General features: G+C 47.7%; 44 protein-coding genes, 5 tRNA genes and 2 other RNA genes (1 of these 51 running past the window's edge). 24 read left to right on the top strand and 27 right to left on the bottom strand.

Translation table 11 applies throughout. The features are described 5' to 3' along the window. Window positions 1-160 precede the first annotated feature (160 nt). The 3 genes from IEW74_RS06785 to IEW74_RS06775 form a co-directional block, all read right to left on the bottom strand. Window positions 161-439, bottom strand: a complete 279-nt coding sequence (locus tag IEW74_RS06785; RefSeq protein WP_188663038.1) for a hypothetical protein — start codon at window positions 437-439, stop codon at window positions 161-163. A 63-nt stretch (window positions 440-502) separates the two neighbouring features. Beyond that, window positions 503-715 carry a hypothetical protein gene (locus IEW74_RS06780; RefSeq protein WP_188663036.1) on the bottom strand — a complete coding sequence of 71 codons (213 nt, stop codon included), beginning with the start codon at window positions 713-715 and terminating at the stop codon, window positions 503-505. 217 nt (window positions 716-932) lie between these two features. Continuing rightward, window positions 933-1019: transfer RNA gene (locus IEW74_RS06775), tRNA-Leu, on the bottom strand. A 276-nt stretch (window positions 1020-1295) separates the two neighbouring features. Here IEW74_RS06775 and IEW74_RS06770 point away from each other — a divergent pair. Genes IEW74_RS06770 through IEW74_RS06750 form a run of 5 tightly spaced genes read left to right on the top strand, consistent with a single transcriptional unit; the run spans window position 1296 to window position 4865 of the window. Further along, the gene (locus IEW74_RS06770; RefSeq protein WP_188663034.1) at window positions 1296-1877 is read left to right on the top strand and encodes a YqaA family protein; all 582 of its coding nucleotides are present in this window, start codon (window positions 1296-1298) and stop codon (window positions 1875-1877) included. Window positions 1878-1887: 10 nt separating this feature from the next. Further along, window positions 1888-2406 (top strand): disulfide bond formation protein B, encoded by a 519-nt coding sequence (locus IEW74_RS06765; protein ID WP_188663032.1) that lies wholly within the window; start codon window positions 1888-1890, stop codon window positions 2404-2406. A 26-nt stretch (window positions 2407-2432) separates the two neighbouring features. Continuing rightward, window positions 2433-2984: a demethoxyubiquinone hydroxylase family protein gene (locus tag IEW74_RS06760; RefSeq protein WP_188663029.1), complete on the top strand. Its 552-nt coding sequence runs from the start codon at window positions 2433-2435 to the stop codon at window positions 2982-2984. Between the two features lie 52 nt (window positions 2985-3036). Then, window positions 3037-4671, top strand: a complete 1635-nt coding sequence (locus IEW74_RS06755; protein ID WP_188663027.1) for a cation:proton antiporter domain-containing protein — start codon at window positions 3037-3039, stop codon at window positions 4669-4671. A gap of 14 nt (window positions 4672-4685) precedes the next feature. Then, the gene (locus IEW74_RS06750; protein WP_188663025.1) at window positions 4686-4865 is read left to right on the top strand and encodes a DUF3012 domain-containing protein; all 180 of its coding nucleotides are present in this window, start codon (window positions 4686-4688) and stop codon (window positions 4863-4865) included. A gap of 162 nt (window positions 4866-5027) precedes the next feature. Here IEW74_RS06750 and IEW74_RS06745 read toward each other — a convergent pair whose 3' ends face one another. After that, a complete protein-coding gene (locus IEW74_RS06745) occupies window positions 5028-5216 on the bottom strand; it encodes an RSP_7527 family protein (RefSeq protein WP_188663023.1) in 189 nt (62 codons plus the stop codon). A gap of 130 nt (window positions 5217-5346) precedes the next feature. Here IEW74_RS06745 and IEW74_RS06740 point away from each other — a divergent pair, with 130 nt between their 5' ends. The 4 genes from IEW74_RS06740 to IEW74_RS06725 all read left to right on the top strand — a co-directional run bounded on the left by IEW74_RS06740 (window position 5347) and on the right by IEW74_RS06725 (window position 8158). After that, the gene (locus tag IEW74_RS06740; protein WP_188663021.1) at window positions 5347-6264 is read left to right on the top strand and encodes a LysR family transcriptional regulator; all 918 of its coding nucleotides are present in this window, start codon (window positions 5347-5349) and stop codon (window positions 6262-6264) included. Next, window positions 6261-6905, top strand: coding sequence for an N-acetylmuramoyl-L-alanine amidase (locus IEW74_RS06735; RefSeq protein ID WP_188663019.1), 645 nt, complete (start codon window positions 6261-6263; stop codon window positions 6903-6905). The genes IEW74_RS06740 and IEW74_RS06735 overlap by 4 nt, the downstream gene beginning before the upstream one ends. 28 nt (window positions 6906-6933) lie before the next feature. After that, an RNA gene (gene rnpB / locus IEW74_RS06730) (RNase P RNA component class A) lies at window positions 6934-7321 on the top strand. A gap of 27 nt (window positions 7322-7348) precedes the next feature. After that, on the top strand, window positions 7349-8158 hold the full coding sequence (locus IEW74_RS06725; protein WP_188663017.1) for an alpha/beta fold hydrolase: 810 nt from the start codon (window positions 7349-7351) through the stop codon (window positions 8156-8158). Here the strand turns inward: IEW74_RS06725 and IEW74_RS06720 are convergent. The 7 genes from IEW74_RS06720 to IEW74_RS06690 form a co-directional block, all read right to left on the bottom strand. Next, window positions 8155-8937 (bottom strand): 3-hydroxybutyrate dehydrogenase, encoded by a 783-nt coding sequence (locus IEW74_RS06720; RefSeq protein WP_188663015.1) that lies wholly within the window; start codon window positions 8935-8937, stop codon window positions 8155-8157. The genes IEW74_RS06725 and IEW74_RS06720 overlap by 4 nt on opposite strands. A 219-nt stretch (window positions 8938-9156) precedes the next feature. Further along, a complete protein-coding gene (locus IEW74_RS06715) occupies window positions 9157-10608 on the bottom strand; it encodes an NAD-dependent succinate-semialdehyde dehydrogenase (protein WP_188663013.1) in 1452 nt (483 codons plus the stop codon). Between the two features lie 14 nt (window positions 10609-10622). Beyond that, window positions 10623-11891: a 4-aminobutyrate--2-oxoglutarate transaminase gene (gene gabT, locus IEW74_RS06710; protein WP_188663012.1), complete on the bottom strand. Its 1269-nt coding sequence runs from the start codon at window positions 11889-11891 to the stop codon at window positions 10623-10625. 133 nt (window positions 11892-12024) lie between these two features. Further along, complete coding sequence (locus IEW74_RS06705; protein WP_188663010.1) at window positions 12025-12459, bottom strand: universal stress protein; 435 nt, start codon at window positions 12457-12459, stop codon at window positions 12025-12027. A gap of 4 nt (window positions 12460-12463) precedes the next feature. Further along, window positions 12464-13786, bottom strand: a complete 1323-nt coding sequence (locus IEW74_RS06700; protein ID WP_188663008.1) for a TRAP transporter large permease — start codon at window positions 13784-13786, stop codon at window positions 12464-12466. Then, the gene (locus IEW74_RS06695; RefSeq protein ID WP_229734259.1) at window positions 13776-14318 is read right to left on the bottom strand and encodes a TRAP transporter small permease subunit; all 543 of its coding nucleotides are present in this window, start codon (window positions 14316-14318) and stop codon (window positions 13776-13778) included. The genes IEW74_RS06700 and IEW74_RS06695 overlap by 11 nt, the downstream gene beginning before the upstream one ends. Window positions 14319-14383: 65 nt before the next feature. Then, window positions 14384-15397, bottom strand: coding sequence for a TRAP transporter substrate-binding protein (locus IEW74_RS06690; RefSeq protein WP_188663006.1), 1014 nt, complete (start codon window positions 15395-15397; stop codon window positions 14384-14386). A 178-nt stretch (window positions 15398-15575) separates the two neighbouring features. Between IEW74_RS06690 and IEW74_RS06685 the strand changes: the two genes are divergently transcribed. The 3 genes from IEW74_RS06685 to IEW74_RS06675 all read left to right on the top strand — a co-directional run bounded on the left by IEW74_RS06685 (window position 15576) and on the right by IEW74_RS06675 (window position 18597). Continuing rightward, window positions 15576-16514, top strand: coding sequence for a LysR family transcriptional regulator (locus tag IEW74_RS06685; RefSeq protein ID WP_188663004.1), 939 nt, complete (start codon window positions 15576-15578; stop codon window positions 16512-16514). Window positions 16515-16607: 93 nt separating this feature from the next. Continuing rightward, window positions 16608-17734 (top strand): IS3 family transposase gene (locus IEW74_RS06680; protein WP_229734258.1). Its coding sequence is split into 2 segments (ribosomal slippage): window positions 16608-16839 and window positions 16839-17734, totalling 1128 coding nucleotides; the frame shifts between segments, so codons are not numbered across the junction. Between the two features lie 239 nt (window positions 17735-17973). Continuing rightward, a complete protein-coding gene (locus IEW74_RS06675; protein ID WP_188663002.1) occupies window positions 17974-18597 on the top strand; it encodes a LysE family translocator in 624 nt (207 codons plus the stop codon). 4 nt (window positions 18598-18601) lie between these two features. Here the strand turns inward: IEW74_RS06675 and IEW74_RS06670 are convergent, their stop codons facing one another. Then, the gene (locus IEW74_RS06670) at window positions 18602-18781 is read right to left on the bottom strand and encodes a hypothetical protein (RefSeq protein WP_188663000.1); all 180 of its coding nucleotides are present in this window, start codon (window positions 18779-18781) and stop codon (window positions 18602-18604) included. Window positions 18782-18866: 85 nt separating this feature from the next. After that, window positions 18867-20216: a methyl-accepting chemotaxis protein gene (locus IEW74_RS06665; RefSeq protein WP_188662998.1), complete on the bottom strand. Its 1350-nt coding sequence runs from the start codon at window positions 20214-20216 to the stop codon at window positions 18867-18869. 311 nt (window positions 20217-20527) lie between these two features. Between IEW74_RS06665 and IEW74_RS06660 the strand changes: the two genes are divergently transcribed. Together IEW74_RS06660 and argC are read left to right on the top strand one after the other, a co-directional pair. Continuing rightward, the gene (locus tag IEW74_RS06660) at window positions 20528-21274 is read left to right on the top strand and encodes a substrate-binding periplasmic protein (RefSeq protein WP_188662996.1); all 747 of its coding nucleotides are present in this window, start codon (window positions 20528-20530) and stop codon (window positions 21272-21274) included. Window positions 21275-21459: 185 nt separating this feature from the next. Next, on the top strand, window positions 21460-22500 hold the full coding sequence (gene argC, locus IEW74_RS06655) for an N-acetyl-gamma-glutamyl-phosphate reductase (RefSeq protein ID WP_188662994.1): 1041 nt from the start codon (window positions 21460-21462) through the stop codon (window positions 22498-22500). Between the two features lie 77 nt (window positions 22501-22577). Here the strand turns inward: argC and parE are convergent, their stop codons facing one another. Continuing rightward, on the bottom strand, window positions 22578-24563 hold the full coding sequence (gene parE / locus IEW74_RS06650) for a DNA topoisomerase IV subunit B (protein WP_188663061.1): 1986 nt from the start codon (window positions 24561-24563) through the stop codon (window positions 22578-22580). Window positions 24564-24692: 129 nt separating this feature from the next. Between parE and IEW74_RS06645 the strand changes: the two genes are divergently transcribed. After that, window positions 24693-25106: an acyl-CoA thioesterase gene (locus tag IEW74_RS06645; protein WP_188662992.1), complete on the top strand. Its 414-nt coding sequence runs from the start codon at window positions 24693-24695 to the stop codon at window positions 25104-25106. A 63-nt stretch (window positions 25107-25169) separates the two neighbouring features. Here the strand turns inward: IEW74_RS06645 and IEW74_RS06640 are convergent, their stop codons facing one another. Further along, on the bottom strand, window positions 25170-25352 hold the full coding sequence (locus IEW74_RS06640) for a hypothetical protein (protein ID WP_188662990.1): 183 nt from the start codon (window positions 25350-25352) through the stop codon (window positions 25170-25172). A 273-nt stretch (window positions 25353-25625) separates the two neighbouring features. Here IEW74_RS06640 and IEW74_RS06635 point away from each other — a divergent pair, with 273 nt between their 5' ends. Beyond that, window positions 25626-26303 carry a DUF2270 domain-containing protein gene (locus tag IEW74_RS06635; protein WP_229734256.1) on the top strand — a complete coding sequence of 226 codons (678 nt, stop codon included), beginning with the start codon at window positions 25626-25628 and terminating at the stop codon, window positions 26301-26303. A 25-nt stretch (window positions 26304-26328) separates the two neighbouring features. On the opposite strand, the gene ssrA is transcribed toward IEW74_RS06635, so the two are convergent. Then, window positions 26329-26697: a transfer-messenger RNA gene (ssrA, locus tag IEW74_RS06630) on the bottom strand. A 31-nt stretch (window positions 26698-26728) separates the two neighbouring features. On the opposite strand from ssrA, the gene IEW74_RS06625 reads away from it, so the two are divergent. Then, window positions 26729-27868, top strand: a complete 1140-nt coding sequence (locus tag IEW74_RS06625) for a hypothetical protein (protein ID WP_188662988.1) — start codon at window positions 26729-26731, stop codon at window positions 27866-27868. A gap of 50 nt (window positions 27869-27918) precedes the next feature. Here the strand turns inward: IEW74_RS06625 and IEW74_RS06620 are convergent. The 10 genes from IEW74_RS06620 to IEW74_RS06575 all read right to left on the bottom strand — a co-directional run bounded on the left by IEW74_RS06620 (window position 27919) and on the right by IEW74_RS06575 (window position 33571). After that, a tRNA-Asp gene (locus IEW74_RS06620) sits at window positions 27919-27995 on the bottom strand. Between the two features lie 45 nt (window positions 27996-28040). After that, a tRNA-Asp gene (locus tag IEW74_RS06615) sits at window positions 28041-28117 on the bottom strand. Between the two features lie 32 nt (window positions 28118-28149). Further along, window positions 28150-28234 (bottom strand) — tRNA-Tyr (locus IEW74_RS06610). Between the two features lie 389 nt (window positions 28235-28623). Then, window positions 28624-28700: transfer RNA gene (locus IEW74_RS06605), tRNA-His, on the bottom strand. A gap of 77 nt (window positions 28701-28777) precedes the next feature. Continuing rightward, a complete protein-coding gene (locus IEW74_RS06600; RefSeq protein WP_188663056.1) occupies window positions 28778-29938 on the bottom strand; it encodes an aminotransferase in 1161 nt (386 codons plus the stop codon). A gap of 87 nt (window positions 29939-30025) precedes the next feature. Further along, entirely contained in the window at window positions 30026-31249 is a 1224-nt protein-coding gene (locus IEW74_RS06595; protein ID WP_188662985.1) for a hypothetical protein, read from the bottom strand. A 223-nt stretch (window positions 31250-31472) separates the two neighbouring features. Then, the gene (locus tag IEW74_RS06590; RefSeq protein WP_188662983.1) at window positions 31473-31922 is read right to left on the bottom strand and encodes a hypothetical protein; all 450 of its coding nucleotides are present in this window, start codon (window positions 31920-31922) and stop codon (window positions 31473-31475) included. Window positions 31923-32086: 164 nt separating this feature from the next. Beyond that, window positions 32087-32602, bottom strand: coding sequence for a KdsC family phosphatase (locus tag IEW74_RS06585; protein WP_188662981.1), 516 nt, complete (start codon window positions 32600-32602; stop codon window positions 32087-32089). Window positions 32603-32644: 42 nt separating this feature from the next. Then, a complete protein-coding gene (locus tag IEW74_RS06580) occupies window positions 32645-33082 on the bottom strand; it encodes an Rrf2 family transcriptional regulator (protein WP_188662979.1) in 438 nt (145 codons plus the stop codon). Window positions 33083-33094: 12 nt separating this feature from the next. After that, entirely contained in the window at window positions 33095-33571 is a 477-nt protein-coding gene (locus IEW74_RS06575; RefSeq protein ID WP_188662976.1) for a GNAT family N-acetyltransferase, read from the bottom strand. A 129-nt stretch (window positions 33572-33700) separates the two neighbouring features. Here IEW74_RS06575 and IEW74_RS06570 point away from each other — a divergent pair, with 129 nt between their 5' ends. From IEW74_RS06570 to IEW74_RS06545, 6 genes are all read left to right on the top strand, one after another. Next, complete coding sequence (locus IEW74_RS06570; RefSeq protein WP_188662974.1) at window positions 33701-34894, top strand: adenylate/guanylate cyclase domain-containing protein; 1194 nt, start codon at window positions 33701-33703, stop codon at window positions 34892-34894. A 130-nt stretch (window positions 34895-35024) separates the two neighbouring features. Further along, complete coding sequence (locus tag IEW74_RS06565) at window positions 35025-36167, top strand: efflux RND transporter periplasmic adaptor subunit (protein ID WP_188662972.1); 1143 nt, start codon at window positions 35025-35027, stop codon at window positions 36165-36167. 3 nt (window positions 36168-36170) lie between these two features. Next, window positions 36171-39323: an efflux RND transporter permease subunit gene (locus tag IEW74_RS06560; RefSeq protein ID WP_188662970.1), complete on the top strand. Its 3153-nt coding sequence runs from the start codon at window positions 36171-36173 to the stop codon at window positions 39321-39323. A gap of 124 nt (window positions 39324-39447) precedes the next feature. Then, complete coding sequence (locus IEW74_RS06555) at window positions 39448-40068, top strand: hypothetical protein (protein WP_188662968.1); 621 nt, start codon at window positions 39448-39450, stop codon at window positions 40066-40068. 176 nt (window positions 40069-40244) lie between these two features. After that, window positions 40245-40610, top strand: a complete 366-nt coding sequence (locus IEW74_RS06550) for a hypothetical protein (RefSeq protein WP_188662966.1) — start codon at window positions 40245-40247, stop codon at window positions 40608-40610. A 49-nt stretch (window positions 40611-40659) separates the two neighbouring features. Beyond that, window positions 40660-41061 carry a DUF1465 family protein gene (locus IEW74_RS06545; protein WP_188662964.1) on the top strand — a complete coding sequence of 134 codons (402 nt, stop codon included), beginning with the start codon at window positions 40660-40662 and terminating at the stop codon, window positions 41059-41061. A 3-nt stretch (window positions 41062-41064) separates the two neighbouring features. Here the strand turns inward: IEW74_RS06545 and IEW74_RS06540 are convergent, their stop codons facing one another. After that, window positions 41065-42225 (bottom strand): M20 aminoacylase family protein, encoded by a 1161-nt coding sequence (locus IEW74_RS06540; protein ID WP_188662962.1) that lies wholly within the window; start codon window positions 42223-42225, stop codon window positions 41065-41067. 100 nt (window positions 42226-42325) lie between these two features. Between IEW74_RS06540 and IEW74_RS06535 the strand changes: the two genes are divergently transcribed. Then, on the top strand, window positions 42326-42667 hold the start of the coding sequence (locus IEW74_RS06535) for a PHA/PHB synthase family protein (protein ID WP_188662960.1). Its footprint extends 1395 nt past the window's final position; only the first 342 of its 1737 coding nucleotides appear in the window; its start codon is at window positions 42326-42328; its stop codon lies beyond the right edge, outside the window.

Below are 42667 nucleotides of genomic sequence, written 5' to 3'. Positions count from 1 at the left end.
CATGCCCCGATGGGCTCAACCGCTTCAGGCACCGTCAGGGAGGTGTTGCAACACCTCCCTGACAAACAAAAGAGGCAGAAAGATCATAACAAATCTTTCTGCCTCTTAATGTATAAGGCTCCGAAAAATCGGAGCCTTGGTTGCTAAAATGATGCGATGATTATTTAAGTAGTTCAGCCTTCATCGCGTTATGAACATCACAATACTTCTGTTTAGATGTGATGGATTTGTACCGCTGCCAATATCGGTGCGGATCACCCGGAATGCCTTCATCGTTCCGGGTTAATTTATAGAATTCAAATGTGACAGTATGCTCACCACCATACCCATCAGTCGTTGGACGTGATGCTTTGAGCAGTTCCAGTGCTTGATCCTCATTTGTTTTGGTCAAAATATAGTCTGTGACCGTGCAATCAGCACCTTCACCGGATCGAACCATGTCTTGGTGAACATCTTTATCAGGTGCCGACACCGTGATGGTTGATGTGATGTGACCTTTGTATCATTCACGATCTTCCAAAAACAGGTATCCGTGATATCCATGTGCATTGTAGTTCTCACGCCATGATTTAATCACTTGTTCTGTTTTACCATCACCATCCAGATCATGGGCATTGGTACCATAATTTAATGGCACGATTTGCATTTGTGCAAAAGCCGGTGTGGTACTGGTCAAAATCGCAGTCGCAATTATTATCTGAAAAATACGGGACATCCACTTAACCTTTTAAATTGCTTTGTATGCATTATGAAAAGGCTAAAGCGTTTTTATGTGGAATGGCAACCGGAAATAAAAAACAGGAGACAGGACCTTCCGATCACACTTCTCCTGTTGACTGAGCTTATATGTATCTTATCACAAATATGAAACCAAGAACAAAACAAGAACAATTTAAATAATAAAAAACCGAGCTGTATAAAGGACTTGAGAGTGGTAGCGGTGGCCGGAGTCGAACCGGCACGTCCTTGCGGACAAGGGATTTTGAATCCCTCACGTCTACCAATTCCATCACACCGCCTCGGTGTCCTTTATGGGCTCGGTTGCCCTCCTTTTAATTCGTCACTCCCGAGCTTGCAAGTGCTTTTTCTCACTTTCTGAAAATATTGCTGTTTGATGACCGTTCAAGCGCCATAAAACCTTAAAAGAATAGTCACAAAAGAACTCTGATCCGGTCTTTTTTTACATTCAGGGAAATTTGACATAATTTTTCCATCTTCTCTGCCCATAAGTCATTGCGAGAGAGAGAATCCACTGCTAAACAGCTTTTTTTGCAACCGCTTAGGATAAACAGAACGTGCTGCAACGAACCTATGACTGGATGATGGGCCTCGCCGCCCATAAACATGCCTTGTTTTTTCTGGCTATCTTATCTTTTGCTGAAAGCTCATTTTTTCCACTGCCCCCGGATATCCTGCTGTTGCCGATGGTTCTGGCAGCCCGGGATAAGGCGTGGAAAATCGCATTTATCTGCACCATTTCTTCTGTTCTCGGCGGGATTGCAGGATATGGGATCGGCTATGGTTTTTTTGAAACCATCGGTAAGGCGGTTCTGGAATTTTACAATGCGGTTGAAAAATTCGAGTCTGTCAAAGAGCTCTATAACGAACATGGTGTCCTGATCGTTTTCTCTGCGGGTTTCTCGCCCATTCCCTACAAGTTATTTACGATTGCCAGCGGTGTCACTCAAATGGATATCCTTCCGTTTACCTTGGCATCCTTGGTTGGTCGGGGCCTGCGGTTCTTTATCATCGCAGCCCTGTTGTGGAAATTTGGCAGTCCCATTCGTCTGTTTATCGAAAAACACTTAGGGAAACTGACGCTTCTTTTTGTGATTCTTCTGGTTGGCGGTTTCGCCCTGATTAAACTCTGGCATTAAGGCACTTGATATGAACAGCTTGATCCAACAGATTTCCAAAAATCCGAAACTGCCCGGCTTATTTATTCTGCTGGTTTGTATCGCGGCCCTCAGCACCGCCTATTTTGTTGAATATGTTGTGGGCATTGATCCCTGTATCCTTTGCCTTTATCAACGCATCCCTTATGCAGCGGCTGGTCTTTTTGCCCTGTTCGCCATTATCGGCAAGCCCGGTGGCTTTACACAACAAGCCGCCCTATTTGGTTGCCTTATCGCTTTTCTTGTTGGTGGATCATTGGCCTTTTACCATTTCGGGGTCGAGGAAAAATGGTGGCAAGCGGCCTGTAGCGGTGCCCAAAGCCTGAATATGAGTTTCGAAGACCTGAAGGCTTCCATCATGTCAGAGCCGCTCAAACCTTGCGATTCACGCGACTGGGTCATGTTTGGGATCTCAATTACTGTTTACAATACCATTGCCAGCCTGTTTTTAGCCCTATCCTGCTTTACGAGCCTGACAATCTTGCGTAAACTTAAAGCGCATACCCAGTAAATCAGTGACAACAGACGAGATAAAGAATGACTCCTCACCCAAAAGGTCGCATGCCCGGCGATTTAAACCATAAAGAAATGATTGAACGCATGGTCCGCGTGGATCAGGCGGGGGAGTATGGTGCGGTACGTATCTATAAAGGGCAAATGGCTGTGTTGGGGAAAGGGGACAAAAAAGACCTGATTCAACATATGCTGGAACAGGAAGAAGTCCATCTGGACACCTTTAATAAAATGGCTGCGCAACGCCGTGTCCGACCAACATTTATGACCCCCATCTGGCATATGGCCGGGTTCGCCTTGGGTGCAGGAACGGCCTTGTTAGGTGAAAAAGCCGCGATGGCCTGCACTGTTGCTGTTGAAGAAACCATTGACGCACATTACGCCGATCAAATCAAGGAACTGGGCGATAGCGAACCCGAACTGCGCGACACATTTGTAAAGTTTCGGGAAGAAGAACTCGAACACCGCGATATCGGTTATGAACATGGTGCAAAACAGGCACCGGCTTACGGATTGCTCACCAAAGCCATAAAATCAGGTTCAAAAGTCGCCATTTGGGTCTCTGAACGCTTTTAACCCGCACCTAACAGCTTTACCCGTAAAAATGCACGCCTTTGAGGGATAGTGGATGGAAGACCTTCTTATCGCAATTGATCACCGCGACCCGGCATGGATCGCCATTGCTTTTGCCTTCGGGCTGTTATTCAAACAACTGAGGCTCCCCCCAATGGTGGGGTTCCTTGTTGCCGGTTTCATCCTTCATCTGATCGGTATTGAAGGTGATAGTTTTCTGCGGGCCGTTGCCGATTTAGGGGTCACCCTGCTTTTATTTACAATCGGCTTGAAATTACGGATCGGCAGTCTGCTTAAGCCGGAGATATGGGCATCCACCAGCCTGCATATGCTTGGGTCCATTATACTCACTGTTATTTTCCTGCTGAGCCTTGGCTCTCTCGGGTTGTTTGCATTTGATGGTATTGAATTCAGTACAGCGGTTTTAATCGCTTTTGCCTTGTCTTTTTCCAGCACTGTCTTCGCTGTCAAAATGCTGGAAGACCGGGCGTCATTGACCTCTCATTTCGGGCAAATTGCCATTGGCGTTCTGGTTCTGCAAGATATTGTCGCCGTTGTTTTTCTGGCAGCCTCCGCCGGTAAAGTTCCCTCCATTTGGGCGTTGGCCCTTTTCGGTCTGATTCCGGGGCGCTTCCTTCTGCATAAATTTCTTGAATGGAGTGGACACAAAGAATTACTCACCCTCTTTGGCTTTGTTCTCGCCCTTGGCGGCGCCTTCCTGTTTGAATTGGTTGGCATGAAAGGGGATTTAGGCGCTTTGGTTGTGGGGGTTTTAATCTCCAACCACAGCAAGGCCAAAGAACTGGCAAATACCTTGCTCAGCTTCAAAGAAGTCTTTCTGGTCGGTTTCTTTCTTACCATCGGTCTGACCGGGTTACCCACTTGGGAAACGGCGATCAGTGCCCTTTTGCTGTTGCTGCTCATCCCTTTCAAAACCGTTATGTTCTTTCGGCTGTTCACCTTATTTCGGGTGCGGTCCCGCGCCAGTACACTGGCATCCTTATCGCTTGGGAATTATAGCGAATTCGGCTTAATTGTTGCCGCCATTGCCATATCTTCCGGTTGGCTTTCCTCACAGTGGCTGACGATTATTGCCATCACAGTTTCGGCTTCTTTTGTACTGGCTTCCCCCTTCAGCCTGATGGCGGACAATATCTACCAATCCTATCAGAAATTTTTAAAACGATTTGAAAGCGCAAAACGACTGTCAGGAGACGGCGATATCGGATTACACGGTCATTCTATTCTGGTTTTCGGGATGGGGCGGATTGGCAGCGCGGTTTATGACGAGATGCATGATCAGGTTGATGGTCAAATTCTGGGGATTGATTTAGATGACCGGGTTGTTGAACGTCACATAAAGAAAGGCCGAAACGTGATAACCGGCGATGCCTCCAACCCGGAATTCTGGTCACGCGTACAACATCACGAAAGTGACATTCATCTGATCCTGCTGGCCATGCCCAACCGCGAATCCAACATCCGTGCAGCCGAACAATTGCGTGAACACGGCTATAAAGGCCCCCTCGTCGCAACAGCCAAGTATGGCGATGACGTTGAAAAACTGCTTGATGCGGAAATTGACGAAGTTTACAACATTTATGAAGAAGCTGGCACGGGTACAGCCAAACAAATGCAAAAATTTCTGATGTTCCCCCGTGAGGATACGCCAGATCAAATTAAGGTATAAGGGAAATATATATTATGACTCGATTGATTAAGACACTTTGTTTGATTGCTGTTCTTGCGCTCAGCGTTGCGGGATTATCCGCCTGTTCACCGGAAGTCGGTTCCAAAGAATGGTGCGCGGACTTGAAAGAAAAGCCCAAAGGGGACTGGAGCGCGAACGAAGCCGCAGAATTTGCCAAAAGCTGCGTATTCTAATAAAAAACGCTTCCCTTCGAGGTTTATTCGAAGGGAAGCGGTTAAAAAAATGCCCTTCTGCAAGTGGGAGGTTTGCAAAAGGGCATAGATTGGGGACGTCTTGTGTTCCAGTTTTTTGACTTAATATAGGCCAGTCAGGTTGGGGAGGTTTCACCAGCCTATTTAAGAAGAATGCGCCAGACCGGAACCGCCTGCTGCATTGTTTGAATGGAATTGCTTTGAAATCCAGGTGGAGATCGTGGCAAACACATTCCACGCTGCTTCAGAGCGCATGACGCGTGCACGCTTGATCGCCAAATCGATGTCTTTTTGGGTCAACGGTTCTGCTTCGAGCAACATATATTTATCCATATCTCTTCTCCTAAATTTCAAATCGCATTTTGATCCTTGCGATGAATAAGAATGTATTTCTTTTCCTGAGAAAAGATAATATGTTATTTTGGCAAACGACTTGTGAGTTTTATTCACAAATAGGTGAAGCATGACCAAAGAAACCCAAATGAATATCTTTACACAAGCTGTAAAGGAAGGAAGTTTTTCTTCTGCTGCGCGTTCACTTCACCTCACGCCTTCTGCCGTCAGTAAACAAATCAATGCCCTTGAAGACCGGCTTGGTGTTCGCTTGTTAAATCGCACGACACGTAAAATCCATTTGACAGAAGCCGGTGCGCGCTACCTCGAACATTGCCAACGCATTTTAATTGATATTGAAAATGCCGAAAGCGAAGTTGGCGGTATGCGTGACAGTCCACGCGGGTTGTTGCGTGTCAACGCCCCGGTTGTCATGGGCGCGCGACGCATCGCCCCCTTGCTGGTCGAATTCAAAGAGCGTTATCCCGACATCAAAATTGAAATGAACTTATCCGATCACCGTGTCGATTTAATGGAGTCCGGTGATGATGTTGCCTTGCGTATTGGTGATGAACTTTATGATTCTTCCATGATCGCCCGGCGCATTTGTCGATTGCGGCGCATTGTCTATGCCGCGCCCAGTTATCTGGATAAATACGGGGAACCACAAACCCCGGAAGAATTACTGGACCATAACTGCATCACCTATAACGAACCCGCCTACCTGAATGACTGGCCATTCATCAATTGTCCGGGGCCAAAATTAATTCATGTCAGTGGCAGTTTCCTCAGCAATAATGGCGAGGCTCACCATTATGCGGCCTTACAGGGGCTTGGCATTGCCCGTCTGGCGACCCTTTTGTGCGGGGAACGTATTCAAAGCGGTGATCTGGTGGAAATTTTACGCGACTATGAACCGCCTTCGCGGGTTTATTTCTGGGCAATTTATCCGCAAAATCGTTATGTTGCGCCGAAACTTCGGGTCTTTCTGGATTTTCTTTTGGAAAAACTCAGTCCGATACCACCGTGGGATCAATACGAAACATGAAAATTTCATCATCACCCTCCCCTAACTTTGATGAACGTCCGATGGATACACCCATTGACATACTGGTCCTGCATTACACCGGTATGAAAACGGCCCGGGCTGCATTGGAACGCATGTGTGACCCACAAGCCGAAGTCAGCGCCCACTACATGATTGACGAAGACGGCAGCATTACCCAACTGGTCACAGAAGATAAACGTGCCTGGCATGCCGGTGTTGCCTATTGGCGGGGACACACAAATATCAATGCCCGTTCAATCGGTATTGAGATCGTCAATCCCGGCCATGAATGGGGATATCGTGCATTTCCCACATTACAAATCGATGCTGTCATACAATTATCCAAAGACATACTGGCCCGTCATCCCATCCCGGCGCGTAATGTCGTCGGACACAGTGATGTCGCCCCCGGTCGTAAACAAGACCCCGGTGAACTTTTTCCGTGGCAAAAGCTGGCGCAAAACGGTGTTGGTTTATGGTTAGATTCAAACAACCACCAAACCAATCTCCTTGACCTAGGATACGAAGACGAAAGCACAGATAGTATTCTGGCTTTCCAACGCCATTTCACCCCAAATCATCTCAGCGGTGTTCTTGATGACAGAACAAAACAAGCGTTAAGCAGGATTTGCTTGACCTAGCCCCCCTTTACACTTAAGCAAAGCCGTGTCAGGTGGTTGGATGATCGCTCCATAGCTGGTAACGGCTATGGGGAGGAAAGTCCGGGCTTCATGGATATACGGTGCCGGATAACGTCCGGCGAGGGTGACCTTAGGGAAAGTGCCACAGAAAGCAAACCGCCTTTGTTTACAAAGGTAAGGGTGAAAGGGTGCGGTAAGAGCGCACCGCTGGCCTAGCGATAGGACAGGCATGGTAAACCCCACCGGAAGCAAGACCAAATAGGAACGGACGGCAGATTCAACGGGCTGCAAATGCATATCCACATTACCGTTCGGGTGTGTCGCGCGAGGCGTTTGGCAACAAACGTCCCAGACGAATGATCATCCATCCTGTGCAAACAGGGGGACAGAACCCGGCTTACAGACCACCTGACTTCATTTCTTCAACGCATATGGCCCGCATAATGACAAATCGTGACATTTATGTAGATATTCAGGGGAACGGCCCTGCGCTTATCCTGCTACACAGTTGGTGTGGATCCCATCACGACTGGACGCGCATCATTGACCTGCTGAAAGACCGCTTCACCCTTTACACATGGGATGCACGCGGGCATGGGCAATCTGTACATCACGGCGAAACACCATGCACCTTGTCCAAAATGGCGGCAGACCTGAACAATCTGATTTGTGATTATAAGCTGGATAAGCCGATGGTCGTCGGGCATTCTATGGGGGCGTTTGTCCTCTGGCAATATCTGGAAACTTACGGACAGGACAGCCTGTCCCAGATCGCAATCATTGATCAAACACCCAAACTGGTTACAGACCCGACATGGCCTCACGGCATTTACGGGCAGTTTGATCAAGATAAAAGCACTGCATTTATCAACGCCATACAAAATGAGTTTGCCGAAAATGTTCTTAAACTCGCAGCCTTTGGTCACAATGCAAAAACACGTAAAAAATACGAAGAAAATTCAAAAGGCATGCAAGCCTTGCGGGCCTATCTTCAGAACCTTGATCCCCTTCCCCTCATTGATATCTGGCGGGATTTAACACAAGCCGATTTTCGTAATCTTCTGCCCAACATCACCCTACCTACCCTGTTGGTCTATGGAACAGATAGCAATTATTACGGTGAAGCGGTTGCACGCTACATGCAAAAGACATTACCCTATAACCAACTTCACCTGATTGAACAGGCCGACCATTCCCCACATCTATTTGATCCGGGGAGGTTCGTTGACACTTTAATCAAATTTTACGTTTAAACAGCCGTCCAGCCGCCGTCCATCGTCAGGGAGGAGCCGGTCATCTGGCTGGCGGCATCACTGCAGAGAAACACAGCAGCTGCCCCTAATTGATCAGGCGTTGCAAATTGTTTTGAGGGCTGTTTTTCCGACAATAGGTCACGAGCTTCTTCTTCAACTGAACGTCCTGATTTTTCAGCACGTGCCACGATTTGATCTTCCACCAACGGTGTGCGCACCCAACCGGGACAAATGGAATTGGCCGTGATGCCGCTTTCGGCGGTTTCCAGCGCACAGACCTTGGTTAAACCGATCAATCCATGTTTAGAGGCCACATAGGCCGATTTATTGACAGAAGCCACCTGACCATGGGCAGACGCCACATTGATAATGCGGCCCCAGTTTTTGTTTTTCATGTCAGGCAATGCCAAACGCATGGTATGAAATGCAGCAGTCAAGTTCAAAGAAAGCACCATATCCCATTTATCCGGTGCAAAATCTTCAATCGGCGCCACATGCTGCATGCCCGCGTTATTAACCAGAATATCAACAGGACCAAGATCGGATTTGACTTTTGCCATCATAGCTTCGATCTCTGTCTGTTGTAACAAATCCGCCGCTGCAAAGATAACACGCCCTGTGCCCAAGCCATTCAGTTGTTCAACCAACGCATCGGTTTCCGGTGTTTGTGTCCGTGCATTCACAACCACATCGGCATTTTGTTCGGCAAATGCTTGCGCAATCCCCAAACCAATCCCGCTTGTCGACCCTGTTACAACTGCAATCTTGCCCGTTAACATGAAAATATCTCCCATATATAATTTTGCAGGATAGTTAAACATTTGCTTTCCAAGGTCAAGGTTCTTGGACGCTCAACAGGCCTGCAATCCGGCTTTTAGGAAGGTCATTAAAAAAAATCCCCTTCTCCAAATTGAAGAAGGGGATAAGTAAAGAGTCTCTAGGGGAGAACTCTCGGGAGAGACCATCCTTCCCCCTGATATTAGGAGGAAGGAAATCTATTAAATTTCAGATAAACAGACGTATTTCAGTTCCAGATAGTCATCCAATCCAAACTTGGAACCTTCACGCCCCAGACCGGATTGTTTCACTCCGCCAAATGGGGCCGCTTCATTTGAAATAAGCCCTGTATTGACACCAACCATGCCGTATTCCAATTCCTCAGCCACACGAAAAACGTTGCTCATATCCTTGGAATAGAAATAAGAGGCCAAACCAAATTCCGTATCATTGGCTTGTTCAATGACATCTTCGGCATCTTTGAATTTAAACAAAGGGGCCACGGGGCCGAACGTTTCTTCACGGGCGACTTTCATCTCTTTGGTGACATTCTTGATGATTGTCGGTTCAAAGAAACTTTTGCCCAAGGCATGACGTTTCCCGCCACACACAATTTCACCGCCTTTGGCAAGCGCATCGGCCACGTGGTCTTCGACTTTTTCAATGGCTTTCATGTCAATCAACGGACCTTGAACAACACCATCGTCCAGTCCATTTCCGACTTTCAGTTCCCGCACCTTGGCCGCCAGTTTTTCAGCGAAGGCATCATAAACCCCTTCCTGAACATAAAGACGGTTGGCGCAAACGCATGTTTGGCCCGAATTGCGATATTTGGAAATCATCGCGCCTTCGACAGCGGCATCCAAATCCGCATCGTCAAAAACGATAAACGGTGCATTACCGCCCAATTCCAATCCCAGTTTTTTGATGGTATCGGAAGATTGTTTCATCAACAAACGGCCCACACCGGTCGAACCGGTAAAGGTCACTTTGCGAACTGTGTCATTTGCCGTCATTTCGCCACCAATGGCAACCGGATCACCAATGATGCAGTTGATCAAACCTTTCGGAAGGCCCGCTTGTTCCGCCAATTCGCACAAGGCCAACGCAGACAGCGGGGTTTGTTCCGCCGGCTTCATCAACGTGGCACACCCAACCGCCAAGGCCGGGGCAATTTTGCGGGTAATCATGGCGTTGGGGAAATTCCACGGGGTGATTGAGGCGATCACCCCGATCGGCTGTTTCATCACAACGATACGCTTATCATCAGATGGGGCCGGAATCGTTTCACCGTAAACGCGCTTGGCTTCTTCGGCATACCATTCGATATAACTTGCACCATAGGCAATTTCACCACGAGCTTCCGTTAAGGGTTTACCCATTTCGTCCGTGATAATTTGCGCGAGATCTTCCTGATTTTCCATGATCAGGGTGAACCATTTACGAAGAATATTTGAACGTTCTTTCGCCGGGCGGCGTTTCCATAGTTTTTGTGCAACACGGGCCGCTTCAATCGCACGTCGTGTTTCTGCGGCACCCATCTTGGGAACAACCGCAATCACTTCGTCCGTCGCAGGGTTGGTCACTTCCAGCGTTTCACCACTGTCTGCATCCACCCATGCCCCGTCGATATAACCTTTGTCACGCAGGAGTGCTTTGTTGGTCAAGTTCATAAAAATATCTCCCTTTACGCGGCTTGTTTAATGGCAGCGGCAATAATGTTCAGGGCTTCGTCGAAAACTTCGTCCTGAATGGTCAAAGGCGGCAAGAAACGGATGCAGTTGCCATAGACACCGCAAGACAACAAAATCAGGCCGTTTTCTTTGGCAAATTTAATGGCAGAAGCCACCATATCTGCGCGCGGGTTCCCATCTTCGATAAATTCAACAGCAACCATCAAACCTTGACCGCGCACGTCTGCAATTTGGGGAACATCGTCTTTCAATGCGCTCAACATGGCACGTAATTTTTCACCCAAGGCGGTTGTACGTTCATGGAAGGCCGGATCGGACATGATGTCACACACCGCATTCGCGGCCGCAACGGCAACCGCATTACCGGCATATGTTCCGCCCAGACCACCCGGGTTCGGCGCATCCATGATTTCCGCCTTACCAATAACGGCAGAAATTGGCATCCCGCCGCCCAATCCTTTGGCAGAGGTCGTCAAGTCGGCTTCAACACCGTAATGTTCCATCGCAAAGAACTTGCCAGTACGCCCAAAACCGCTTTGAACTTCATCAGCAATCATAACAATGCCGTGTTCGTCACAAATGGCACGGATACGTTCAACAAAATCTTGCGGCGCCGGATAAAAACCGCCTTCGCCTTGTGTCGGTTCAAAAATAATGGCCGCGACATTTTTCGGGGCAATATCGGATTTGAACAAGTTCTCCAATGCCTTGATAGAGGCCTCAACAGAAATGCCATGCACATCATTAGGGAACGGGAAATGATACACATCGTTCATCATGGAACCAAAATCCGCCTTATAAGGCATCACTTTACCTGTCAGGCTCATCCCCATAAATGTCCGGCCGTGGAAACCGCCATTTGTCGCAATCACACCTGTACGCCCTGTGTGGGCGCGTGCAATTTTGATGGCATTTTCAACGGCTTCGGCACCAGTGGAGACAAAAGCGGTTTTTTTCTTGCTGGGACCGGGAACAAACTTGTTCAGTTTTTCCGCCAATTCCACATAGTTTTCATAAGGCGTGACCTGGTGGCAGGTATGGGTGAAGGCTGCGACTTGTTTTTCAATTGCCGCTGTGACTTGGGGGTTGCGGTGTCCTGTATTGCAGACCCCGATCCCGGCGCCAAAATCAATAAAGCGACGACCTTCTACATCCCATATTTCCGCATTTTCCGCACGTTCCGCAAAGAAATCCGTGATAAAGCCGACGCCGCGCGAAATCGCATCAATACGACGTTCCAGAAGATTTGCATTGTTAGCCATTTTAGTACCTCTATTCTTTCCAAAGTAGTCCTTGGGCAGGCAAGGGGATGCCATATGCATCCTTTGCATACCGTTATTCATTTAATTGTGTGAAAACCGTAGCTGACGGTTAAATCTGTAAAAGCATTTGACGTTAATCCTCGCGAATGACGAAAACCGAACAATGAGCATGACGGACAACCCGTTCCGCATTTGATCCGATGAAGTAGCTGGAAATACCCGGTTTCTGTGCCATCAGGATAATAGCATCCACACCAAGTTCTTCTGCCGTTTCAACAATTTGATCATGGGCTGTGCCTTCCCTGCATAAACTGTCCCCTTTAAGGTTCTTGGGAAGTTTATTCAGGAAAACATCAATTTTTTTAACCGCATCCCCTTGATGGTCCGTCACATTTTTTTTGCTTAAATGCGGATAGCCTGCGCGATGGATTAGGCTTTGATCCACATAAAGCATGTGAATTTCCGCCTCTTCATTGTTGGCAATGGCAACCGCAACCTTGATCTGTTCATCAATTTGTTCCTCATGGGCCAAATCAATCGGTAACAGAATTTTCTTAAAAACAGTCATTTCCCTATCCCATCACCAAGTTAGGTAACCATAAAACGATTTGCGGAAAGACCATACACAGGATCAAAACAATCAGGTTGAGCGTAATAAACGGCGTGACCGACTTGTAAATTTCCGACATACCGATTTCCGGCGGTGCAATCCCTTTTAGATAGAACAAAGCAAATCCATAAGGCGGCGTTTGAACCGCAATCAAAATATTCAGGATCATCAAAACCCCAAACCAGATCGGGTCATATCCCAAGGAAACGGCAATCGGTGTAAACAACGGTGCACACATCAAAACAATGATGAATTCATCAATAATAAAGCCCAACAGCAACATGATGATCTGGAACATGATAATGATCATAATCGGCGGCAGATCCAGCGTGCCGGTGAAATCGGCAACCATGCTTTGTACCCCCATCAATAGATGGAAGTTGCTGAAAACGGATGCACCGAAAATAATCCACATGGCAACACTGACCAATGTCCCGGTCTGAAAACCGGCGGATAAAAACATATCAACTTTGAAACGCTTGAACAGGATTGCCAGAATAATCGCGCCGATTACACCAACAGCACCAGATTCAGTCGGCGTGGCAATCCCGGTGATGATACTGCCCAACACAACAAAGATCAGCAACATGGAACAAAAACCATCTCGGATGATTTTAAAACGTTCCTTCCCCGTTGGTTTGACAAAATCAAGATCGTCTGTGTCTTTTGGTGCGCGTTCCGGGTTGATCCAACAGCTGATAATCACATAAAGCATCATCAGAACAACGGTCAGCAAGGCAGGCATCATCGCCCCCAAGAACATACGACCAACGGAATTCTGGGTCGAAGCAGCAAACATGATCATGGGAATGCTCGGCGGGATCAGGATGCCCAATCCACCACCTGCCATAATCACACCAAGGGCAAGACGTTTGTTATAGCCACGTTCCAGCATAGGGCGCAGGGCGATACTGCCCGATGTCATAATCCCGGCACCAATGATACCGACCATCGCGCCGATCATGGAACACACCCCGATAACACTGAGGGCAAGAGAACCACGCAAGCGCCCGATCAACATTTGAGAAAAATTGAACATGGCATCGCCAATGCCCGATTTCGTCAACAACTGCCCCATGTAGATATAAAGCGGGATCGCTAATAAAATAAAACTAAAATAAGTGGCTTCAATTGTCGTCGGCAGAACGTTAAAAATACCTTCGCCCCAAACAAAATAGCCGACAACCATTGCAATACCGCCCAAGGCCAAACCAACGGGGGCGCCAATGGCAAAGAAAACCAGAATACAGCCCAATAAGACCAATGTTAAAAGCTCAATTCCCATCATCGACCTCCTCAAGCAATGCCTGCCCGGTTGACAGGAAATAAACATCAACAATCAAATCTTTGATCAGTTGTGCGATAAAGAGGGACGCGGCAACGCAGCCCATAACCCAAAAATGAAACATCGGCGGGGCCCATTCACTTTGGCGGCGATAATCAAATTCAATCGCTTCTTCAAATTTGCCGAAGCAGGTATAGACAATCAGCACTAAGAAGAAGATTCCCAACACATAGGCAACGATGTTAAAGGCGCTACGTGTTTGATGTGAGACCTGAAGATAAAGAATATCTACGTTGATATGAGCTTTTTTCTGTTGTGCATAAGCGCCACCCAGCGCGGCAATATAGCCAAACAGGAACAGTGATGTATCGAAGGCCCAAACGGTCGGTTTATTCAAGACGTAGCGAGAAAAGACTTCGAACGCTACGATGATAGCCAGCACCGGCATAAGCAAGGCGGCCATTTTACCTGTAAGTGCAACAAGCCTATCGATAAATGTGCAAAAGCTCCTTAGAAGATTGGAAAATTTCATAAATTTTATTGTAAACCGGGCTGCCGACAAATGTGGACAGCCCGGTTTACCTCCATAGGGACCTATTATTTTTGTGCGCGCAGAACGTCAATCAGCTCTTTGCTGAATTTGTCTTTTGCAGCATATTCGTCCCACAGGCCCGCACCGGCTTTCGCCCATGCTGCGCGGTCTGCTTCAGACGGCTCGGGGCTCCATTTCAGGCCTTTGGCTTCCATTTCCTTAACAGCTTCGGCTTCCCATTGGCGTGACAGGCGCAGTTGGTCTTCTGCGTGTTTCTCAGTTGCCTTGCGTACAACGTCTTTGAGATCATCCGGCAATTTGTTCCATGCATTGCGATTGACCACAATCGGCAAAACCTGTGCACCGGCCAGCGGCAGTTTGTACATGTATTTTGCAACTTCAACATGGTTACCGTCACGGTGGTCGATCATGTTGGAACCGATGGAACCATCGATTACACCTGTTGCCAGACTTGTGTAAATCTCACTCCATGCCAAAGATACCGGAGAGGCGCCCAGATTACGCAGAAACTTGCCATAAGCCCCCGGCGCACGGATTTTCAAACCTTTGAAATCTTCGATGGAATTGATCGGTGTTTTTGTCAAAACGTAAACTGCTGGCTGAATATAGGGCTCCAACCATGTCATGCCTTGTGAACCATAGGCTTTGGTCAGGATTTTATCCCAACCTTGATTGTGGAACAGGTCTTGCAGTTTTGCGGGATCATCCGTACCACCGGGCAGGCCGATTTCAACAACACCGGCAGGCAATTCACCGGCATGCATGGATTGGAACGGTGCGCCCATTGTCACGAGGCCGGATTTCACAGCACCCAACAGGCCACTGGTCCCCACACCTTCGCCTGAAAAGAGAACTTGAACTTTAATACGCCCGTTTGAACCTTCTTCGATGTTCTTAGCGAGGCTTTCATACACTTCACCAAACGCCGTACCGCGACCATAAAGGTTGCTGAAGCGCCAGTTAAATTCTGCTGCGTCTGCGTTTATTGCGAAAGTCGAGACGCCCATTGCCAGCGCCATTGCCGATGCGAATAATTTCTTTTTAATCCCTGTTAGCATTACTGCCCTCATAAAGTGAAAAGTTCATAGATTACGAAGAAATGATTCCACGTCAGAAATTTGGCTTAAATCTTTATTCTCCAATCTTTACGTTTAACTTTTTTTACGTATAATTGACATTTGATACTAATATAACAAACATTAAGCACAAAACTTGCTCAAACACGATTGATTTTGAATGAAAAATAAACCGATCGGTCCCATCGGCGACCATGAAATTAAGCAGCTCAAAATTTTCAAAACGGTGGCCGAATGCGAAGGTTTTGCCGCTGCCGAAGCCAAATTAAATATCAGCCGCCCTTCTATCAGCAACCATATTGCCGCGCTCGAAGCCCGGTTGAATATGAAATTATGTAAAAGAGGACGCGGTGGCTTTTCCTTAACTGAAGAAGGTGCCATCGTATATGAACAGACTTGCCAGCTGTTAAATCAGATTTCAAAATTCAGAAGTGCCGTCAACAATCTGGTGGGTTCCCCTGCCGGAACCCTGAAAATCGCCCTGACAGATAGCCTCGCAACGGATCAACGCTGCCAGCTTGCTGATATTATAAGGCAGTTTTCCGCCGTAGCCCCCAGTGTCAAACTTCATTTCGATGTCGAAGAAATGACCGAAATGGAAAATAAAATCCTCAACAACCAAATCGATATCGCCATCATTCCCTATCACCGCAAAATCTACGGTATTGAGTATTTCCACCTTTTCACCGACAGACACTATCTTTATTGCGGCGAAGGTCATGCTTTATTTGATTTACCCGAAAAGGAAATCACCCGGGAAAAATTAAACCAATATGATCTGGTTCATGCCGGGTTAACCCCGCATATGGAAGTTTACAAACAGTTTTTCGATATGAAAGCCTCTGCCGTATCGTACTTTTTTGAAGCGCGTATTCCTTTGCTTCTGTCCGGGCAATATATCGGATTTTTACCGGAAGCCTACGCCCAGCCCTATGTCGAAAGCGGTCAATTAAAAGTCATCGGGAAATCGATCAAAAGCTTCCCCTTAGGTGTGGCTGTCATTTCCAAAGTCACCGCCCAACCCAGTCTGGCCCGCGATATGTTTATTGATATCATCAAGAAAACCCACGCGCTCAACGAACAAATCCCGCCTTACTAACAATACAGAAAGGGGTTGGATCTGATGGTGGACCTGTACGGAAAAAGTGGAGTGCGTCTCCTGAGTTAAATATACTGACTACAGGAGAATATAATGAAGCGTACAATTACCCCGACATTTCGAGAAGAGGCTGCTCAGGTTGCTTTAAGTAGCAATCAGCCACGTAAAATTATAGCTGCTGATTTTGGCATTGGCGTTAGCACATTAAATCGTTGGATTTCTGAATATCGCAATAAACAGATCCCTGAACCATCTGATGATGTTCAAAAAGAATTGGCCCGACTACGCCGTGAGGTTCGTGACCTGCGGGAGGAGAGGGACATTCTAAAAAAGGCAGCACGCTACTTTGCGAGCCAAAAGCCGTGAGGTTTCAGTTTATCCACCAACAGCGAAAGAACCACAGTATAGCAGGGCTATGTCGTGCGATGAGTGTTTCCCAGAGCGATTATTTTGCTTGGCGCCATCGCCCTGCCAGCAACCGCCAACGTGAAGACATGGTTCTGCTTGCCCATATTAAATCTATCCATTACGCCAATTATCAGTCTTATGGTCGAGGACGCATGAGCGATGAATTAAAGGAAGAAGGCATTTGCGTGGGCGAACACCGTGTTGCCCGGATCATGAAGCAAAACGGTTTGCGGATCGTGCGAAGCCAAAAATTCAAACGTACGACTGACAGCGATCATAATCACAATATCTCCCCAAACTTATTGGATGGAGATTTTACAGCAACTGCTCCAGATCAGAAATGGGCTGGCGATATTACCTATTTGTGGACGGGCGAGGGCTGGTTTTACCTCGCTGTTGTCATTGACCTTTATTCCCGCCGTGTCATTGGTTGGTCTGCAAGCCGATGGATGAAAAAGGATTTGGTGATTGACGCTTTGAACAAAGCAATAGCCCTGCGTAAACCACCGAAAGGCGTCATCTTCCATTCTGATCGTGGCAGTCAATATTGTTCAACCAAGTTCCGTAAACTGCTGGCAAAGTACAAATTCAAACAGTCGATGTCTGGCAAGGGGAACTGTTATGACAATGCCGCTGTCGAGACCTTCTTCAAAACCTTGAAAGCGGAAATGACCTGGAAAATTACCTTCCAGACACGTGACCATGCCAAAAAGGAGTTGTTCAAATACATAAATGGATTTTATAACGCAAAGAGACGTCATTCATATCTGAATGGTCTCAGCCCCATCAAGTTTGAAAGACGGGCTGGCTAAGTGAGTGGGACGCACTCCACTTTTTCCGTACAGGTCCAAACCCGGGGCGGTTCAGTTCCTTTTGCATGTCTCATGCGGACCTGACATCAAGTCATCGTGCTTATGCTTGGCGACCATGAACAGACCTTCACGGTCCGGCTGGAAAACCTACTTGACCGATAGGTCAAAAACACATTTGACCTTTTCTAAAAAACACGACACAAATATAACTCCTTTCCCTTTTCAAAGGTTCTATTAACGTGCTTGATTTCACACTCATCCTTTTATTTTTGCCAACAGCCTTTTTTATCTCCATCACGCCAGGGATGTGTATGACCCTGTCTTTAACGATGGGATTGACCATTGGCCTGCGCCGCACGTTCTGGATGATGTGGGGGGAATTGGTCGGCGTTGCCATTGTCGCCATTTCCGCCGCTGTCGGCATTGCCGCGCTTATGCTGGAATTTCCACAGGTTTTCACCGCTTTTAAATGGGTTGGCGGGCTTTATCTTGGCTGGCTCGGCATTCAAATGTGGCGTTCACGTGGGAAAATGGCCATCCGTCTGGATGATGCAGGCACACAGAAAGTCTCCCGCCGCGCCCTTGCCCTGCAAGGTTTTATCACGGCGATTTCCAACCCGAAAGGCTGGGCATTTTTTGCAACGCTTCTTCCCCCTTTTCTGGATGCAGAAAAGGCAATGGAGCCGCAAATTGCCAGCCTGGTTGTTATTTTGTTATCTGTTGAGTTTCTGTGCTTGATTTTATATGCAAGCGGCGGGCGTTCCATGCGTCATTTTCTCGAAAAAAGTGGAAATGTCCGCATGATGAACCGCATTGCCGGCACCTTGATGATCGGTGTCGGCTTCTGGCTGGCTTTGGGATAATCTTTTAAACGATACGGATTTCAGCCGTTTCACCATACCCGCCCTGAATAAGCATCATGGCATGGCGGATCATAGCTTCACGTTCGTTCTTTCGAATGAAAAATGTAAATTTTCCGCCGTTTTCCACATAAGATACAAAATTGTGGATACCGTATTTCATTAAAAACGTCTGTTCTACGCTCATCTTTCCTATCTCTTTCTCATTTGTTCACGAAAAAGAGTAGCGCGCAATTGTTAGCGAAGTTCTAACAAAAAATGAAAGTTTGATGTCATTTTCGCTGTTTCGTCAGCTCATTCAAATGAAACAGCACTTTTTCGGATGCCTGTTGGACCGCCCCGATTTCCTCTAACGCTCCCTCCAAATCACCTTGAGCATATTTACGGGCCGCTTCGATACCGTGGGCATGAACCTCCATATGAGGAGCTTCCATTTCTGCAAAGGAGGGATGATGCTTTATACGTTCATCCTCACAGGCGTAATACCACCGCCCCAACCGACAACAGGTATGATCGGACAATTCATTGGGGTCCAGACGATCACGCCCGACCATCATGGCGGCCAACCGTTTTTTCCAGATGATATGATCCGATTTTGCAAGATGCAGTGCTTTTTTCGGTAACTTTAATTTGGCAATATCTGAAATCTGGGAGGCAATATCTTTTTCCGCACCATCCATTGCATCCAAAACCGTGTATGTCGCATTTTGGACATGTTCCGTCATGCGCGCCACTTCGGAAATACCGTAGGCGATTTCGTGCGCTGCCAGCTTTTGCTGTCCAACGGTTTCCGATATTTCCCGGCTGCGTTGGGTCAGCTCAGAAATCGCACGGGCAATGTCCCGCATGGCCTCCTGAGAGGCGTTCATAATCTCATGACCGAGTTTAACGGTTTGATCGCTCTCGCTCAGTGCCTCGACAATCGCATCAATCTCATCCTGAAAACGATTGATATTGAGCCGGATATCTTTCGTCGCCAGACGTGTACGTTCTGCCAAGTTACGAATTTCAGACGCAACAACCCCAAATCCGGTCCCTGCCTCACCTGCACGCGCGGCTTCTGTGGCCGCATTCAAGGCCAATAGATTGGTTTGAAACGCAATTTCCGAAATCAAATCGACCACCTGACCAATATCATGGGACGACTCACTTAAAGAACTGCTGCGTTCTGCCACATCGCGCATGGCACTTTCCACCTTGGTCATGGCGTCATCGGCTTGTCCGGCTTGTTTTTCTCCACTCAGAGCCAGCTCTTTTACCTCTTGCGCCAACGTAAAGGTTTCGGACGCCTGACGGGCAATGGTATCGACGGAAACCGACATTTCCTCGGTCGCCGACGCCATACCTTGTGCATTTCGATCTGTTACCGATGTCGCACGGCTCAGGTTAGCGGCCGCAATAACGGCTTCATTTAATTCCATTGAAACCGAAACTGTCTTTCGCATTTGCGTTGCCGAAAACCGCCCGACATCAACGGCTAATTTTCGGATCGCCTGACCGATACGATCTTCCCCCTTTGGGATATCCAGAAAAGCCCCCTGACCGATCAGTTCCAAAAGAACCAGAATTTCCTCGACACGCTCGGGCGGTAACCAACCTTTTTTCCTTAAGTCATCCGTCACGGCGCCCTCCCCTGAAAAACAAAATCTTATTGCCTGCATAAAAGAATAATAACACCCAAAGCGCAAGAGCAATCACAAACACTTTCTGCCATAAGCAGATATTCAACCCTTATATCCGGCGTTCTTACAAAGAATATACCTATTGGATTATTTTCAACATAATCGGATAAAGACATCCAAAAGAAATAAACCTGCAATAGCATGCGCCAATTAATTGATATTCTTCGTTGATATTTGGCTGCATATCCGTATTATACGCTCGCAAAAATAAGCTCCCTTTATTTTTCATACTTTATTCGAAGGTGCGCCAAATGTTTCTCTTTTCAATCCGGGTTTTGATTGCTGCTTTCTGCATAATCGGATTGGCACATGCATCTGAATCGATGGCAGACCAACAGAAAATTTATATCGTTGCCGAAGATTTCCCGCCGTTTGATACTACTCGTCCGGTTGAAGGGGCTTATGCTCAGGATTATGATCTGGTCCGTCGTGTTTTTAAAGAAATCGGCTTTGATGCAAACATTACCTTTCTACCGTGGAAGCGGGCGCTGCGTGATATCAAAGAAGGAAGGGCAGCGGGCATCCTGTCTTGTTCCCAAACGCAGGAACGCGCGAAATATATGTATTTCCGCACACCAACCAGTCATTTCACCAATGGCTTTTTCTACCTTGCAGATCGCAACCTGCCACGCCCGCAGACATTTGAAGACGTGAACAGCTATGATGTTGCCTCAATCGAAGGTCATGCAAACATGACACAACTTCGCAATGCCGGACTGGAACCATTGACAGCAAACGACACCAAAAGTGCCCTTTTGATGTTGGAAGCCGGACGCTTTGACTATCTTTACCTTAACCGTGAAATAACGATGGCTCACTTACGAAAAAGCGGCTTGGCAAAACGTATCCTGTTTTCCCCTGTATCTTCAGAAGATGTCTTTTTTTGCTTTAGCAAACAATATCCACACATTGAAAAGATCATGGATTTATTTGAGCAAAAACTTCACGAATTTCGCACAAAGGGAACCTTGCACGCCCTTCAGGCAAAATACAAATAACAAAAGACTGGATTTCCTGTACAAAACTGATACAAGAAAACCAGAGTAAAACGAACACAAGAAGATAAAGAGCCATGCGACGATACCACCTGACAGTCTTTTGATTTTCTGAACGGGTGTATATAGACTCTTTATAAGAGGGCCCGTTCGGGTCCTTTTTTTATATCTAAATTTCGAGAAATAACATGAACACTATCAATGCAGCTATTGTCGGAGCCAGCGGTTACACAGGTGCAGAACTGGTCCGGCTGTTGATCAACCATCCCAACGTCACTATCACAGCGATGACCGCCGACCGTAAAGCCGGGATGCGAATGGCTGATGTGTTCCCGCATTTGGGTGGATTGAATTTACCCGATCTGGTCACAATGGATAATGTCGATTGGTCAAATATCGACGTTTGCTTCTGCTGTCTGCCCCACGGCACCACACAGGAATTTATAGCAAGCCTGCCGCAAAATGTACGGATCGTCGACTTGTCTGCCGATTTCCGTCTTAAAGATATTGAAGAATACCGCAAATGGTACGGCGACAAACACCGTGCGCCAGAACTGCAAAAAGAAGCTGTTTATGGCCTGACCGAAATAAAACGCGATGAAATTGCAAAAGCACGTTTGGTCGCCAACCCGGGCTGTTATCCAACATCTGCCCAACTTCCCTTGATCCCCTTGTTAAAAGAAAAGAAAATTGGCACGCAAGGGATCATCATTGATTCAAAATCCGGTGTTACCGGTGCGGGACGCGCGCCCAAAGAAGGCACGTTATTCTGCGAAGTTTCCGATGCCATCCATGCCTATGGTGTGGGGACACACCGTCATGGGCCGGAAATTGAACAAGGTTTAAGCGAAGCAGCAGGCGAGAATATTTTCGTCAGCTTTACCCCACACCTGATGCCAATGAACCGGGGTATTCTGTCGACTATTTATGTCACACTGGCTGATAACGTCAGTGTAAACGATATCAGAACCAGCCTGCAAAACACCTATGCCAATGAACCGTTCGTCCGTGTGGTTGAAGAAGGCAACAGCCCGGCAACACGCCATGTCCGTGGGTCCAACTATTGCCTGATCGGCGTTTTTGCCGACCGGACACCGGGGCGGGCCATCATCGTTTGTGTGGAAGATAACGTTGTCAAAGGCGCCTCTGGTCAAGCGGTCCAGAACATGAATGTCATGTTCGGTTTTGAGGAAACAGCCGGTTTAACCCAGCAACCCATGTTCCCTTAACATCCGTAAACCTTTCAAGAAAAAGCCCCCGCACAGATGATTTGTACGGGGGCTTTTTCTTGCGGTTTTGAAACGGATTATACGTCCAAACCTTCGACAAATTTGGCACGTTCCTGAATAAACTGGAAACGGTATTCCGGCTTTTTGCCCATCAGGCGCGTCACCAGATCCCTTGTATCTTCCGCATCTTCACGGTCTTCTTCCGTTGGGCCATGCGGAACCGTGACGCGCAGGAGTGTGCGCCGTTTCGGGTCCATTGTCGTTTCTTTCAATTGCGAGGGTGGCATTTCACCCAGACCTTTAAATCGGCTGATATCCACTTTCTTGCCTTTGAATTCTTTCTCCATCAACTGGTCTTTTTCCAGATCATCCATTGCATAAATGCTTTTCGCCCCTGTCGCCAAACGATAGAGCGGCGGCTGAGCCAGATACAGACGACCGGCTTCGACAAGGCCGGGCATCTCCTGATAGAAGAACGTCATCAGCAATGAGGCAATATGCGCACCATCCACGTCCGCATCGGTCATAATAATGACTTTTTCATAACGCAAATCGTCCAATTCAAAAGCCTCGCGCGTGCCACAGCCCAAAGCTTCGCCCATGTCGCTGAGTTCTTTGTTGGCATGGATTTGATCCACACTGGCAGAGGCAACGTTCAACACCTTACCTCGTAAGGGTAAAATCGCCTGTGTTTCACGATTTCGTGCCTGTTTGGCTGATCCGCCCGCAGAATCCCCTTCCACGAGGAAAATTTCAGTTCCGTCAGAAACCGATCGTGTGCAATCGGCCAATTTCCCCGGCAGGCGCAAACGCTTGGTCGCCGACTGGCGTTTCATTTGTTTTGCGCTTTTTTTACGCAAACGGATTTCGGCGCGTTCAATCAGATATTCAAGCAGTTGTGATCCGATTTCCGGATTCCCCGCCAACCAGTGATCAAAATTATCCCGAATAGCGGTTTCCACCAGCTTGGCGGCTTCCTGTGTGCCCAGTTTTTCTTTGGTTTGCCCCTGAAATTGTGGATCACGGATAAAGGCGGATAACATAATACACGCCCCATTGATCACATCATCCGCCGTAATTTTAGAGGCTGCCTTGTTACTCACCAATTCACCATAGGCGCGAATACCTTTGGTGATAGCATTGCGAAACCCTTGTTCGTGCGTCCCGCCCAACGGAGTCGGCACCGTATTACAGTAAGAATTGAAAAAGGCTTCTTCATCTTCCGGCCAGGCAATCGCCCATTCAACCTTGCCCTGTTCGTCCGGAAATTTCACATCCCCGGCAAACGGTTCATCAGTTTTGACCTCGCGGCCTTCCAGAATATTGCTTAAAAAATCAGACAGACCACCGGGGAAATGCAAGACCCCTTGCACCGGGGTTTTATCCCCGTCTTTAATCAGGTTTTCATCGCATTTCCAGCGGATTTCCACCCCTTTAAACAAGTACGCTTTAGACCGCGCCATTTTATAAAGCTGGCTTGGCTTGAACTGAAGACGATTCCCAAAAATTTCAGGATCAGGATGGAAGGTAATGGTTGTTCCACGGCGGTTATTCACCTGCCCTTCATTTTTCAACGGGCCTTGCGGGATACCGCGCGAAAATTCCTGACGCCATAAGGTCCGATCACGGGCCACTTCCACAGACAAAATATCCGAAAGCGCATTCACAACCGACATACCGACACCATGCAAACCGCCCGATGTCTGATAGGCTTTACCGGAAAACTTACCGCCGGAGTGCAAGGTTGTCATAATAACTTCAAGGGCAGATTTATCTTTGAACTTGGGGTGCGGATCAACCGGGATCCCCCGGCCGTTATCGCGCACTGTGACATTGCCCCCGGCATCCAGTTCCAGTTCAATCCGGCTGGCATGCCCGGCAACCGCTTCGTCCATAGAGTTATCGAGGATCTCGGCCACCAAATGGTGATAGGCACGTTCATCCGTCCCGCCGATATACATACCGGGACGTTTACGAACCGGTTCCAAACCTTCCAGAACCTCGATATCCTGCGCCGTATAGTCACCGCCGGTTTTCGGCGCGTCATCTTCAAATAAATCCATAGCCAATTTAGTTGCCCACCTTATTCATAATTTGTTGGCCCGATGATAGGAAGGATGGACCTTTCGAGCAAGCATGATATTGTCTTGATCAACACTTTATATTTTCAAACAACAATTTTGGATCAAACCATGACGACACCAGACTACGGACCCAAAGGAAAACCCGCCATTCGCACCCTCGCCATGCCGGGGGATGCCAACCCCAACGGCGATATCTTCGGCGGTTGGGTCATGTCGCAAATGGATATTGCCGGTGGTGTAACAGCCGCATGGCGTGCACAAGGTCGCGTGGCCACAGTCGGCGTCGAAGCCATGTCTTTCCTAAAACCCGTCAGCGTTGGTGATGTTGTCTGCGTCTACACCGATATTGTGCGCGAGGGTAATACATCAATGGCCATTCAGATCGAATTATGGGTCTTGCGCCGCGATGGCATGGCACGTGAAAAAGTAACAGAAGGCATTTTCACATTCGTCGCCATTGACAACAACGGTAAGAAACGTGCCCTTCCCCCCATGCCCGACAATACATTGGCCTTAAACTAATCCGACATATGATCCCTCATAACCTGCATTTAGTCAGATATGGGGGATCAACCCATCAGACGTTTACCCGGCATTCAAACGGTGGGATTTTACATGTTGTAAAAAGCGTACCGTAGCGTCTTCTAAGGACATCCATGCCCCTTCTGGACGATCCGGTTGCACGACCGCCTTGTGAGTAGGTTCCAAAAAATCCGGCTTTGCATAACGTTTGAGGATTCTGGCCTCGCCCAATTCCTGATATGTCATTTTATTTATTCCTGTTTTGTTCTCTGTAAAACTTCACAGAATAAAAGACCACATGTAGCCTGCGACAAAAATACTGCCCAAGGCCAAAAATTCTTTAGCAAAAGTTGGAACATACATTTTCTTCACTCCCTTCATGGCGACTCGTTACAGGAACATTATAAGAACATTGAAGGGTTGTCAACGGCGTTCTCATAATGTTCCCTTAACAACGGGGTTGAATATTGCGTTTCAATAGCGCACTCTGGAAAGAAAACAACAGGGATTGCTTTCAAAATGGAACAAGAAAGCCAAGAAAAGCCAAAATTCACCAGCGCCGAAATGGGCGCTTTATCACACCTTTACCGTGGTGAAATTTATCGTTCGACCACGTGGCGCACGCGATTGGACAACACAACGAACTGGGCCGTTGTCACAACGGGTATCGCTTTTTCCATCACTTTTAGCGGTGTGAACGCTTCCCCTTTACCGTTGGTCCTTGTTGGTTTGCTGGTCATTGTTTTTTTAATTTTCGAGGCGCGGCGCTATCGCTATTTCAACGTCTGGCGTGCCCGTGCCCGCCATATCGAAACAGAGCTTTTCGCCCCAATGCTAAGAGGTGAGGATTATCAGCGAAACGGCGATTGGAATCTCATCCTGGCCAATGATTATATGCATCCCAAACACCACATCAGCATGCTACGCGCCATCGGACGACGTTTACGACGTAGTTATGCATGGTTGCTGGCCATTCAGGCCATTGCCTACTATGGGAAGCTTACGATCCACCCTGCCCCGCTAGACCATATCGGACAACTGTTTGAACGCGCCGCCATTGGACCGATCCACGGCGAGATCGTCGTCTTCATGCATGCCGTCTTCCATATCAGCTGGATTGCCGTTGCAATAGGAACACTTTACCACGACAAAATCTCACGCCTCAACCGCCGTTACAAAGGCGTTGGCATGGGATAAGTCATTAAATTGTCTGGGAGATAAAAGTGGGGGTCTCTGTTGCTAGGTACCCCCGAACCCCACCTACATAGACTCACCCATGCAGGAATTGAATTTGGTCAAGCGACTGCGTTACGCAGCAGCTGCAACCGGAGCCATACGATTGTCGTTGGCATTTATCAAGTTTTGCACCGATATCGGTGGTAGCTCACCGAGCGCAGCACTGTATCTTTACTACCGCTGTCGATCCTATTTCGCCCCCCTCACAAACCGACCTGTTCGATCGGCTTATGGTGGAGGCGCCGGGTACCGCCCCCGGGTCCAGTCAGCTTATTCCATACACGCCTCTAGCGCCGTAGTCCGCCGCTAAACGGACGCCCTAGATGTAAGCGGGAAAAAGCCAAACGTCAAGGGGCGTCTGGTCAACAATCAAAAAAGGAACATGGTTGCCCCCACTTATTATCCCCTATATCCTCTATCTTGAAAATAATCCGTCTTCACAATTAAAAGAAAATATTATGGATCAAATCTCGCAGGATGACCTGAAAACGGCCCTGACCGGAAACGTCATCAACGAGCAACAATTCGCCTCTATCCTCCATATCGCGCAAAAACGCCAACAGGCCCAGCACACCCTTCATGGGGAAGATGAACCTTTTGCAATTTTTCTGGGGTTTTCGGAAATTTTTATTTCCATTGGTCTGTGCATTCTGTTTGCGGGGCTGATTGGCATTCTTTCACTTGTCGATAGCCTTTCCATTGCCGCAGCTATTGTTGGCCTTCTCAGTCTGGGATTATCCCACTATTTCATCAAAATACGGCGCATGGTCCTGCCCAGTATCGTCTGCACCACAGCCTTGACCCTTTCGAGCATTCTATGCCTTATCCCGCTCGCTATTGACCTCTTTTCACAAGCCGATGGGGAGGAACCCTATCTGGCGACCCTGATACTCCCCCTCGCCCCGACTTTATGCTTGCTGATCTGGATGTATCGTAAATATAAGCTCCCCTACCTGACTTTCCTAATTGGTGTCACGGGTTTGGGCTTAATGCTATCGATTGCCGGAACATTAAGTTCATCCCAACAGACGGTCCTTGATTTTGACAGCCTGATGGACCTGTCCGTCAATCCCATCGTTGCCGGAAGCTGGTTGCTCTTTGGTTTAATTGCTCTGGGCTTTGGGCTTTATTTCGATTGCCGCGACCCTTACCGGGTCGCCAACCCATCCAAATCCGCCTTCTGGCTGCATCTTCTTTCCGGTCCGTCCTTGCTCAATGTCATTGCGCTTAATATCTATTACGAAGGGGACACCACATCTTACATTTTAACGTCTCTCTTGCTCTGCCTGTTCGTTGTCATCGCCCTGATCATTGACAGACGTTCCTTTATCTCGGCAGGTATTATCTATCTGAGTTTCGTTGTCAGTTGGGCCACTGAAAATCTCGGTATGGATGCGGACTATATCAGTCTCTTTATCCTTGGCCTGATTATTACCGCGCTTGCCACATGGTGGCACAAATGGCGCAGTGCCTTGATGACTGCCTTGCCAAACTTCCCTTACAAGGAAAAACTTCCGCCTTATTAAGCTTAAGAAGAAACAACAAAAAAGCCCGTCCAAAAGGACGGGCTTTTTAATGGCGAGAGTGACGGGACTCGAACCCGCGGCCTTCGGCGTGACAGGCCGACGCTCTAACCAACTGAGCTACACCCCCACAAAAGGGATACTCTCTCAATAAACACCAAGTGAAACGCGAAAGTGGCGAGAGTGACGGGACTCGAACCCGCGGCCTTCGGCGTGACAGGCCGACGCTCTAACCAACTGAGCTACACCCCCTCACGTTCACTTACTAACAAAGCGTAGAAGAGTGGTGGAGGGAGTTGGATTCGAACCAACGTAGGCGTAGCCAGCGGATTTACAGTCCGCCCCTTTTAGCCGCTCAGGCATCCCTCCAGGGACCCTTTGTCACACACGCTTTGCTGTGGTGTGGGCGGGGTTATAACAGTGCCCCCACAGGCATGCAACAGGATTTTTCATTTTTTTTACACATTCTTGATTTTTCAGCTCTTTTCCTCATTTTTCCCCTTTGTCTTGCCACCTTGTTCTGAAAGAGAACCGACTAAAACGTCCCCGCATATATCAATGCGAACTGTAACGATTCATATAATATGCTTATAGAAAATAGAAGATTTCTTAAAAACAGAAGAATCGTAAAACAGGCCAATCTGCATTTTTTGCATCACACAAAATTTTGGGAGCATTGCCCCTTTGTCAAAACACAAAAATCAGACAAATAAAAACCCCCACCGGACGGAACCGTCACAGTGGGGGTTTTTCGTGTATGGGGCGACTGATGGGACTTGAACCCACGACCCCCGGTACCACAAACCGGTGCTCTAACCAACTGAGCTACAATCGCCATTGAGGTGGGCGCTTATGTACGCCAGCATGCTCTGATCGTCAATAACTTTTCGACCCAAAAAGTAAAAAAAACTGTCACACGAAAAATTTACGCAAACGATCGATTGCTTCGTTCAGAAGTGAGGGTTGTTTACAAAAACAGAAACGAACAAAATTGCGTGGCCCTCCTTCCTGATAAAAGGCCCCTGTCGGCACCGCTGTCACCCCGGCCTTCAGGGTAATATATCGGCAAAATTCCGCATCATCCCCATCAAAGCCGAAGGGAGAAAAATCAACGGTCAGAAAATAAGTCCCCTGACTGTCCAGCACGTTAAAGCCGACATCACGTAATCCCGTGGCCAACAAATCGCGTTGTGCCTGCATACCGGCGGTAAAATCGCGGTAATAGTCATCGGGAAAATCCAGCCCTGCGGCAATTGCCTTTTGCAAGTTCGGCACAACCGTGAACGTGACAAACTGGTGCGCTTTGGCAATGGCTTTCATCAGATGCGGGGATGCTGTGATATAGCCGATTTTCCAGCCTGTCAGGGAAAAGGTTTTGCCCGCAGACCCAATGCGCGCGCATCTGTCACGCATCCCCGGCAACGTCATTAAAGGGTGATGTTGGTGGTCATCAAAAACCAGATGTTCATAGACCTCATCACAAACAACATAGGCATCATGTTTTTCTACAAGCGCGGCCAAAAACGACAGCTCGTCTTTGGTAAACACCTTGCCGGACGGGTTCATGGGGGAATTTAAAACCAACAATTTGGTTTTATCGCTAAATGCTTTTTCCAATTCCTCACGCGGCAATTCCCAATGGGGTGGCTCAACCCGCACCAGTTTCGGGATGGCGCCGATATGGCGGATAATCGGCAAATAAGAATCATAAAGCGGTTCGATTAAAACCACTTCATCACCGGGGTTCAACAGCCCCATAAAGCAATCACATAAGGCTTCTGTCGCCCCGGCCGTAACCATGACTTCCGTTTGCCAATCGACATCCAGATCGTAAAAACGCTTGTTATGGCGTGCGACAGCCTGACGCAGTTCCGGCAATCCCATCAGGGGCGGATACTGGTTTGGCCCTGTCATCAAGGCATCGGCTGCAATCTGGCGGATTTCTTCCGGTCCATCCACATCGGGAAAGCCCTGCCCCAGATTGATACTGTTATGTTTCAACGCCAATGCTGAAGTTACTTCAAAAATTGTCGTCCCATAACCGGAGAGAATTTCATTGACCGGTTTTTTCATCGTATCGTCAGCCACTTTTTACACTTCCTTGAACGCTTACATGTAAGTTCACCGACTGTAACCTGAGACACAGGTCATTGTCACCCCTTATGGATTTGACAGGAAATCAATTTTTGAAAAAATCTTATCCACGTCAAAACCAACGGTCAGCATTCCATCCAGTTGCGATGATTTTTGATTTCTAATCGGTAAGGATACCTGAACCTGAAAAGCATGCGTAGAATGATCAAATAAAATCTGTGAAATATATGATATCTGCCCACTGGATAAGGCCATAAAGGCATCTTCATCCCCTTGCCAGTAATCGCTAGTGGGCACATTCATGGCAATATTGTAGCCTTCTTTATCCGTCAAAAAAATCTCATTAATCCCCTGACTGCTCTCAACAAGTGTTCGCAAAAACGCAGATCCTTTATTTGCGAGAATATCGCTCATCAGGCTTGTTTGCCTGCCCCTTGCAATCGCTTCTTTCCAATCTGCGTCCGCCTGATGAAGCTTTTTCTTGCGGATATGCCACCCTCGTTGCGTTTTTTCAACCGTTCCTATGTTGTTTTCATATTGCGCCAAAATCGACTGAGCCCTCTTTAAAAGCTGTTGGCGTTCCATTTGCGTTGCATCCCGAAAATCACGCGCGCACGTTGCCAAAGCCTTGTTAAACTGTGAAATAAAATCCGGATTATTCTTGATAAACATCTTGGAAAAATAGGCGACCAAAGGCACATAACGAACAAAGGTCGACTCCAGATCATCCTCATTCAGTCCGATTGCACGGCTGGCGTTCAAAAAGACTTCCTCATCCGCCAACGCCGCAGAAATACGGCCCGTTGCCAATAATTTCGCCAAGGACTTCACGTTTGGAATCGTCGCATGTAAGTTGGGACCGTGCCGTTTGAGCCAGATTTCTTCATTTGCCCCCAAAACAGCCCCAATCTGATCAAGCGATAATTCCCCTGATCCCTGCGTTTCCTTTAAGCGGAAAACTTTCCAACGTTCCAGCGCCAAAGGTTCTGTCGGGATAGACGTTTCATCAAGGTCTATATCCGGTATGCTGAGAAAAAAACCGTCAATGCGATTTTGTTTCACCAGTTCGCGATTACGTTTGCGCGGGGCAATGGCAATGACATAGGGGCGGTTTAGCTGATCAAAAACACATTGTACCATTTGCGGCGTACGTCCACGCAACACTGATGAATCCATCACCTGATAAGGCGGTTGTAAATGTGTTTGCAACATAACGGGTGTTGGTTCATTTCCATGCGCCACCGTCACAAAAAACACAAGAACAGTCAGGATTTGAACGAACAGCCGCAAAAAAAGCCTCCTACGGTAATCTTCTACAAATCCCCCTTTATACGGCACCTATTATACAACCTTAAGAAGATTTTAAAAAGCATTATTTGCAAACGTCAGAGAAGCAAGATTGATACCTTCCGGAAGTCTATCGACGACATACAAAAAAATCATACCAAACCCGGAAAATAGTGACCTATATGATTGCAGATCCTTTAAGGACTGATGAGGAACGGTTCTGGTATCAGTCTTTTTGCAAATCCATTTGCGCCAGCAGACGGCGCTTATCTGAAATGCTGTCTTCAACGCTGCGTAACTTGGAATATGAAACGCTTTGTGTCAGGCCTAAATGTTCCGCAAGCTCTAACAAAAGCTCCCGTTCGGCGCGATCTGTTTGTGCAGCTTCGATGCTTTCAATCATCGCCAGAATACTGTTCTTGCTTTTGTAAAAAGCTTCTTCATCTGTCAGATTGCGCACCGTCTGGACCACACGCACAACATCACCATCCACCACGATAATATCATCACTGCGCGTCTGATCAGGGCCAACTTCCGCCTTTGTAATTAAAACGGGATACCAGCCGAACGAACGCAACGTCTGAACTGACGCATTTTCCAGACTATCACCCAAATCCAAATCTGACGGCGTCTCCTGAATACGGATAAGTCTGCCATCTTCAACATATGCAAACATGGGGGCATCCTATTATTCGTTGTCTATCTGAATTTAAGACTACCCCTAAAATTTAAATTTGTAAAATCTAATAATACTTTCGTAGGAAAACAGGCCAATATAAAAAGATAAAAAACCGCATTCCCTTCAGAATGCGGTTTCAATTCATCACTCTGAATCGTTTGTTAGGTATTCACTTCAATTAAAAGATCGCAAATTTCACGCACAGCGCCCTGCCCGCCTTTTTTCTGCGTAATATAAAGGGTCTTTTCTTTAACGGCCTCAATCGCATCTGCGACCGTAATCGGGGTGCCGATTTTTTCCATAATCGGAATATCGTTCAAATCATCCCCCATATGCGCCACATTATCCAAACTGATAGACAGCTCGTCACATATCTTTTGCAAAATTTCGATTTTGTTTTTTGCCCCGGTATAAACATGGCTTAGCCCAAGGCGCTTCCCGCGTTCCTGAATGGCATTTGTCGTACTGGCACTGATGATGCAAAGTTCAACGCCAGCCTCACGCGCTTTTTTCATGCCCATGCCGTCTTTGACATTGAACTTGCGTAACTCGTCACCGGTTTCCGTATAATAAAGCCCGCCATCGGTTAAAATACCGTCCACATCCAGACTGAGGAGCTTTACGGATTTGAGTTGTTCTTTAAAATCCGCAAACGAAAGCTTGTCACGTGCTGTCATGGCCTGATCCTGTCTTTAAAATAAAATACCTGAATGTAGGGTTTAGGCGTTTTCCTGATCGCGTTCCACACGTTCCGTGCGCCAACGCATGGTTTTTAACAGGGTGCCGATTGTAATAGACCCCAATGTCGCAATGGCAATTTCATCAATTTCGCGCAACACCAGATTAAGCGCATTGCCGATATCCGTATCGGCTTGTGAATCACGGGCGCGTTCGTTCTCGCTGACGTCTTCGAACAGGTGAATAACGTCAAACAAGGTTGTGCGTTTCAAGTTCCCTGCAAAACGGTACCCGCCCCCGGCACCACGTACAGATTCCACCAAACCAGCGCGACCAAGATCACGTAAAACTTTGGCCAAGTGATTTGCGGAAATATTATATTTATCCGCAATATCCGTGGCCGAAAGCTGGACATCAGGATCACGCGCCAATTCCAGAACCGCATATAACGCGCAATAAGTCGCTTTTTGGAGTTTCATTTCTGCTTACCTTCAGTCCAGCGGCATTTCCAATTCGATGTAAGGACCACCCATCATGCCCTGACTTCTAAAGAAGCTGAGGTTCAGGTTATCCTTACGGTGCAACATTGTGCGGGCCTGTCCGACACCCGCCTTGCGAAACTGTTCACAAACCGTTTCAAACAATCGCGTTCCCACCTGTTTCAGGCGCATTTCCGGGTTCACCCCGATGGTATAAACCCAGCCACAGGGTTCGGACCCAAATTCCCACGCGCGCACTTCACCGATGATAAAGCCCGCAAAAACACCGTCGATTTCACAGACATAGAAAAAACCCTCATTGGAATCGCCATAGCGATGATAGGTCTCTTCCCAATAATCAGGTTTATGCTGGCCCGTATTATAGGCATGCAAATCCGTCACGGCGGGTAAATCCTTCTCATCCGCATCCCGAATAATAAAGGTCACGCCATCGACGTTCATTTTTTTATGGAACTCTTGTCTAACCATGTTCCGCCTACGCCTTTGCCAGCTATAAATTTATATATGGTGAATAAAATACGCATTTCGGTACCACTTTGTAAAGACTGCGTTAAAAAAACCTCGCAAAAACTTTTGCGAAGGCGTATTTTTCCTTTTATGACAATAGACAGAACAGCCATAGACGGTCTCAAGGCCTACATCATAGAACGGGCACTTCTCAGCCCCGTTACCCCGGAAGTCTTTCGCGCCAGTTGCGAACGCTTGCTTGAGGCTGGCCTCCCTGTCTTGCGCATCAATATGTCATGGGGAACCTTGCACCCCACGATCGGTGCCTTATCGCTGCGCTGGTGGAAAGGCCGGAAATTTGACGACATCACCCGCTATATGCATCAAGACGGGGAAAGTGAAGAATGGCTCCGCAGTCCGGGGTATTATGCCGTTCACAATCAAATCCCTGAATTTCACGTTTTTATAAACGATGAAACCGCCCATCCTGTTTTCCCTGTCTTTGATGAATTCAAAGAAGCCGGCGGCACACATTATTTTTTACGGCTGATCCGTTTTTCCGAACCTTCACAATTCGCCTTCGATCTGGATGGTATGATCTTGTCCTTTCTCAGCGATGCACCAAACGGATTTAGCAACGAAGAAATGGATATTCTGCGCGATGTCGGCGATTATATTGCCCTCGCGCTAAAAATTGCCTTGCGCGAACGCATTACGTTAAACACCCTCAGTGCCTATTTGGGTGAAAATGCCGCCCATCAGGTTCTCAGCGGGTCGATTAAACTGGGCGATGGCAATAATATCAATGCCGTGATCTGGTATAGCGACCTGCGCAATTCAACTGTTTTGGGTGATCAATTATCCGGCCCGGACCTGCTCGCCACGTTAAACAGCTATTTTGCCTGCACTGCTGGGGCTGTAAGTGATCATGGCGGCGAAGTGCTCCGGTTTGTTGGCGATGCTGTGCTGGCAATTTTCCCCATTCATAATGAGGATGTAAAAGAAGCCTGTGCCAAGGCGACAGCCGCCGCCAAAGATTCCCTTGCTCGACTGGATTATGTTAACGCACAACGTGCACCCGACCAACAGCTTTCCTTTGGGCTGGGTTTACATATAGGGGAAGTGATGTTTGGCAATATCGGCATTCCCGAACGGCTTGATTTTTCTGTAACCGGGCCTGCAGCAAACGAAGTCGCGCGCATTGAAAACATGACCAAGGAAATCGGTGAAACTGTGCTGGCCTCTCAATCCTTTGCCAGCCATCAACCCGATCAATGGCGCGCCATCGGCCCCCGCCCTTTGCGCGGTGTCGGATGTCCTGTAAACCTATTTACCCTTAAATAATTGGTATTATGTGAGAGAGTTCACAGAAACATTGTGGAAATAAGCGTACTCGATACTAGACAAAAGTTTTCTTTAATTTAAAACGATTATAATTTTACAATTTATCGCTGAGTATTTCTTGGGCACGACAATGAAATTTCTGTTGAACAAATCCGTGATGATTGCCATTGGCATTGCCGCTGTGGTTTCTATCTGGCTATTATCCGGCCTATTCACCGAAAAAGAACAAGTCGTTGCCAAAAGTGTTGTTGATACACATACAAAAAACAAGGTCAACGTTCTGGTTTCAACACAGGAAGCCCATGATCACGCGGATATCCTCTCGCTTTATGGACAGACCGAAGCAAACCGCGAAGTCGAATTGAAAGCCCAGACAAAGGGCCGTATTTCCGAGCTTCTGATCGAAAAAGGCACACTTGTCAAAAAAGGCGATATCATTGCCCGGATCACGATGGATGATCGCAAATATCAGCTTGAAGGCGCGCGTGCTGCCGTTCGTTTTCGGGAACTGGAATATGATGCCTCTAAAAAGCTATCCCAGAAAAGCTTTCGTTCACAAACAAAACTGGCTGAGTCCAAGTCGCTGCTAAACAGCGCGCGTGCCGACCTAGAAAACATTCGCCTTGATATTGAACATACTGAAATCAAAGCCCCGTTTGACGGATACCTTGAAAATACCAGCATCGAAGTCGGTGATTTTGTGGATAGCGGGGACCCAATTGCAAAAATTGTCGATCTTTCCCCAATTGTTGTCAGCGCAGCCATCCCGGAATATTCCATTTCAAAAATCAAAGACGGCCAAGCCGCACGCGCTGTCTTAAATGATGGTCGCATACTGGAAGGCATCGTGCGATTTATTGCTGCAACCAGTGACAATTCCACACGCACCTACCGCGTGGAAATGGAAGCCCCAAACGATGCGCAAGAACTGATCAATGTCGGTATTACAGCCAAATTGCAATTAAGCATTGGACGCCAACATGCCTATCAGGTTAGCCCGGCGATTTTAACCCTGTCAGACGAAGGGGTCATCGGCATTAAAACGGTCGACGATGCCAACAAGGTTGTTTTTCATCCCATAAAATTATTGGAAGACACCCCCGAAGGCGTCTGGATTACCGGCCTGCCCCAAACCGCACGTATCATCACACGCGGTCAGGAATATGTCAGTGTCGGACAAGAAGTTATCACAACTGAAGACGGTGACGAACAAAAGGCAAATACGGACAAACAACCGTCCGCACCTGCAATCGCCAAGGCACAGGAACAATAAGACATGAAAAATGCGATCGAAGCCGCACTGGGCCATTCGCGCACAGTTTTAATGATTCTGGCCCTTGTTCTGATTACCGGGTCGATTGCCTATGTCAATATTCCCAAAGAATCTGACCCGGACATCAATATTCCGATCATTTATGTTGTCGCCACGCACGATGGTATTTCCCCGGAAGATGCCGAACGATTGATCTTGCGCCCACTGGAACAGGAATTGCGCACGATCGAAGGCGTAAAGGAAATGCGCTCCACCGGTTATGAAGGCGGCGGCAATGTCACCTTGGAATTTGAAGCCGGTTTTGATGCCGATAAGGCATTGGATGACGTGCGCGACAAGGTCGATCTGGCAAAACCCGAATTACCCGATGAAACCGAGGAACCGACCGTACATGAAGTCAACTTCAGCCTTTTCCCGGTTCTGGTCGTCACCATTGCCGGTGAAGTACCGGAACGATCACTGGTAAAACTGGCCCGTGACCTGCAAGATGAAATTGAATCCATCCCCAGTGTTTTGGAAGCTGAAATTGCAGGGGATCGTGACGAAATGGTCGAAATCATTATCGACCCGGCAAAAGTTGAAATGTACGGCCTGACCCCATCAGCCGCTATGAATATGGTTTCATCCTCAAACCAATTGGTTGCGGCGGGTTCTCAGGACACCGGGTTAGGGCGTTTTTCCATTAAGGTTCCCGGCCTTTATGAAACCGTTCATGATATTCAATCACAGCCCTTATTGGTTGATGGGGACAGTGTGGTCACACTTGGTGACATTGCCGATATTCGTCGCACATTTAAAGATCCGACCAGTTTCGCCCGTGTGAATGGCAAGCCCGCCATTGCCTTGGAAATTTCCAAACGGACCGGTGAAAACATCATCGAGACCATTGAAAAAGTCCGCGAAATTGTCGCCTCAGAACAGGCCAGATGGCCACAAGCCTTGCGCGACAACATTGATGTGTCTTATTCACAAGACCGATCCAACCAAATCCGCACCATGTTGGCAGACCTGCAAAATAACGTCCTCAGCGCCATTGTCTTGGTGATGGTCGTTGTGGTTGCTGCCCTTGGCCTGCGCACTGCCGGACTTGTCGGCATGGCGATCCCCGGTTCGTTCCTTGCCGGGATTTTGGTCATCAGTGGGTTGGATATGACCATGAACATCGTTGTTCTGTTCAGCCTTATTCTGGCGGTCGGCATGCTGGTTGATGGTGCGGTTGTGGTCACGGAATATGCGGACCGCAAAATGATCGAAGGTTATCATCGGCGCAAAGCATACGGGTTAGCGGCACAACGCATGGCCTGGCCGATTACCGCATCAACAGCAACCACATTGGCCGCCTTCTTACCGCTTCTATTTTGGCCGGGTGTGGTCGGGGAATTTATGAAATTCCTGCCCATTACCTTGATTGCAACCTTGGCAGCCTCCCTGTTGATGGCATTGATTTTCGTGCCGACACTGGGGGCCTTGTTCGGCAAACCGTCCCAAGCTGTGCCGGAACTGAGCGAGATTACCCCCGAACATGATGTAGACCTTACCAAACTCCACGGGATTACGGGAACTTACGTTAAAACCCTGCAAACCTCATTACGCCATCCGATCAAAGTCCTTGTGGGGGCCGTTGCCGTTCTTGTACTGGTTCAGGTCGTGTATGGTGCCTTTGGTAAAGGGGTTGAGTTTTTCCCCGAAGTCGAACCGGAAAACGCCAAAGTCAACGTACGGGCACGCGGTAACCTGTCTGTTTGGGAACAAAAAGACATTCTGGAAAAAGTCGAAGCCCGCATTTTGCCCATGACGGAATTCAAGACCGTTTATACACGCATCGGCAAACAACAAAACAGTGAAGAAGCCGAAGATATTATCGGGTCTGTTTCCCTTGAATTTAAAGACTGGCAGGATCGCCGCCCGGCAAACGAGATTTTGACGGAAATTGCCGAACGGACCAAAGACATTGCCGGGATCGAAATTGATTTCCGTAAACAGGAAGAAGGCCCGCCAACCGGTAAACCGATAAACATCCAGCTTTCATCGCGCAAAACCGATTTATTACCCGATGCCATTGCCCGTATTCGCAATGGTTTGGAAAATATGGACGGCATGATGAACTATGAAGATTCACGCCCCCTGCCCGGTATTGATTGGGAACTCAAAGTCGATCGATCCCAAGCTGCAAAATTCGGCGCGGATATCGGACTTGTCGGCAACTTCATCCAAATGACAACCGCAGGTCTGAAATTAGGGGAATATCGCCCTGACGATACCGATGACGAGGTCGAAATTCGTGCGCGCTTCCCAAAAGAAGACCGCACAATTGACCGTCTGAACGATATTCGGATCAATTCATCACTGGGCACCGTCCCGATTTCAAACTTTGTCACCCGCACCGCAGAACAACGCACAGGAAACGTCAATCGTGTCGATGGTTTCCGTGTCATGGCCGTCAAGGCCGATGTTCTTCCCGGTGTCAACGTCGATGCAAAATTGAAAGAGGTCAAAGCATGGATTGCCGAGCAGAATTTCGATCCCGCCATTAAAATCGATTATAAAGGCGAAGACGAAGAACAACGTAAAGCACAGGAATTCTTGGGCAACGCCTTCGGTGTCGCCTTGTTTATCATGGCGATCATCCTTGTGACCCAGTTCAACAGTTTTTACAGTGCCTTTTTAATCCTGTCGGCTGTTATCATGTCCACCATCGGTGTCTTTATCGGCCTTTTGGTCACAGGTCAGCCGTTTGGAATCGTTATGGGCGGGATCGGTGTCATTGCCTTGGCCGGTATTGTGGTGAATAACAATATCGTACTTATTGATACCTTTGATCGTCTCAAGCACGAAATGGGCAGCACTTTTGACGCCATTGTCCTGACCGGGGCACAACGCATGCGCCCGGTTCTGCTCACAACGGTTACCACCATGCTGGGGCTGTTGCCGATGGTGATGCAGCTTAATATTGATTTTATTAATCGAGACATCACACAAGGGGCACCTTCAACGCAATGGTGGTCGCAATTGGCAACCGCAATCGTGTTTGGCCTTGGCTTTGCAACCGTTCTGACCTTGGTTGTTACACCTTGCGCCTTGATGTTGCGTTCCAACTTTCAGGACTGGCGCGAAAACCATCGTCAAGCCCGCGAACAAGCAAACATTTCACATTAAAGACATCTCGCACATTCTGTATCCTTAAAAATGATACAGAGTGTGCGCACAATCATACTCCTTTCGTATTAACTCCTTTAGACTATTAACTATAAGGTGAAATTTAAACGAAAAGATAAGTCAAATGCGCCGTTCCCAACGCAGAAAATACCGCTCAGGAAACCAGTTGAAACATATCGTACGTATGTTTTTCTTTCTGGCTATTATTGCATTGGTCCTTGGCGGGTTCGTCTATACAATCCTGATAAAAGAACAGCCGCATGAAGCCGACATACCGGAAAATTCCAAATATGCCCCCATCTATGCAGAAGACCTTGGACAAACCCCGGAAGCCTTAAAAGCCAAATATCCGGATTTGCTGTTGCGTACCAACAGGCGGGGTGTTTTAACCGGAAAGCACGTTATGCGCGGGGCTCAATACACCATCTGGTTTGTCAAAGATATCAATGAATACAAGGCATTCCGACTACAAGCGCAAAAAACATATCCGCATCTGAGTGTATCCGAAATCGCACAGGATTTCGCCAAACTTTACAGCCGCCCCGTCGATAGTACATGCAGCGGGAAAACGGCCTATGCCGAAAATAAATGTCATTACAAGTGGTGGATCCGCAAAAACGTGACACTGGATCTTTATAGTCGTTTCTTAAAAAATGATCAGGTTGAACTAAGCGCGATTTCAACAGACACGTATTTAACATCAAAGCATTTTGACGCTGTAAAATCCGTTCTCCCCACACAGTAACCGCCAAATAACTGTCAGTAGAAATTTAACACTGCCTCGGTCAATATTCAAAATAACCTCTAATACCAACGATAAAAAAGGCCTGTTTTCTCTAACTCTTATGCACATTTGATAAGTTCAAAAGAACCGTTACCTTAGAACTTAGATGCAATATCAGTTAAAGGGAGGCCCCCGCCATGAATTCCGACCTGTCTTTTGTGATTGCCCTCGATGGCGCCCCTTATCCCGTTCAATTCGAATCAGAAGTGCTGGATGAATTTCAACGCGACCATGTCGCCAGTATGGACCTGCAACTGCGTCAATTTGCCGATGAACAATTCGGCCCGACCTTTTACCTTGATCACCAGAACCGTCTTGGCATTGTCGCCCAGCTTATTCGCGATGCCATGAAGGAAGAAAACGGCATTCTCATTGCCAAGTATGTCTTATGGATGGCATCACATTATCCAGAAATTTCTGGAATTCGCATCCATGAAGACACATATGAATTTACAGCGAAGATTTTTGACGAAACAGTGCCGGAAGGTTGCTCCGTTCATTAACGATTGCGAACCTTCGCGGACCTGTCTCATAGACACGCGAAGGAAACCAATGGGAAAAGTTGGCAGTTCCACATTTTGGCTGGATCAGACATTTGACGAAACCATGAGTTTGCTGGAAGAGGCAAAATATTACCACGCCTACCGCTTCCCCAAGCAGGTCGATCACTTAAACCCGTGTCAACGTCTGGAATTGACACGGGAATCTTTGCGCATAACGTCCCGGCTTTCACATATGATTTCATGGTTAATGCATGAAAAAGCCATTCTCAATGACGAAATTACCCGGCATGAATATCTTGAACGTAACATCCCGCTTGCAGAAGAAAGTATCTGTACCAGCACCTGCGAAGAGGTTCTGGAAGACTGCCCAAAACGGCTACTAAGCCTGATGGATCGTAGCCTCTCCCTTTTTATCCGGGCCTCGCGTTTGGAAAAGATGCTGCGTAATTAAGTTTTACGCTTTCAAGATCTCTTCAACCAAATTGATCCAATAGCTTGCGCCCACATGCAGCATGCGGTCATTAAAATCAAATCCCGGATTATGCAGTAAACAGCCCCCCGGTTCCCCGCCTGTGCCCAGCCAGACATAACATCCCGGTTTTGCTTCCAACATATAAGAAAAATCTTCCGCCCCCATACTGGGCACCGGATTTAAATCAACATTCTCTTCACCAACCGTTTGGGCCGCAACACGGGCACAAATTTCACTTTGCTGCCCATCATTAAGCGTTGCCGGATAACCTTTGGCATAGATCAATTCAAAGGTTGCCCCGTGCGCCTCACAAATCCCTTTTACAATCCGGCGAATACCGTCTTCCAAAGTTTGACGAACTTCGGGCGTAAAGGAACGGATGGTTCCACGTAATTGCACATCATTGGGGATCACATTCCATGTATGCCCCGCATGAATTTGTGTCACGGACACAACGCCTGCATCCTGCGGGTTTAACACGCGCGATGTCAGGCTTTGTAACGCAAGGACAATTTCACTGGCGACCACAACCGGGTCCAGCCCCAAATGCGGCATTGCCCCATGACATCCTTTACCGATCACCCGAATATCCATTGTATCGCATGCCGCCATCAGTGGTCCGGCTTTCACCGCCATTGTGCCGGCTGCCATTTCCGGCCAGTTATGCATGCCAAAAACGGCATCTGCCGGAAACAGGTCAAACAGGCCCTCTTCAACCATCACGCGCCCGCCGCCTTCGTTTTCCTCAGCGGGTTGAAAAACAAAATGGACCGTGCCTTTAAAATTACGTTTCTCAGACAAATAGGCCGCCGCCCCCAACAACATTGCCATATGTCCATCGTGACCACAGCCATGCATCTTTCCATCATAGCGAGAGCTATGCGGCACATTGGAACATTCCGTCATGTCCAGCGCATCCATATCCGCACGCAAAGCAATCGCAGGACCATCCCCGTTTGTCAGACTGGCCACAAGCCCGGTTTTTGCCAGTCCGCTATGAACCTTCAACCCCAAACTTTCCAATTGTGTTTTCACATAATCGGCGGTTTTCACCTCTTCAAAAGCGGTTTCGGGATGCGCGTGCAAATGATGGCGCCATTGAACCATTTTAGAAACCAATGGATGATCTTGTGAAATTTTCATTAAACAGTCCTAATGGATTGAAGTTGTATGTGTTTCAGCCTATATTATGTTGCAATGCAAAACACAATATGTCGGCCTTTCAGCTTAAAGAGTATTTACCATGACACGCATGTCCGTTCCAAACGTTAAGAACAGTATCGATCGCGCCATTCATGCCGTTGAGGGACGCATGACCAACGGCCTGTCGCCTGCCTCCATCATGGTGGCCTATTTCGACTGGTTGGTCCATATGGCCCATTCGCCAGGTAAAGTCAGCGAGATGTCGGAAAATTTCGCACGCAAAACGGTTGATTTTAATATCTGGGCGGCCCGCGCCACAATGGATCCTGATCTGCCTGATTTTATTCAACCCTTGCCGGAAGATCGTCGTTTTCGTTCTGAAGAATGGAAAAAATTCCCCTTTAATGTCATTGCCCAAGGTTTCCTGTTGAAAGAACAGTGG

It is taken from the genome of Terasakiella brassicae (assembly GCF_014641495.1).
Taxonomy (GTDB): Bacteria; Pseudomonadota; Alphaproteobacteria; order Rhodospirillales; family Terasakiellaceae; genus Terasakiella; species Terasakiella brassicae.
Note: the sequence above shows the minus strand (reverse complement) of the source record. Positions and strands in the feature narration are given on the sequence as shown.

Coding starts and splice junctions, on each gene's coding strand:
- IEW74_RS06785 (WP_188663038.1), bottom strand. CDS start 439: ATGGTTCGATCCGGTGAAGGTGCTGATTGCACGGTCACAGACTATATT.
- IEW74_RS06780 (WP_188663036.1), bottom strand. CDS start 715: ATGTCCCGTATTTTTCAGATAATAATTGCGACTGCGATTTTGACCAGT.
- IEW74_RS06765 (WP_188663032.1), top strand. CDS start 1,888: ATGAACAGCTTGATCCAACAGATTTCCAAAAATCCGAAACTGCCCGGC.
- IEW74_RS06760 (WP_188663029.1), top strand. CDS start 2,433: ATGACTCCTCACCCAAAAGGTCGCATGCCCGGCGATTTAAACCATAAA.
- IEW74_RS06755 (WP_188663027.1), top strand. CDS start 3,037: ATGGAAGACCTTCTTATCGCAATTGATCACCGCGACCCGGCATGGATC.
- IEW74_RS06750 (WP_188663025.1), top strand. CDS start 4,686: ATGACTCGATTGATTAAGACACTTTGTTTGATTGCTGTTCTTGCGCTC.
- IEW74_RS06745 (WP_188663023.1), bottom strand. CDS start 5,216: ATGGATAAATATATGTTGCTCGAAGCAGAACCGTTGACCCAAAAAGAC.
- IEW74_RS06740 (WP_188663021.1), top strand. CDS start 5,347: ATGACCAAAGAAACCCAAATGAATATCTTTACACAAGCTGTAAAGGAA.
- IEW74_RS06735 (WP_188663019.1), top strand. CDS start 6,261: ATGAAAATTTCATCATCACCCTCCCCTAACTTTGATGAACGTCCGATG.
- IEW74_RS06725 (WP_188663017.1), top strand. CDS start 7,349: ATGACAAATCGTGACATTTATGTAGATATTCAGGGGAACGGCCCTGCG.
- IEW74_RS06720 (WP_188663015.1), bottom strand. CDS start 8,937: ATGTTAACGGGCAAGATTGCAGTTGTAACAGGGTCGACAAGCGGGATT.
- IEW74_RS06715 (WP_188663013.1), bottom strand. CDS start 10,608: ATGAACTTGACCAACAAAGCACTCCTGCGTGACAAAGGTTATATCGAC.
- gabT (WP_188663012.1), bottom strand. CDS start 11,891: ATGGCTAACAATGCAAATCTTCTGGAACGTCGTATTGATGCGATTTCG.
- IEW74_RS06705 (WP_188663010.1), bottom strand. CDS start 12,459: ATGACTGTTTTTAAGAAAATTCTGTTACCGATTGATTTGGCCCATGAG.
- IEW74_RS06700 (WP_188663008.1), bottom strand. CDS start 13,786: ATGGGAATTGAGCTTTTAACATTGGTCTTATTGGGCTGTATTCTGGTT.
- IEW74_RS06695 (WP_229734259.1), bottom strand. CDS start 14,318: ATGAAATTTTCCAATCTTCTAAGGAGCTTTTGCACATTTATCGATAGG.
- IEW74_RS06690 (WP_188663006.1), bottom strand. CDS start 15,397: ATGCTAACAGGGATTAAAAAGAAATTATTCGCATCGGCAATGGCGCTG.
- IEW74_RS06685 (WP_188663004.1), top strand. CDS start 15,576: ATGAAAAATAAACCGATCGGTCCCATCGGCGACCATGAAATTAAGCAG.
- IEW74_RS06670 (WP_188663000.1), bottom strand. CDS start 18,781: ATGAGCGTAGAACAGACGTTTTTAATGAAATACGGTATCCACAATTTT.
- IEW74_RS06660 (WP_188662996.1), top strand. CDS start 20,528: ATGTTTCTCTTTTCAATCCGGGTTTTGATTGCTGCTTTCTGCATAATC.
- argC (WP_188662994.1), top strand. CDS start 21,460: ATGAACACTATCAATGCAGCTATTGTCGGAGCCAGCGGTTACACAGGT.
- parE (WP_188663061.1), bottom strand. CDS start 24,563: ATGGATTTATTTGAAGATGACGCGCCGAAAACCGGCGGTGACTATACG.
- IEW74_RS06645 (WP_188662992.1), top strand. CDS start 24,693: ATGACGACACCAGACTACGGACCCAAAGGAAAACCCGCCATTCGCACC.
- IEW74_RS06640 (WP_188662990.1), bottom strand. CDS start 25,352: ATGACATATCAGGAATTGGGCGAGGCCAGAATCCTCAAACGTTATGCA.
- IEW74_RS06635 (WP_229734256.1), top strand. CDS start 25,626: ATGGAACAAGAAAGCCAAGAAAAGCCAAAATTCACCAGCGCCGAAATG.
- IEW74_RS06600 (WP_188663056.1), bottom strand. CDS start 29,938: ATGAAAAAACCGGTCAATGAAATTCTCTCCGGTTATGGGACGACAATT.
- IEW74_RS06590 (WP_188662983.1), bottom strand. CDS start 31,922: ATGTTTGCATATGTTGAAGATGGCAGACTTATCCGTATTCAGGAGACG.
- IEW74_RS06585 (WP_188662981.1), bottom strand. CDS start 32,602: ATGACAGCACGTGACAAGCTTTCGTTTGCGGATTTTAAAGAACAACTC.
- IEW74_RS06580 (WP_188662979.1), bottom strand. CDS start 33,082: ATGAAACTCCAAAAAGCGACTTATTGCGCGTTATATGCGGTTCTGGAA.
- IEW74_RS06575 (WP_188662976.1), bottom strand. CDS start 33,571: ATGGTTAGACAAGAGTTCCATAAAAAAATGAACGTCGATGGCGTGACC.
- IEW74_RS06570 (WP_188662974.1), top strand. CDS start 33,701: ATGACAATAGACAGAACAGCCATAGACGGTCTCAAGGCCTACATCATA.
- IEW74_RS06565 (WP_188662972.1), top strand. CDS start 35,025: ATGAAATTTCTGTTGAACAAATCCGTGATGATTGCCATTGGCATTGCC.
- IEW74_RS06560 (WP_188662970.1), top strand. CDS start 36,171: ATGAAAAATGCGATCGAAGCCGCACTGGGCCATTCGCGCACAGTTTTA.
- IEW74_RS06555 (WP_188662968.1), top strand. CDS start 39,448: ATGCGCCGTTCCCAACGCAGAAAATACCGCTCAGGAAACCAGTTGAAA.
- IEW74_RS06550 (WP_188662966.1), top strand. CDS start 40,245: ATGAATTCCGACCTGTCTTTTGTGATTGCCCTCGATGGCGCCCCTTAT.
- IEW74_RS06545 (WP_188662964.1), top strand. CDS start 40,660: ATGGGAAAAGTTGGCAGTTCCACATTTTGGCTGGATCAGACATTTGAC.
- IEW74_RS06540 (WP_188662962.1), bottom strand. CDS start 42,225: ATGAAAATTTCACAAGATCATCCATTGGTTTCTAAAATGGTTCAATGG.